The 57,671-nt window shown below is 32.9% G+C and carries 56 protein-coding genes and 1 tRNA gene (1 of these 57 running past the window's edge); 30 read left to right on the plus strand and 27 right to left on the minus strand.

Features of this window, described 5'->3' with window-relative positions; genetic code table 11:
• Nucleotides 1–336: 336 nt before the first annotated feature.
• Nucleotides 337–1,956 carry an alkaline phosphatase PafA gene (gene pafA, locus GKZ86_RS17535; RefSeq protein WP_154784367.1) on the plus strand — a complete coding sequence of 540 codons (1,620 nt, stop codon included), beginning with the start codon at nt 337–339 and terminating at the stop codon, nt 1,954–1,956.
• A 136-nt stretch (nt 1,957–2,092) separates the two neighbouring features.
• Here the strand turns inward: pafA and ald are convergent, their stop codons facing one another.
• The gene (gene ald / locus GKZ86_RS17540; protein ID WP_154784368.1) at nt 2,093–3,211 is read right to left on the minus strand and encodes an alanine dehydrogenase; all 1,119 of its coding nucleotides are present in this window, start codon (nt 3,209–3,211) and stop codon (nt 2,093–2,095) included.
• A 200-nt stretch (nt 3,212–3,411) separates the two neighbouring features.
• Here ald and GKZ86_RS17545 point away from each other — a divergent pair, with 200 nt between their 5' ends.
• The gene (locus tag GKZ86_RS17545) at nt 3,412–3,870 is read left to right on the plus strand and encodes an Lrp/AsnC family transcriptional regulator (protein WP_154784369.1); all 459 of its coding nucleotides are present in this window, start codon (nt 3,412–3,414) and stop codon (nt 3,868–3,870) included.
• 64 nt (nt 3,871–3,934) lie between these two features.
• Here GKZ86_RS17545 and GKZ86_RS17550 read toward each other — a convergent pair whose 3' ends face one another.
• Both GKZ86_RS17550 and GKZ86_RS17555 read right to left on the minus strand, forming a co-directional pair.
• The gene (locus GKZ86_RS17550; protein WP_154784370.1) at nt 3,935–5,383 is read right to left on the minus strand and encodes a glyceraldehyde-3-phosphate dehydrogenase; all 1,449 of its coding nucleotides are present in this window, start codon (nt 5,381–5,383) and stop codon (nt 3,935–3,937) included.
• 220 nt (nt 5,384–5,603) lie between these two features.
• Nucleotides 5,604–7,004: a trypsin-like peptidase domain-containing protein gene (locus GKZ86_RS17555; protein ID WP_154784371.1), complete on the minus strand. Its 1,401-nt coding sequence runs from the start codon at nt 7,002–7,004 to the stop codon at nt 5,604–5,606.
• Between the two features lie 139 nt (nt 7,005–7,143).
• Between GKZ86_RS17555 and dapF the strand changes: the two genes are divergently transcribed.
• The 5 genes from dapF to GKZ86_RS17580 all read left to right on the plus strand — a co-directional run bounded on the left by dapF (nt 7,144) and on the right by GKZ86_RS17580 (nt 11,230).
• Nucleotides 7,144–7,926 carry a diaminopimelate epimerase gene (gene dapF / locus GKZ86_RS17560; RefSeq protein WP_154784372.1) on the plus strand — a complete coding sequence of 261 codons (783 nt, stop codon included), beginning with the start codon at nt 7,144–7,146 and terminating at the stop codon, nt 7,924–7,926.
• Between the two features lie 49 nt (nt 7,927–7,975).
• A complete protein-coding gene (locus tag GKZ86_RS17565) occupies nt 7,976–8,509 on the plus strand; it encodes a GNAT family N-acetyltransferase (RefSeq protein ID WP_154784373.1) in 534 nt (177 codons plus the stop codon).
• A 10-nt stretch (nt 8,510–8,519) separates the two neighbouring features.
• On the plus strand, nt 8,520–9,560 hold the full coding sequence (gene mltG, locus GKZ86_RS17570) for an endolytic transglycosylase MltG (RefSeq protein ID WP_154784374.1): 1,041 nt from the start codon (nt 8,520–8,522) through the stop codon (nt 9,558–9,560).
• A gap of 44 nt (nt 9,561–9,604) precedes the next feature.
• Nucleotides 9,605–10,483: a DUF2279 domain-containing protein gene (locus GKZ86_RS17575; RefSeq protein ID WP_228526605.1), complete on the plus strand. Its 879-nt coding sequence runs from the start codon at nt 9,605–9,607 to the stop codon at nt 10,481–10,483.
• 99 nt (nt 10,484–10,582) lie between these two features.
• Nucleotides 10,583–11,230, plus strand: a complete 648-nt coding sequence (locus tag GKZ86_RS17580) for a peptidoglycan-binding protein LysM (RefSeq protein ID WP_154784376.1) — start codon at nt 10,583–10,585, stop codon at nt 11,228–11,230.
• Nucleotides 11,231–11,282: 52 nt separating this feature from the next.
• Here GKZ86_RS17580 and scpA read toward each other — a convergent pair whose 3' ends face one another.
• The 10 genes from scpA to dnaA all read right to left on the minus strand — a co-directional run bounded on the left by scpA (nt 11,283) and on the right by dnaA (nt 21,831).
• Complete coding sequence (gene scpA / locus GKZ86_RS17585; RefSeq protein ID WP_154784377.1) at nt 11,283–13,418, minus strand: methylmalonyl-CoA mutase; 2,136 nt, start codon at nt 13,416–13,418, stop codon at nt 11,283–11,285.
• 47 nt (nt 13,419–13,465) lie between these two features.
• On the minus strand, nt 13,466–14,830 hold the full coding sequence (locus GKZ86_RS17590) for a methylmalonyl-CoA mutase subunit beta (protein ID WP_154784378.1): 1,365 nt from the start codon (nt 14,828–14,830) through the stop codon (nt 13,466–13,468).
• Nucleotides 14,831–14,846: 16 nt separating this feature from the next.
• Nucleotides 14,847–15,173: a septum formation initiator family protein gene (locus tag GKZ86_RS17595; protein WP_154784595.1), complete on the minus strand. Its 327-nt coding sequence runs from the start codon at nt 15,171–15,173 to the stop codon at nt 14,847–14,849.
• Nucleotides 15,174–15,307: 134 nt separating this feature from the next.
• Nucleotides 15,308–15,916, minus strand: coding sequence for a uridine kinase (gene udk, locus GKZ86_RS17600; protein ID WP_154784379.1), 609 nt, complete (start codon nt 15,914–15,916; stop codon nt 15,308–15,310).
• Between the two features lie 253 nt (nt 15,917–16,169).
• Nucleotides 16,170–17,051 carry an SDR family oxidoreductase gene (locus tag GKZ86_RS17605; RefSeq protein ID WP_194632554.1) on the minus strand — a complete coding sequence of 294 codons (882 nt, stop codon included), beginning with the start codon at nt 17,049–17,051 and terminating at the stop codon, nt 16,170–16,172.
• A gap of 74 nt (nt 17,052–17,125) precedes the next feature.
• Nucleotides 17,126–18,253 (minus strand): methionine aminotransferase, encoded by a 1,128-nt coding sequence (locus GKZ86_RS17610; RefSeq protein WP_154784380.1) that lies wholly within the window; start codon nt 18,251–18,253, stop codon nt 17,126–17,128.
• Nucleotides 18,254–18,316: 63 nt separating this feature from the next.
• Nucleotides 18,317–19,123, minus strand: coding sequence for an energy transducer TonB (locus GKZ86_RS17615; protein WP_228526604.1), 807 nt, complete (start codon nt 19,121–19,123; stop codon nt 18,317–18,319).
• Nucleotides 19,124–19,144: 21 nt separating this feature from the next.
• Nucleotides 19,145–19,858, minus strand: a complete 714-nt coding sequence (locus GKZ86_RS17620; protein WP_154784381.1) for an SAM-dependent methyltransferase — start codon at nt 19,856–19,858, stop codon at nt 19,145–19,147.
• 68 nt (nt 19,859–19,926) lie between these two features.
• Nucleotides 19,927–20,394, minus strand: coding sequence for a low molecular weight protein-tyrosine-phosphatase (locus GKZ86_RS17625; RefSeq protein WP_154784382.1), 468 nt, complete (start codon nt 20,392–20,394; stop codon nt 19,927–19,929).
• A gap of 9 nt (nt 20,395–20,403) precedes the next feature.
• Nucleotides 20,404–21,831: a chromosomal replication initiator protein DnaA gene (dnaA, locus tag GKZ86_RS17630; protein WP_072973220.1), complete on the minus strand. Its 1,428-nt coding sequence runs from the start codon at nt 21,829–21,831 to the stop codon at nt 20,404–20,406.
• Nucleotides 21,832–22,018: 187 nt separating this feature from the next.
• On the opposite strand from dnaA, the gene GKZ86_RS17635 reads away from it, so the two are divergent.
• Entirely contained in the window at nt 22,019–22,423 is a 405-nt protein-coding gene (locus GKZ86_RS17635; protein ID WP_154784383.1) for a thioesterase family protein, read from the plus strand.
• 31 nt (nt 22,424–22,454) lie between these two features.
• On the opposite strand, the gene GKZ86_RS17640 is transcribed toward GKZ86_RS17635, so the two are convergent.
• From GKZ86_RS17640 to ribD, 3 genes are all read right to left on the minus strand, one after another.
• Nucleotides 22,455–23,087, minus strand: coding sequence for a YigZ family protein (locus GKZ86_RS17640; protein ID WP_154784384.1), 633 nt, complete (start codon nt 23,085–23,087; stop codon nt 22,455–22,457).
• Nucleotides 23,088–23,214: 127 nt separating this feature from the next.
• Nucleotides 23,215–23,817 carry an HAD family phosphatase gene (locus GKZ86_RS17645; RefSeq protein WP_154784385.1) on the minus strand — a complete coding sequence of 201 codons (603 nt, stop codon included), beginning with the start codon at nt 23,815–23,817 and terminating at the stop codon, nt 23,215–23,217.
• The gene (gene ribD / locus GKZ86_RS17650; protein ID WP_194632553.1) at nt 23,810–24,859 is read right to left on the minus strand and encodes a bifunctional diaminohydroxyphosphoribosylaminopyrimidine deaminase/5-amino-6-(5-phosphoribosylamino)uracil reductase RibD; all 1,050 of its coding nucleotides are present in this window, start codon (nt 24,857–24,859) and stop codon (nt 23,810–23,812) included. The genes GKZ86_RS17645 and ribD overlap by 8 nt, the downstream gene beginning before the upstream one ends.
• Nucleotides 24,860–24,991: 132 nt before the next feature.
• On the opposite strand from ribD, the gene GKZ86_RS17655 reads away from it, so the two are divergent.
• Nucleotides 24,992–25,477 carry a GNAT family N-acetyltransferase gene (locus GKZ86_RS17655; protein ID WP_154784386.1) on the plus strand — a complete coding sequence of 162 codons (486 nt, stop codon included), beginning with the start codon at nt 24,992–24,994 and terminating at the stop codon, nt 25,475–25,477.
• An 88-nt stretch (nt 25,478–25,565) separates the two neighbouring features.
• Nucleotides 25,566–26,432, plus strand: coding sequence for a peptide chain release factor N(5)-glutamine methyltransferase (gene prmC / locus GKZ86_RS17660; RefSeq protein WP_154784387.1), 867 nt, complete (start codon nt 25,566–25,568; stop codon nt 26,430–26,432).
• A gap of 149 nt (nt 26,433–26,581) precedes the next feature.
• Here the strand turns inward: prmC and GKZ86_RS17665 are convergent, their stop codons facing one another.
• Nucleotides 26,582–27,826 (minus strand): ABC transporter permease, encoded by a 1,245-nt coding sequence (locus GKZ86_RS17665; RefSeq protein WP_154784388.1) that lies wholly within the window; start codon nt 27,824–27,826, stop codon nt 26,582–26,584.
• Between the two features lie 242 nt (nt 27,827–28,068).
• On the opposite strand from GKZ86_RS17665, the gene hisS reads away from it, so the two are divergent.
• From hisS to GKZ86_RS17730, 13 genes are all read left to right on the plus strand, one after another.
• Nucleotides 28,069–29,496 (plus strand): histidine--tRNA ligase, encoded by a 1,428-nt coding sequence (gene hisS / locus GKZ86_RS17670; RefSeq protein WP_154784389.1) that lies wholly within the window; start codon nt 28,069–28,071, stop codon nt 29,494–29,496.
• A 331-nt stretch (nt 29,497–29,827) separates the two neighbouring features.
• Nucleotides 29,828–29,898: transfer RNA gene (locus GKZ86_RS17675), tRNA-Trp, on the plus strand.
• Between the two features lie 339 nt (nt 29,899–30,237).
• The gene (locus GKZ86_RS17680) at nt 30,238–30,816 is read left to right on the plus strand and encodes a nucleotide exchange factor GrpE (protein WP_154784390.1); all 579 of its coding nucleotides are present in this window, start codon (nt 30,238–30,240) and stop codon (nt 30,814–30,816) included.
• 78 nt (nt 30,817–30,894) lie between these two features.
• Nucleotides 30,895–32,004, plus strand: a complete 1,110-nt coding sequence (dnaJ, locus tag GKZ86_RS17685; protein ID WP_154784391.1) for a molecular chaperone DnaJ — start codon at nt 30,895–30,897, stop codon at nt 32,002–32,004.
• Nucleotides 32,005–32,167: 163 nt separating this feature from the next.
• On the plus strand, nt 32,168–33,094 hold the full coding sequence (locus GKZ86_RS17690) for an ABC transporter ATP-binding protein (RefSeq protein WP_154784392.1): 927 nt from the start codon (nt 32,168–32,170) through the stop codon (nt 33,092–33,094).
• Nucleotides 33,095–33,172: 78 nt separating this feature from the next.
• Entirely contained in the window at nt 33,173–34,489 is a 1,317-nt protein-coding gene (locus tag GKZ86_RS17695) for an ABC transporter permease (protein WP_154784393.1), read from the plus strand.
• 207 nt (nt 34,490–34,696) lie between these two features.
• Nucleotides 34,697–35,860, plus strand: coding sequence for a sigma-54 dependent transcriptional regulator (locus GKZ86_RS17700; protein WP_154784394.1), 1,164 nt, complete (start codon nt 34,697–34,699; stop codon nt 35,858–35,860).
• A 102-nt stretch (nt 35,861–35,962) separates the two neighbouring features.
• A complete protein-coding gene (locus GKZ86_RS17705) occupies nt 35,963–36,628 on the plus strand; it encodes a DEAD/DEAH box helicase (protein ID WP_154784395.1) in 666 nt (221 codons plus the stop codon).
• 21 nt (nt 36,629–36,649) lie between these two features.
• Complete coding sequence (locus tag GKZ86_RS17710; RefSeq protein WP_154784396.1) at nt 36,650–37,465, plus strand: alpha/beta hydrolase; 816 nt, start codon at nt 36,650–36,652, stop codon at nt 37,463–37,465.
• Between the two features lie 18 nt (nt 37,466–37,483).
• Complete coding sequence (locus tag GKZ86_RS17715) at nt 37,484–37,702, plus strand: putative signal transducing protein (protein ID WP_154784397.1); 219 nt, start codon at nt 37,484–37,486, stop codon at nt 37,700–37,702.
• Between the two features lie 76 nt (nt 37,703–37,778).
• Nucleotides 37,779–37,997 (plus strand): hypothetical protein, encoded by a 219-nt coding sequence (locus tag GKZ86_RS17720; protein ID WP_154784398.1) that lies wholly within the window; start codon nt 37,779–37,781, stop codon nt 37,995–37,997.
• A gap of 42 nt (nt 37,998–38,039) precedes the next feature.
• Nucleotides 38,040–38,867, plus strand: coding sequence for a Cof-type HAD-IIB family hydrolase (locus tag GKZ86_RS17725; protein ID WP_154784399.1), 828 nt, complete (start codon nt 38,040–38,042; stop codon nt 38,865–38,867).
• Nucleotides 38,851–39,378: a GNAT family N-acetyltransferase gene (locus GKZ86_RS17730; protein WP_154784400.1), complete on the plus strand. Its 528-nt coding sequence runs from the start codon at nt 38,851–38,853 to the stop codon at nt 39,376–39,378. The genes GKZ86_RS17725 and GKZ86_RS17730 overlap by 17 nt, the downstream gene beginning before the upstream one ends.
• Nucleotides 39,379–39,485: 107 nt before the next feature.
• On the opposite strand, the gene GKZ86_RS17735 is transcribed toward GKZ86_RS17730, so the two are convergent.
• Nucleotides 39,486–40,001 carry a hypothetical protein gene (locus GKZ86_RS17735; protein ID WP_154784401.1) on the minus strand — a complete coding sequence of 172 codons (516 nt, stop codon included), beginning with the start codon at nt 39,999–40,001 and terminating at the stop codon, nt 39,486–39,488.
• A gap of 510 nt (nt 40,002–40,511) precedes the next feature.
• On the opposite strand from GKZ86_RS17735, the gene mtaB reads away from it, so the two are divergent.
• Entirely contained in the window at nt 40,512–41,846 is a 1,335-nt protein-coding gene (gene mtaB / locus GKZ86_RS17740; protein WP_154784402.1) for a tRNA (N(6)-L-threonylcarbamoyladenosine(37)-C(2))-methylthiotransferase MtaB, read from the plus strand.
• A gap of 159 nt (nt 41,847–42,005) precedes the next feature.
• Here mtaB and GKZ86_RS17745 read toward each other — a convergent pair whose 3' ends face one another.
• The 8 genes from GKZ86_RS17745 to GKZ86_RS17780 form a co-directional block, all read right to left on the minus strand.
• Nucleotides 42,006–42,515 carry a hypothetical protein gene (locus GKZ86_RS17745; RefSeq protein WP_154784403.1) on the minus strand — a complete coding sequence of 170 codons (510 nt, stop codon included), beginning with the start codon at nt 42,513–42,515 and terminating at the stop codon, nt 42,006–42,008.
• A gap of 23 nt (nt 42,516–42,538) precedes the next feature.
• Nucleotides 42,539–43,255: a 3-ketoacyl-ACP reductase gene (locus tag GKZ86_RS17750; protein WP_154784404.1), complete on the minus strand. Its 717-nt coding sequence runs from the start codon at nt 43,253–43,255 to the stop codon at nt 42,539–42,541.
• A gap of 114 nt (nt 43,256–43,369) precedes the next feature.
• The gene (locus GKZ86_RS17755) at nt 43,370–43,957 is read right to left on the minus strand and encodes an LURP-one-related/scramblase family protein (protein ID WP_154784405.1); all 588 of its coding nucleotides are present in this window, start codon (nt 43,955–43,957) and stop codon (nt 43,370–43,372) included.
• 54 nt (nt 43,958–44,011) lie between these two features.
• Nucleotides 44,012–46,126 (minus strand): VWA domain-containing protein, encoded by a 2,115-nt coding sequence (locus GKZ86_RS17760; protein WP_154784406.1) that lies wholly within the window; start codon nt 46,124–46,126, stop codon nt 44,012–44,014.
• A 79-nt stretch (nt 46,127–46,205) separates the two neighbouring features.
• Entirely contained in the window at nt 46,206–47,171 is a 966-nt protein-coding gene (locus GKZ86_RS17765) for a hypothetical protein (RefSeq protein ID WP_154784407.1), read from the minus strand.
• A gap of 2 nt (nt 47,172–47,173) precedes the next feature.
• A complete protein-coding gene (locus GKZ86_RS17770; RefSeq protein ID WP_154784408.1) occupies nt 47,174–47,674 on the minus strand; it encodes an RNA polymerase sigma factor in 501 nt (166 codons plus the stop codon).
• A 435-nt stretch (nt 47,675–48,109) separates the two neighbouring features.
• The gene (locus tag GKZ86_RS17775; RefSeq protein ID WP_154784409.1) at nt 48,110–48,946 is read right to left on the minus strand and encodes a hypothetical protein; all 837 of its coding nucleotides are present in this window, start codon (nt 48,944–48,946) and stop codon (nt 48,110–48,112) included.
• A gap of 7 nt (nt 48,947–48,953) precedes the next feature.
• A complete protein-coding gene (locus GKZ86_RS17780) occupies nt 48,954–49,385 on the minus strand; it encodes a hypothetical protein (RefSeq protein WP_154784410.1) in 432 nt (143 codons plus the stop codon).
• A 300-nt stretch (nt 49,386–49,685) separates the two neighbouring features.
• Between GKZ86_RS17780 and GKZ86_RS17785 the strand changes: the two genes are divergently transcribed.
• The 3 genes from GKZ86_RS17785 to GKZ86_RS17795 all read left to right on the plus strand — a co-directional run bounded on the left by GKZ86_RS17785 (nt 49,686) and on the right by GKZ86_RS17795 (nt 54,103).
• Nucleotides 49,686–50,567: a PPK2 family polyphosphate kinase gene (locus GKZ86_RS17785; RefSeq protein ID WP_154784411.1), complete on the plus strand. Its 882-nt coding sequence runs from the start codon at nt 49,686–49,688 to the stop codon at nt 50,565–50,567.
• Between the two features lie 194 nt (nt 50,568–50,761).
• Nucleotides 50,762–52,234: a hypothetical protein gene (locus GKZ86_RS17790; RefSeq protein WP_154784412.1), complete on the plus strand. Its 1,473-nt coding sequence runs from the start codon at nt 50,762–50,764 to the stop codon at nt 52,232–52,234.
• A 96-nt stretch (nt 52,235–52,330) separates the two neighbouring features.
• Nucleotides 52,331–54,103, plus strand: a complete 1,773-nt coding sequence (locus GKZ86_RS17795) for a cytochrome-c peroxidase (RefSeq protein WP_154784413.1) — start codon at nt 52,331–52,333, stop codon at nt 54,101–54,103.
• A 121-nt stretch (nt 54,104–54,224) separates the two neighbouring features.
• Here GKZ86_RS17795 and GKZ86_RS17800 read toward each other — a convergent pair whose 3' ends face one another.
• A complete protein-coding gene (locus GKZ86_RS17800) occupies nt 54,225–54,758 on the minus strand; it encodes a hypothetical protein (RefSeq protein ID WP_154784414.1) in 534 nt (177 codons plus the stop codon).
• A gap of 189 nt (nt 54,759–54,947) precedes the next feature.
• On the opposite strand from GKZ86_RS17800, the gene GKZ86_RS17805 reads away from it, so the two are divergent.
• The 3 genes from GKZ86_RS17805 to GKZ86_RS17815 form a co-directional block, all read left to right on the plus strand.
• Nucleotides 54,948–56,333, plus strand: a complete 1,386-nt coding sequence (locus GKZ86_RS17805) for an MATE family efflux transporter (RefSeq protein WP_194632552.1) — start codon at nt 54,948–54,950, stop codon at nt 56,331–56,333.
• Between the two features lie 119 nt (nt 56,334–56,452).
• Nucleotides 56,453–56,680 carry a hypothetical protein gene (locus tag GKZ86_RS17810; RefSeq protein WP_059116453.1) on the plus strand — a complete coding sequence of 76 codons (228 nt, stop codon included), beginning with the start codon at nt 56,453–56,455 and terminating at the stop codon, nt 56,678–56,680.
• 489 nt (nt 56,681–57,169) lie between these two features.
• On the plus strand, nt 57,170–57,671 hold the beginning of the coding sequence (locus GKZ86_RS17815; RefSeq protein WP_154784415.1) for an LTA synthase family protein. The gene runs 1,442 nt beyond the window's last position; 502 of the gene's 1,944 nt are visible here — the first part of the coding sequence; its start codon is at nt 57,170–57,172; its stop codon lies beyond the right edge, outside the window.

Here is a 57,671-nt window from a genome sequence, read left to right on the forward strand (position 1 = left end):
TTAAGCCCGCCTGCGCAGATGGTACTGCAGTTATGTGGGAGAGTATGTCGTCGCCTTTCTTTTGAAAACACCCTATTCTTATGAATAGGGTGTTTTTTGTTTTATAAAAGTTTTTTATTTTCCCTCAAATTAAACCGCTTGGTGGTTTTTGCATTCTTTTAAACCCTCAATCAGATCTTTTAATCCTTCTTTTTGCAATCGCTTGAGTTGGGATCACTACTAAACAATAATTGCTTTTTACTTCTGTTAAATTAAAGTCAATTTTAAGTTTTAAACTATAGGGTGTTAGCCTTTTTGGATGTGAATCTGTATTTTTGTATTAAATATAATTTAAGTATGAAAAAAAGTATTGTATTGTTGACATTATTTGTTATCTCAAATTTAAGTGCTCAACAGCGCCCTAAGTTGGTTGTAGGTATTGTGGTTGATCAGATGAAAATGGAATATTTATATCGGTTTTCAGATGATTTTTCTCCAAATGGATTCAAGAGATTAATGGATAATGGATATACTTTTCAAAATATGCATTATAACTATATGCCTACATATACAGCTCCAGGTCACGCATCAATTTATACAGGTACTACGCCTGCTACTCATGGAATTGTGGGAAATGAGTGGTTTAGTAGAACACTTGGTAAAGATGTATATTGCACAGATGATGCTTCAGTAAAAACTGTCGGTGATGGAACTGTTGAAGAAGGAGCAATGTCACCAAAAAATCTTCAAAGTACTACTATTACGGATGAAGTGAGAATGGCTACTAATTTTCAAGGAAAAGTTATTGGTATGAGCCTTAAAGATCGTGGTGCGATTTTACCTGCGGGCCATTTTGCTAACTGGGCCTTTTGGTATAGCAAAACCGGTTCTTTTATTTCTAGTACATTTTATGGTGATAAATTACCGGAATGGGTTTCTCAGTTCAACTCAGAGAAACATTACATGACATATATAAACAAAGGTTGGGATTTATATAAACCGGCCGGGACATACAATGAAAGTTTACCAGACAATAATCCATATGAAGGAAAATTATATGGAAGCACAGCTCCTGTTTTTCCGTATGATCTAAAAACAATGTATGAGAAGAATGATGCGGGAATTATAAGAGCTACACCTTATGGAAATGATTTATTAGCTGAATTTGCAAAAAAAGCTATTGAAAAAGAAGAATTAGGTAAAGATAATATAACGGACTTTTTAACGGTAAGTTTCTCGTCTACAGATTATGTCGGACATTTACTTGGACCACGTTCTATGGAACTTCAGGATACATATTTAAGATTAGATCAAACAATTGCTGACTTTTTGGCTTATCTTGATAAAACAGTTGGTAAAGATAATTACTTACTTTTTTTAACTGCAGATCATGCTGGTGCTGAAAATGTAATTTACCTGAAAGATCATAAGTACAATGTTGATAATTATCCTTCAAAAGATGTTAAACAAAGTTTGCAAGATTTCTCAACTAAAACATTTGGAGTCGATTTGATCTTAAATTATTCAAATTTCAATATTTTCTTTAATAAACAAATTATAAAAGACAAAGGTTTAGAACTTGTAAAAGTAAAAGAAGCATTTAAGGAATTCTTGATTGCGCAACCACAGGTGAAAAGAGTGTACACAGAAGAAGAAATTTTAGCTAATTCAGGAAATGATTATTATCTAAACTTTGTAGCAAAAGGATATGATGTGACTCAGGATGGTGATATGGTTATAGTAGACAAGCCGGGAGATATAGAATATGCAACTACCGGTACATCTCACGGAACACCATATAGCTATGATACTCATGTGCCAGCTATCTTTTACGGATGGCATATTAAAAAAGGAGAATCTTATGATAAAAAAGCTATAACAGAAATTGCTCCAACAATAGCTCAAAAAATAAAAGTTACATTCCCAAATGGAACTGAAGCAAAAGTACTGCAAGAAGTTTTAGATGAAAAAAAATAGTTTTATCTATTTCTTATAAAGTAAAAAACCTGTCATAGTATTATGACAGGTTTTTTTATACCCATAAAAAAGGCCTTTCAATTAAGAAAAGCCTTTAAAATTAGTGATTTAGTAAGCACTTATTTTAATGTTAGCACTATGCGTTTGCTAACACTAATTCTTCGTTAAAAGGAAGATTCCAAGCTTCAGCAACTCCTTTGTAAAGGATTTTTCCGTTAGCAATGTTTAATCCTTTTCTCAATTCTTCATTTTCATTACAAGCTTTTTCCCATCCTTTGTTTGCCAATTGTACTGCATAAGGTAATGTAGCATTTGTTAAAGCTAAAGTAGATGTATAAGGAACAGCTCCTGGCATATTAGCTACACAGTAGTGAACGATATCATCGATAATAAAAGTTGGGTTTTCGTGAGTTGTTGGAGTACAAGTTTCAATACAACCACCTTGATCAACTGCAACGTCAACTACAACAGTTCCCGGACGCATTAATTTAAGCATATCACGAGTAATTAAGTGAGGCGCTTTTGCTCCTGGAATTAAAACTGCTCCAACAATTAAGTCTGCATCTTTAATTGCTCTTGTGATATTATAATGATTAGACATTTCTGTGTTAACATTTGCAGGCATAATATCATCTAAATGACGTAAACGTGGCAAACTTAAATCCATAATAGTAACCTGAGCTCCTAAACCAGCAGCCATTTTTGCAGCTTGAGTTCCTACGATACCTCCACCTAAAACTAATACTTTTGCTGGTGGCACACCTGGAACACCGCCTAAAAGAATTCCTCTTCCTTTTAATGGTTTCTCAAGATATTTAGCCCCTTGTTGAATAGCCATACGACCAGCAACTTCAGACATTGGAACTAATAAAGGTAAACTACGATCTGTTTTTTCAACAGTTTCATAAGCTAAACATACTGCACCTTTTTCAAGCATTGCATGTGTTAAAGGCTCAGATGAAGCAAAGTGAAAGTATGTAAATAACAATTGATCTTTTTTGATCAATGGATATTCAGAAGCAATTGGCTCTTTTACTTTAATAATCATTTCAGCGATAGCATATACTTCTTCAATAGTTGCTAAAACTATTGCACCGGCATTTGTATATTCTTCGTCACTAAATCCGCTTCCTAAACCAGCAGTTGCTTGAACATATACTGTATGTCCGTTATTTTTCATTTCTGAAACACCAGCTGGAGTTAAAGCTACACGATTTTCGTTATTTTTTATTTCTTTTGGAACACCTATTATCATTTGATATATTTTTTTGTTTTTTACTTAATTGTTTTTACAAATTTAGAGATAGAGAATATATTATGGATTAATGATATATAAATAAGAAAATATTATTTTATTTAGTATTTTTACAGAAATTTTTTCTTTTTGTAAGTGTTTTTATTTCCTCAAAAAGAAAAAATGACTGAATTGCAAGTATTAATTATATCGTTTTCGTTATGGCTTTAGATGAAATTGACAAAAAAATCCTACGTCTTTTACAGGTGGATGCTCATTATACTTTAAAAGACATTGCAAATAAAATAAATTTATCATTAACACCTGTTCATGACAGAGTTAAACGTCTTGAAAAAGAGGGGGTTATCGAGAAATATGTTTCAATTTTAAATAAGAAAAAGTTGGGTAATAATCTAACCGTTTATTGTCAGGTTACGCTCACGAAACAAACGTATGACACTTCTGAAGGATTTAATCAATCGATTTTGAATTTACCCGAAGTTGTAGAATGCAATTATGTATCAGGAAATTTTGATTACATGCTTAAAATTATCATTCCCGATATGGAAAGCTATCATCATTTTCATCAAAAAAAATTATCAGTTTTACCCGAAGTTTCTCTAATAAATACTGTTTTTGTAATTTCAGAAGTAAAAAGTACAACCGTTTTACCTATCTAAAGTAAAACAGAAAACCACCAAGAAAACTACTTGATGGTTTTAAGAATTATGGTTTTGGTATATATTAATAATACGTAAATCGTCTTACTTTGGCAATGTATTTCGCTAAACGAATAACCTGATGACTATAACCAAATTCGTTATCATACCAGATATAAAGAACAATGCTTTTTCCATCTTTTGAGACTATTGTTGCATTACTGTCATAAATTGAAGGTGCAGATGTTCCAACAATGTCAGATGAAACCAATTCATTATTCAATGAATATTTAATTTGCTCTACCAATTCACCTTCAAGAGCATACTTTTTCATTATTTTATTAATTGCCAAAATCGAAGTAGCTTTTTTAACCTCTAAATTCAAAACAACTAAAGAACCGTTTGGAACAGGAACTCTGATCGCATTCGAAGTTAATTTTCCTTCAAGAGAAGGTATTGCTTTTGCAACAGCACTTCCTGCGCCAGTTTCAGTAATAACCATGTTTAATGCAGCAGCTCTTCCACGACGATATTTTTTATGCATATTATCTACTAGATTCTGATCATTGGTATAAGCATGAATCGTTTCTAAATGTCCTTTTGTAACTCCCAATGTATCCTCAATAACTTTTAAAATTGGCGTTATCGCATTTGTGGTGCAAGATGCTGCAGAAAAAATATTTATTTCGTCAGGATTATATTCATTATGATTCACTCCATGAACAATGTTTGGAACACCTTTTCCTGGTGCAGTCAATAAAACTTTGCTGACTCCCTTTGACGTTAAATGTCTTTTTAAAGCTTCTTCAGTTGTAAAAGCTCCGGTATTATCTATAACTAATGCATCATTAATTCCATGTTCTGTATAATCAATCTCTTCAGGGGTATTTGCGCTGATGATGTGAACTGTAGTTCCGTTGATTATTAAAGCATTATTTTTTGGATCAGCAATTACGGAACCCTGAAAATCTCCGTGGATAGAATCATATCTTAATAAAGAAGCTCTTTTCTCTAAAATCGATGCATCATTTTTGTCACGGGTCACAATCGCTCTCAAACGCAATTGATTTCCTTTTCCTGTTTTAGACATCAATTCTCGGGCTAATAATCTGCCAATTCTTCCGAAACCGTATAAAACAACATCTTTTGGTTGAATTTCTTCTGATGATTTAGCTTTTTTCAATTTGTCAAGTACAAAATATCTTGCGTCAGGATATTTTTCTTCTTCCAGACAATATTCATAAGTCAGTTTTCCAAGATCTAGTTTTGCAGGCGGAAGATCTAGAGTGAGGATAACTTTTGCAATTTCAACAGAATCAAAAATAGTGATTGGTTTACCAACAAATTCACCAGCATATTGGTGTAAATTGATAATGTCACTAACATTTTTGTCTAATAATTGATTCTTGAATAAAACCATTTCTATGGATTTATCATACCATAAATCGCTTATGACTTTTATTAATTCGACACCAGCTCTTCTTCGGTCGACTTGTAATGATACCTCTTTTTGGTACAAAGATTTTTTACTCATAATTGATTAAATTGAAAAAAATAAAAAGCACAATATTTTAAAATTTTGCGCAAAAGTATCTATTTCAATCGATTTCGTAAACTATTTTAGCATTTATTTTTAGAAATAAAAAAGCCATCTTATTTTTTAAGATGGCTTTTTTTATATTTTCAGTGGCAGTCTCAGTCTTCAGTTTTTGTGACTGAAAACTGTGACTGAAAACTGTGACTGTAAATGGTGACTAAATAATAATTCTAAAAATTTCACCATTCTTATTTATCATTTCGATACGAACACTTTGCCCTTCGTCTTTTTTATTTAATAATTTCGAAACTGTTTCTACATTCGTTGCTTTAACATTATCGATGCTTAAAATAATACTGCCTTGAAGTTCATTTTGATATTGCATCAAATTTTCGTTGGTTATGTTTTTAATTTTAACGCCATAATCAATACGGAATTTCTTTTTGTCAGTGGCATCAATATTTTCCAGTTCTATTCCTTTAAATTCAGTACTATAAAATTCATTTTTACTTAAAGTAACCGGAACAACTTTTGTTTTTCCATCTTGCATATAAGTCACTTTCACAACATCATTTGGTCGTTTAGTATTAATGTATCCGGAAAGATCAGCATAAGTTGCAATATTTTGGTCATCAAGTTTTATGATAATATCTCCTTTTGCAAGTCCTGCTTTTTCGGCTCCTGAATTTTTAGAAACTTTACTAATATAAAAACCTTGGGTTTGTGAAATTCCTAATTCTTTTGAAGCGTTACTATTCAATTCGCCACCTTCAACGCCAAGAATTCCTCTCTGAACATTACCAAATTCCATAATGTCTTCAATAATTTTTCGGGCTATGTTAGACGGAACAGCAAATGAATATCCAACATAAGAACCTGTCATTGATGAAATCATCGTATTAATACCAATTAATTCTCCGCGTGTGTTAACCAATGCACCGCCACTATTTCCAGGGTTTACGGCCGCATCAGTCTGAATAAAGGATTGAATTCCGTTTGTGTCTAAATTTCTGGCTTTCGCCGAAACAATACCAGCTGTTACAGTTGATGTTAAGTTATAAGGATTTCCAACAGCTAAAACCCATTCTCCAATTTTTACAGAATCTGAATTCGCAAAAGCAGTGTAAGGAAGTTTCTCGTCAGCATTAATTTTCAATAACGCGATATCCATTTTAGAATCCGTACCAATAAGTTTTGCCGTGTAAGATTTTTTATTGTTCAGTGTAATTTCAATTTCCGAAGCATCTTTTATTACGTGATTGTTCGTTACGATATATCCGTCTTCAGAAATAATAACACCAGAACCAGTTCCAACTTGTTCCTGTTGCTGTTGACCACCATAACCGTAGAAAAATTCCATCATCGGATTACTAACAGTTCGTCGCGAAACATTTTTCACGTGTACAACAGTGTGAATTGTTTTATCTGCAGCTTCAGTAAAATCTACAGCTTCGGCAGGTAAACCAACCGTTTTTCCAAATGAATTGGGGGCAAGAGTCACAACTGAATTTCCTCTTCCAAAAAAAGAATTGTTGCTGTCAAATAATAACTTGTAAGCACCAAGGGTAGTGGCACCACTTAATAATGACACTAAAAATAAGGTTGAAAATCTTTTCATAATTAGGATTTATGTTTAAGTTATTTAACGTAAAATTACTGGAAAAAATTATCTGGAAAAATGCTTTAACGCTCTTTAACAATGATTAACATTTCATTAATTAATAGTTCGTACTTTTGTACTTATTAATAGAATAAAAATGCAAATAGAATTTTATAAATATCAAGGTACAGGGAACGATTTTGTAATGATTGATAATCGTTCTGATTTTTTTCCTAAAAACAACATAAAGCTTATAGAACGCTTATGTGACAGACGTTTTGGCATTGGTGCAGACGGATTAATTTTGTTAGAAAATGATACTGAAACCGATTTTAAAATGGTTTATTACAATTCTGACGGAAACCAAAGTTCGATGTGCGGAAATGGCGGCCGTTGTCTTGTAGCATTCGCGAATCAATTAGGTGTTGTCGAAAATAGTGCCACTTTTATTGCTACAGATGGTTTACATCATGCATCAGTAGGTGATGACGCTATTATTTCATTGCAAATGATTGATGTTGATGAAGTACAAAAAAAAGATTCTTATACTTTTTTAAATACAGGTTCTCCACATCATGTTCAAATTGTTGATGATTTGGAACATTATAATGTAAAAGAAAACGGCGCAGCAATTCGTTACGGTGAATTATACGGAGAAAAAGGAAGTAACGTCAATTTTGTAAAAAAAGTTGATGACAGTACTTTTTCACTTCGCACTTACGAAAGAGGCGTTGAAGACGAAACTCTTGCTTGCGGAACCGGAGCTACTGCAGTTGCGATTGCAATGAATGCAACAGGACAAACTGATAAAACTTCAATTAATTTGAATGTTGAAGGAGGAAAATTAGTAGTTTCTTTTGATAAAATCGGAGATCATTTTACCAACGTTTTCTTAACCGGACCAGCAAAATTTGTCTTCAAAGGAACAATAGAAATCTAATTAATAATGTCAGTCTGAGCGAAGTCGAAGACAAAATCTAAAATTGAAAATGATAACACTCAAAGGTGATTCTATTTATTTGCGTGCACTCGAACCGAATGATTTAGAGTTTGTGTATGCGATGGAAAATGATCAAAGCATTTGGGAAGTTAGTAATACACAAACTCCATATAGCCGTTTTCTGGTTCGTCAGTATTTAGAAAATGCACAACAGGATATTTACGAGGCAAAACAATTGCGCTTGGCAATTTGTCAGGATGAAGATTTTCCTGCTATCGGATTAATCGATTTATTTGAATTTGATCCGAAAAATAACAGGGCTGGAATTGGAATTGTAATTCAAGATAAAGAAAATAGAAGCCAAAATATTGGTTCAGAGGCATTAGAACTATTAATAAAATATTCTTTTCACAATTTAAACCTGCATCAATTGTATGCAAATATTAATGTAGGAAATGTAGCTAGTATAGCTCTTTTTACTAAATTTGGCTTTGAGAAAATAGGAATTAAAAAAGATTGGATTTTGCTAAATGGCCACTATCAAGACGAAGCAATTTTTCAGTTGATTAACAAACAAATTTAAATTTTTAGCTTTGAGTATAAAAAAAATTATCACATTAACTGCCGTTGCCGTAATCTCAGTTTTAATGATTTATGGTTTTATTTTAATTAGCAGAATTTTTAGTGCTAATACTAAATTCGACGAAAAAGAAGTTTACGTATACGTTCCAACCGGAGCTAATTATACAGATGTAAAGAAGATATTAGAACCTTATATTAAAAATTTCGATAATTTTGAAATGGTAGCCAATAAAAGAAGCTACCCTGAGAATGTAAAATCGGGTCGTTTTTTACTTAAAAAAGACATGAACAATATCGATTTGGTTCGCGCAATGCGTTCTAATGTTCCCGTAAAATTAGCTTTTAATAATCAGGAACGCTTAGAGAACTTTGCAGGAAGAGTTGGTTCAGAAATCGAAGCTGATAGTTTGTCATTAATGAAAGCCATTAAAGATTCTGCTTTTTTAAAAGAAAATGGTTTTAATGAAGAGAATGTTTTTGCCATGTTTATTCCTAACACTTATGAAATTTACTGGAATACTTCTGCAGAGAAATTCCGTGATAAAATGATTAAGGAATACCATAATTTCTGGACAGAAGAAAGAATTAAAAAAGCTAAAGATCAAGGTTTAACACCAGTTCAGGCTGTAATTCTGGCTTCTATAGTTCATAAAGAATCCGTTAAAAAAGACGAAAGACCTCGTATTGCAGGTGTTTATTTAAATAGATTACGTTTAGCAATGCCTTTGCAGGCTGATCCAACAGTAATTTATGCATTAAAATTAAAAGCAAATGATTTTGACCAGGTTATCAAAAGAGTTTTTTATAATGATTTGATAATGAAATCTCCATATAACACTTACGTGAATGTTGGACTTCCTCCTGGACCAATTGCAATGCCTGACATTACAGCCCTTGAAGCGGTTTTAAATCCTGAAAAAAACGACTATATTTATTTTTGTGCAAGTATAGACCGTTTCGGATATCATGAATTCGCTTCAACTTACGAACAACATCAAATTAATGCAAAAAAATATTCAGACTGGATTGCTAGTCAAGGAGTAACAAGATAGTTTTGAGTTTTAAATTTTCCCTTTATTTATCGATTTTATGTTTTTTGAGTTTTCAATGTATTGATGCACAAAGTAAAATCGAGTCCTTTTTAACGCCTTCTGATACTTTAAATTTAAAGAGACAAAACACAGTTATAATAACCGAAGTTGCTTTAGCTTCGGTTACTTTAGTTGGTTTGAATCAGATTTGGTATGCCGATTATCCAAAATCCAAATTTCATTTTATAAATGATAATGCTGAATGGCTTCAGATGGATAAAATCGGGCACATGTATTCTGCGTACCATTTAGGAAGATTTGGTGCAGAAATGATGAGTTGGAGCGGTGCCGATTCTAAAAAACAATTGATATATGGCGCTGGTTTAGGTTTTGCTTTTTTAACCGCTGTCGAAGTTTTAGATGGATATTCATCAGAATGGGGAGCTTCTTCAGGCGATATTATTGCAAATGCAACCGGAACTGCTTTGTATGTTTCTCAGGAATTACTTTGGAAAGAACAGCGAATAACACCTAAATTTTCTTTTCACACTACTCAATATGCAAATCAGAGACCTGATAAGCTTGGAACTTCACTCAATGAACAAATTCTAAAAGATTATAACGGACAGACATATTGGTTATCAGCTAATCTTTATTCTTTTGCAAAAGAAACTAAAATTCCGAAGTGGTTAAATGTTGCTTTTGGATATGGAGCTGACGGAATGTTAACAGGAAATTTACAAAATGATAATCTTGTTTCGGCTCAAAACCCAGAAAGATTTCGTCAGTTTTATCTTAGTTTTGACGTGAATTTGACGAAAATTGAAACAAAATCACATTTTTTAAAGACTGTTTTTTCTGTTTTTAACACCATAAAAATTCCTGCCCCAACTCTCGAATACTCCGCCAATAAAGGGCTTAAAGGACATCTACTATATTTTTAAAAAAGTGTAAATTGCTGAAAATCAGCATTGTTTTATATTTATTATCTTTGCGCCGTAGAAATTTCAAAGAGGTGACAGTGATTTGAAGAAAAACAATTTATGATAAAGAAGTGGTATTTTTATGCGAGTTTGATCGTTATTATTACATTTTTAAGTTTGGGTTTTAAACCCTTTAATCTAGGAACCAAACCGTGGTTTCTCACAGAAAAAACAGATGGATCTGAATACTTATTTCCATCGCAAGAAGAGGATGATTATCCTATTTTAACCAATTTACACATCCCATTTACAGGAAAGCATCTTATCGGTTTTAAAGAAGCCGTTGCTTTTAAAGAATCTCAAGGAAAATACCGTTTGGTTAATTCACTGGGTTATATGGGAAAATACCAATTTGGTTCTAAAGCTTTAAGAGCGATAGGTATTCACAACGACAAAGCCTTTTTAAAAGATCCTGCTTTACAAGAAAAAGCATTTATTGCGTTACTGTCTAAAAACAAATGGATTTTACGCAGTGAAATTGAAAGGTATGAGGGAAAAGTTATTAATGGTGTCGAAATTACCGAATCTGGAATTTTAGCTGCTGCACATCTTGGCGGCGCCGGATCAGTAAAAAACTTTTTCAAAAACAAAGGAAACAGACATTTTAGAGATGCCTATGGAACTTCATTAAAAAGTTACATGAGAGCCTTTGGAGGTTATGATCTTTCGTTTATCGAAGCAGATAGTAATGCTACGATAAACGATTAAACATCAGAATAAAATAAAAAATCCCGAACTATTCGGGATTTTTTTATGTCTTTTAGTCAATCAATATTTCTAATATTTTAATCGCCGCTTCGCTAATCTTAGTTCCCGGTCCAAAAACGGCAATCGCTCCCGCATCAAATAAAAACTGATAGTCTTGCGCTGGAATTACACCGCCAACAATAACCATAATGTCTTCTCTTCCGTGCTTTTTAAGTTCTTCAATTACTTGCGGAACTAATGTTTTATGTCCGGCAGCCAATGAAGAAACACCTAAAATATGAACATCATTTTCTACAGCTTGTTTGGCAGCTTCTGCAGGCGTTTGAAAAAGCGGACCAATATCAACATCAAAACCTACATCTGCATAACCGGTTGCGACTACTTTTGCGCCGCGGTCATGACCGTCTTGTCCCATTTTGGCAATCATAATTCTAGGACGTCTACCTTCTTGTTTTGCAAAAGCATTTGCTAATTGTTTTGCCTTTTCAAAATTCTCGTCGTTTTTTATTGCTGCACTATACACACCGCTAAAGGATTTAATTTGCGCTTTAAATCTTCCAAAGATACTTTCAAGAGCATCGCTGATTTCACCTAAAGTTGCACGGTTTCTTGCAGCTTCAACAGCAATTTCTAATAAGTTTCCTTCTCCCGTTTTTGCACAAAGAATTAATTTTTCGAGTGATTCATTTACTTTTTGAGTATCTCTGCTTGCTTTTATTTCTTCAAGGCGTTCAATTTGTTGTTTACGCACCATTTGATTATCGACATCTAAAATATGCAAAGGATCTTCTTTTTCTAATCTAAATTGATTTACACCAACAATAATATCCTGACCGCTATCTATTCTCGCTTGTTTTCTCGCAGCAGCTTCCTCAATTCTTAGTTTCGGAATTCCGGCTTCAATGGCTTTTGTCATTCCGCCCAATTCTTCAACTTCTTCAATAAGTTTCCAGGTACTTTCTAATATTTCATTTGTCAAACTTTCAACGTAATAACTACCAGCCCAAGGATCAACAGTTTTTGTGATTTTAGTTTCTTCCTGTAGAAAAATCTGCGTATTACGGGCAATTCTTGCCGAAAAGTCAGTTGGCAAAGCTATCGCTTCATCAAGAGCATTTGTGTGCAAAGATTGTGTGCCTCCAAAAGCCGCAGCAGCAGCTTCAATACAAGTTCGGGCAACATTATTAAACGGATCTTGTTCTGTTAAACTCCAGCCACTTGTTTGACAGTGCGTTCTTAATACTAAAGATTTATCACTTTTCGGATTAAATTGTCGTACTAATTTCGCCCATATCATTCTGCCGGCTCTCATTTTGGCAATTTCCATAAAATGATTCATTCCAATGGCCCAGAAAAAAGATAGGCGAGGAGCAAATTCATCAATAGTCATTCCGGTAGATAATCCGGTTCTGATATATTCTAAACCATCAGCAAGCGTATACGCTAATTCAATATGCGCAGTTGCACCAGCTTCCTGCATATGATATCCTGAAATAGAAATAGAATTGAATTTCGGCATTTTCCTGCTCGTAAATTCAAAAATATCAGCAATGATTTTCATCGAAGGCGTTGGTGGATAAATATAAGTATTACGCACCATAAATTCTTTCAGAATATCATTTTGAATCGTTCCCGAAAGCTTTTCAATAGCAACACCTTGTTCTTCTGCAGCCACAATATAAAAAGCCATAATAGGTAAAACAGCACCATTCATAGTCATTGAAACAGACATTTCATCCAATGGAATCTGATCAAACAAGACTTTCATGTCTTCAACAGAATCGATGGCAACACCCGCTTTTCCAACATCACCAACAACACGCTCATGATCAGAATCGTAACCGCGATGTGTTGGCAAATCAAAAGCAATAGAAAGCCCTTTTTGTCCTGCAGCTAAGTTTCTTCTATAAAAAGCATTACTCTCTTCTGCAGTCGAAAATCCGGCATATTGACGAATTGTCCACGGACGTCTCACATACATCGTTGCGTAAGGTCCTCGTAAGTTTGGTGCAAAACCTGCTCCAAAATCAAGAAAATCAAGATCTTCAAGATCTTTTTCAGAATAACTTTCTTTTAGCTCAATTCCTTCAGCCGTTAAAAAGTTTTCAGTCAAAGTTTCTGACTTTTGACTTTTAACTTTTGACTTGAGATTTTCAAGATTAATATGTGTAAGGTCTTTTCTTATCATGGAAATACTCTTTTGAGTAGGTTGTATTGATTACTTAGAAAAAATGATTATTCAAGTTCAAGTCGCTCTTGCTCTAATTTTTCCGCTAATCTTTTCTCTATAATTGGTGTAATTAATGTTTTTCTTGGTTTAATTTTTACAAACGGAAACAATTCTAAATCATGTTTCATTTTGTCATCTTTATTAGGATATTTATTGGTTCCTAGCAAAACTTCTTTTTTTGAATCAAATAATTCCTGTTCCTTAGTAGCGCTTTCCTGAATTTTCTTTTTAATTGTTCCGTCGTTTAAAAGTTTCAAAAAACCACCGTTTGCTTCAATATCTTTAAATAAAGTCAAACTTTTTTCAGCCAATTGCATCGTTAGGCTTTCAATATAATAATTACCGTCTGCGGGATTATTAACTTTATCAAAATAGCTTTCGTGTTTTAAAATCAACAATTGATTTCTGGCAATTCTATCGCCAAATTCATTGTCTTTATGATATAAAGAATCATAAGGCAAATTGGCAACAGCATCTGCGCCTCCCAAAATAGCCGACATGCATTCAGTCGTTGTACGAAGCATGTTAACATTATAATCATAAATGGTTTTGTTGCGTTTGGTTGGCATAACCAATAAATGACATTCTAAATCAGGATTATATTCTGCAGCAATTAATTGAAAAAGCATTCGTAAAGCACGAAGTTTAGCAATTTCAAAGAAATAATTGGTTCCAACAGAAACCTGAAAAACAATGGTTTTAGAAATGTTTGGTAAACGATTCAAATATTCGTTGGCATGCGCTAAACTGTAAGCAATTTGCTGTGTGATATTTGCTCCGGCATTTTGATACAATCCGGCATCGATACTAACTAAAGAAAGGTTTGTAGTTGCTTTTGAAATCAAATCAATGGTTTCAAAATTATTCTTATCCGATGTTGTGAACCAATTTCCGTCTCGTGCCATTTGACCAATTGGATCAATATTGCAATAAAAAACAGCTTTTTTCTGTATTGAAATAGTGTCTAATTGTTTTACGAAATCGATTGAGATAAATTTCAAATTAAAGTAAACGATTCTGTTTTCTAAAGGAAGATTTTCTAATAATTTCTGAATATCAATTTTTTCGTTTTCGATCGTAAATCGTAAACTTTCAGCACCTCTTTCTAGAGTATTAATTGCTCTTTGAATAGATTTCTCGACGTCATAAACAAATATGTTTTGACAAATTTTAAAATTTGTTGCCTGAGTATTTACCGAAGCAGCTTTTGAAAATTCATCTTTATGATAAAAAGGTTTTACCTGAATATCTTCCGGAGAATTCCAAATTACGGTTTCGTTATAATCAGCTCCATCTAATTCAAACTGAATTTTTTGTTTCCATTGTTTGGATGAAATCGGATTAAAATCGTCGAATAGGGTAGTAGCCATTTAGTGTTTTTTCTGATTATTCTTTATCTTGAATAGTGTCTCCTTCAAATTGGATGATGTATATGTCTTCGCTGTCTTTTTTCATAAAGTACTTTTCGCGGGCATATTTTTCGATTTGTTCAGGATTTTTTAATTGTTTAATCTGTTCCTGATCTTTTTTTATTTCCTCCTGATAATATTTTTTATTATCCTCAAGTTCATTGATTTGATTGTCTAAAAAACGATGGTCAAAATAAGAGTAATTGTCTAAAAATAACATCCAGACAACAAAAAATAGCAATACCCAGACATATTTATTGCCCAGAAATTTAAACCAAGATTTGTCTTTATACGGATTTTTCATTTTAGTTTTCATTTTTTAGCCCCGATGGAGCCGATATCCTTTTTATGGCTCCCGAGGCTTCGGGACAGCCATAAAAAGATAAAGGCGAGAGCGGGAATAGCTCCTAATTTTTATGGAATAAATTTACAATAAAATTATGAAATTCGTTGATTTATTACAGCACGAACTACATCAATTGCAACGGTATTGTATTTGTCGTTTGGTATTATAATATCGGCAAAAGCTTTTGAAGGTTCGATAAATTGCTCGTGCATAGGTTTTAAAGTATTTTGATAACGTGTTATAACCTCGTCGATATCTCGGCCACGTTCTGAAATGTCACGTTTTAAACGACGAATTAATCTTTCGTCAGAATCTGCATGAACATATACTTTAACGTCAAAAAGATCACGTAATTCAGGATTTGTTAAAATTAAAATTCCTTCGACAATCATAACTTTTCTGGGATGAGTTGAAACGGTGTCATCAGTTCTGTTATGTTTTATGAATGAATAAACGGGCTGATCAATAGTTTCGCCTTCTTTTAACGCTTTTAGATGTTTTACCAATAAATCAAAATCAATAGCACGCGGATGATCAAAATTGATTAAGGCTCTTTCATCAAATGACAAATTATGGTTTTCCTTGTAGTATGAATCCTGAGAAATTACGCCCACTTCAGTGTCTGGTAATTCGTTCATGATTTGGTGTACTACCGTTGTTTTTCCACTTCCTGTTCCTCCTGCAATTCCAATAATGAGCATAAATTTGTTGTTAGATATTTGTTTGGCAAAAATAATAATTTAAGTGAATTGTCTGAGAATATTAACGTATTTAAACCATATAAGTGATATAAGTAAATTTAAGCAAACAGATATTTAAACAATTTATTATTTCACTGAATTTATATTATGTATATGACGAAAAAGATAAAAAAAATCCCGAAAGCAGAACCTTCGGGATTTTGTGCAATCAGTATAATTTAATAAAATATTCTGAATTTAGTAAGCACTGTAATTATTTATTCTTTTTTGCTTTTATCATCATTTCAAGCTGATCCCAAAGTTCTTCAGGAATTGCTTCTAATAAATTGAATTGTCCGGCACCTTTTAACCATTCGCCACCATCAATTGTGATTACATCTCCGTTTACATAAGCAGAAAAATCAGAAACCAAATAAGCCGCTAAATTCGCTAATTCCTGATGATCACCTACACGTTTTAATGGTACTTTTTTTGCCATATCAAATTTCTCTGCAAGATCTCCAGGCAATAATCTGTCCCACGCGCCTTTAGTAGGGAAAGGCCCTGGAGCAATGGCGTTAGAACGAATACCGTATTTTGCCCATTCTACAGCTAAACTTCTTGTCATAGCTAAAACTCCGGCTTTTGCAGTTGCGCTTGGCACAACATAAGCAGAACCTGTCCATGCATAAGTAGTAACAATATTTAAAATCGTAGCTGATGTTTGTTTGCTGTCAATCCAGTGTTTTCCAAAAGCAAGCGTACAGTTTTTAGAACCTTTAAGTACAATATCTATAACAGTATCAAATGCATTTGCAGATAAACGCTCTGTTGGCGAAATAAAATTCCCGGCAGCGTTGTTCAAAAGAACATCCACCTTTCCAAAAGTTTTTAAAACTTCCTGAAGCATATTTTCTACTTCTTCATAATGACGAACGTCACATTGAAGTGGTAAACATTTTCCACCAGTTTCAGTTTCAAGTTCTGTGGCCGTATTTTTAAGCTTTTCTAAATCTCTAGAAGTAATTGCAACCTGTGCGCCTAATTCTAAGAAATATTTAGTCATCGCTTTTCCTAAACCACTTCCACCGCCTGTAACTACAATGACTTTTCCTTTTAAAGCGTCGTCACGTAACATTTTATCTGTATAGCTCATACTTTTCTTTTTTTACAATATTAATTAAAATAATAGGATGCACGCATAATATTGTTATAAAATTTTGATAAACTTTATATATCACATATTTTTTTTGCTGCCGACTCTAATGTAAAATCGTCTTTGGCAAAACAAAAACGTATCAATTTTTGATCTTTATGATCCGAGTAAAAAGTAGAAATAGGAATTGCGGCAACGCCATGATCTGTGATTAATTTTTTGCAAAAAGTCACATCATCATCATTTGAAATATTCGCATAAGAAGCCACTTGAAAATAAGTTCCCTCACAAGGTTTTAATTCAAATTGGCTGTTTTTGAGTAGTTTTTGAAAATAATCACGCTTCTCCTGATAAAATTTCCCAAGTAAATTAACATCAACAACATCCAAATATTCACTAATGGCAACTTGAGAAATACTATTAACGCTGAAAACCAAAAACTGATGTACTTTTTTGATTTCTTTCATGAGATATTCCGGTGCAACGGTATAACCAATTTTCCAGCCCGTAATATGAAATGATTTTCCAAAAGAAGAAACCATTATACAACGATTCAAAAGAAAATCTTTGGTGTGAGCAGAAATATGTTTTTCTTCAAAAGTGATATATTCATAAACTTCATCAGATAAAACAACAATATGCGGATATTTAGAAAGTAATTTTTCGAGTTGAAGAAAATCAGCTTGAGTCATTATTTTTCCTGTCGGATTGTGCGGATTATTAATAATAATCATCTTCGTTTTTGAAGAACAGGCTTTTTCTATCGTTTCCCAATTTGGCGTATAATCATCATTTAATGCGACTCTCACCGGTTTTGCATTACACAATAAAACCGGAGATTCATAAGAATCATAACTCGGATCGAGAATAACAACTTCATCATCTGTTTTTACCAAAGCTAAAATAGAAGTAAAAATTCCCTGTGTTGCGCCGGCAGTAACCAAAAGTTCTAAATCAGGATTAATAGTTCTGTTGTACGAACTCTGAACCAATTTTGTAATCTGATTCATCAGTGGCGGATAACCTGCCATTGGTGTATATTGATGTACATTTTCTTTGGTCAATTTAGCCAGAATATCTGTCAATCTTTCATCAACAGGAAAATTCGGAAATCCTTGCGAAAGATTTATGGCATTATATTCGGCTGCCATTTTAGACATTACCGTAAAAATGCTTGTGGTTATGTTTGGGAGTTTACTCATTGTAAAGTTTTATTAGGGAAACTTGTGAGTACAATATAGGGGAAATTTTATTTTTTTGAACGATTACTTTACGAAATCATTTACAGAAATTGGTACAGAAAAAAGAGTTCTAACTACATTATTGTTCTGTTTTCCGGGAATCCATTTTGGAGACAATTTTAAAACACGAATAGCTTCGGAACCAGTTTCAAAACCAATGTCTCTTAAAACTTTAATATCACTTAACGAACCGTCTTTTTCTATTATAAAAGTTAGGTATACTCTTCCTTTTATTTCCGTGTTTTTGGGATTTTTATAATTTTCTTTGATGAATTTATCAAATGCTTCTTTACCACCTGGGAATTCGGGTTTTACTTCTAAGCCTGCAGTGTTGTAGACTTGGTTTTTTTCTTCAATAACAGGTGTAACTGAACTATTTTGAGTCAGGTTGTATAATTTGGCTGCGTTTGGTGGTTCAATTCCCGTTACCGTTATAGGAAATGAATATCGCCATCTTACAGGTTTGCCATTTTTCTTTGCAGGACTCCATTTTGGAGATAGTTTTAGAACTCTTATTGCTTCTTCTCCAGTGCCATATCCAATATCTCTCAAGACTTTTATATCACTTAATGTTCCATTTGTTTCAACCATGAAAGTCATGTAAATTTTACCTTTTAAGTTGGAGACGTTAGGCATCTTGTAATTTTTCTTAAGAAAATCATTGTGCAAAGCTTCTGGTCCTCCTGGAAATTCAGGGTTGATATCTACGGAAGGAATTTCTTCAGTTTTATTAATTACTGCATCAGGATCTGATTTGATTGTTGGTTCTTTATGTTGTGAAAACATATTTTGAGCAAAACAAATCAAAATCAGAATTAGAAACTTTTTCATTACGATGGTCTTAAAGTTAGTTTACATTTTATGAATAATAAAAATCGTTGGTCGATTATGTAAATCCACTTTTAATTTTTTCCAGTCTGAAATGCGCATTGTTTTTATGAATTCTGTTGGCAACGTAATATCAGTCGCAATACATAAATGCGTCGAAGGATTTACAATCTGCAAAATATCTTCGACTAATTTATTATTTCTATAAGGCGTTTCTATAAAAATTTGAGATTGATTTTTATCCTTAGATAATTTTTCAAAATGTTTTAAAGCCGATTTTTTCTCGTCTTTATCAATTGGCAAATATCCATTGAAAGTGAAACTTTGTCCGTTCATTCCGGAAGCCATCATAGCCAATAAAATAGAAGAAGGACCAACAAGAGGCACAACCTGAATTCCTTTTTCGTGTGCCAGTTTTACAATTACCGCACCAGGATCAGCAACTCCGGGACAACCGGCTTCACTCATTAAACCAACATTTTTTCCTTCTAATAATGGTTTAATGAAGTCTAAATGCTCGCTTGGTTCTGTTCTTTTATTAAGCGTAAAAAGAATTAGTTCTGATTGTTTTTTCTCCGGAGAAACCGCTTTAATTGATTTTCTTGCCGTTTTTTCATTTTCAACAATATAATGATCTATAAAATCAATGCTTCTTTTTACTGTTTGTGGCAAAACATCCATCGGATCGCTTTCGCCCATTGTAGTTGGAATTAAATATAGTTTTCCTAAAAGTTTCATTTGATTTATTTTATAGATTGTAAAAACAAAAAAATTTCACTTATTGGTAATAAATGAAAAAGAGTTGATTATGAATGTTTTTCGATAAGTTTTTTTGCGATAATGTCTGTTACTTCATTCAACAGCTGATATACATTGTCGAATCCGTTAGAGACACCAAAATAAGGATCAGGCACATCTACATTTTCATTCGGAAATAATTCGTTTAAAATAAGATTTACCTTGTTTTTGTGTTCAGGTGTTTTGGCAAGATGAATTACATCGCGGTAATTTGAGTTATCCATAACATAGATATAATCAAATTCGTCAAAATCTGAAGTTTGAAATTGTCTTCCTTTTTGACCGTCAATAGATAAACCATTTTTTTGGGCAACGGCAATAGAACGTTTGTCGGGAGAGTGGCCTACATGCCAGGATCCGGTTCCGGCTGAATCAACTATAAAATGGTCTTTTGGTAATTTTGATGCCAGAATTCCTTCAGCTAAAGGGGATCTGCAAATATTTCCCAAACAAACCATTAAAATTTTTATTGGCATGACTCGCGTTTATAGCGTTAGTTTTTTGTTAATGTCTTCGACAAATTTCTTGAATTGTTTGTCTGTAGAAACTAAATTGTCAACTGTTTTACAAGCGTGTAATACGGTAGCATGATCGCGATCTCCAATTTGTGAACCAATATTTGCTAAAGAAGCTTTAGTAAATTTCTTTGCAAAAAACATGGCCAATTGTCTCGCCTGAACCACGTGTCTTTTTCTGGTTTTAGATTGAAGGGTTTCAATATCCAACTGAAAATAATCAGACACAATTTTTTGAATATAATCGATAGAGATTTCTCTCTTAACGTTTTTAACAAATTTCTCTACAACACTTTTCGCTAACTCGATTGTAACTTCTTTTTTGTTAAAAGAAGATTGTGCAATTAATGAAATAATAGCACCTTCAAGCTCGCGGACATTTGTTTTAATGTTACGTGCCACATATTCAATAATATCTTCCGGCATTTCAACACCATCACGATAAAGAATGTTTTTTAAGATAGAGATACGGGTTTCGTAATCAGGCTGATGTAATTCAGCAGATAATCCCCATTTAAAACGAGACAACAAACGTTGCTCGATATCCTGCATATCAACAGGCGCTTTGTCCGAAGTTAAAATTACTTGTTTTCCGTTTTGGTGCAAATAATTAAAAATATGGAAGAATACGTCCTGAGTTCCTGATTTTCCGGATAAAAACTGAACATCATCAATAATCAAAACGTCGATTAATTGATAAAAGTGAATGAAATCATTACGATTATTCTTTTTTACCGAATCGATATATTGTTGTGTGAAAATCTCGGCAGAAATATATAAAACCGTTTTTTCAGGATATTTATCCTTTACTTCAACACCAATTGCATGTGCTAAGTGTGTTTTTCCTAAACCAACTCCACCAAAAATTAATAATGGGTTAAATGAAGTTCCTCCAGGTTTATTGGCAACAGCCATACCTGCAGAACGGGCTAAACGGTTAGAATCTCCTTCAAGAAAATTATCAAAACTGTAGTTCGCATTTAATTGCGACTCAATTTTTAAATTTCTAATTCCGGGAATTACAAACGGATTTTTAAGTTCTGGATTTAAGTTTTTAAACGGAGCGTCAACCTCTTGCGGTTTCATTGGTACTCTATTGGCACTTGGCAACTGTTCGGTAAACGGTTGTTTATTACCATAAGTGTTCTCCATTTTAATTTTATAGAGTAACTTTGCGTTTTTTCCCAGTTCTTTGGTAAGCGCAACTTTCAATAATTTAACGTAATGTTCTTCTAGCCATTCGTAGAAAAATTTACTTGGAACTTGAATATATAACGCGTTGTCGGTTAGCTCAACTGATTTGATTGGTTCAAACCAAGTTTTGTAGGCTTGATCTTGAATATTGTCTTTTATAAAGGACAAACAGTTTTCCCATACCGATTGAGCAGTTTTAGTCATAGATTCAAATAAATTTTTTTATTATTGATAAAGATTCTCCTAATAAAAAGGGAGCAATTTTATTCCGTATTTCGGGATAACAAATATGTGAACAAATTTCTGTAAAAAAAAATATTTTGCCTTCTAATTTTATAAAAAAATGTTGTAAGGAAACTTTTAAGAGTTAATTTTTTTTAATCAATAAATAATGAAAAATCATCAAACGCAAGTGCGTGTTCGTTACTCGGAAACTGACCAAATGGGAGTTGTTTATCACGGAAATTACATCCCTTATTTTGAGATAGGACGCGTGGAATGGCTTAGAAATAAAGGGGTTTCCTATAAAAGTATGGAAGAAAGCGGAATTGGACTACCAATTGTTTCCATGCAAATTAATTATAAAAAATCTGCGCGTTATGATGAGCTTTTAACGATTCATACTACTTTCAAAAGTCAATCCTCAGTCAAGATCGAATTTGATTGCGCGATCTTTAACGAAGCGAATGAGTTATTAACAACTGCGGTGTTTATTTTAGTATTTATTTCGTTAAAAACGGGTCGCCCAACTGCCCCTCCGGATTATATTTTAGAATTATTTAAAACGCTTGTATAATTGTTAAAACGAACCAATTTTTGATGTTAAATTATATAATTTTAATATCAATTTCAAACATTAAATCAAAAATGTCGAATATCATTTCGGCATTTTTTTTTCGTGTTTTAGTAACTATTTTTCCAATTGGCAATCCCGATTCTTCATCAATTTCCATTTCCTGAGAAACAATATCGAGTTTTTTCTCTTTAATTACCCGCATCACTTTATTCATGTTTTTATAATCAAAAGAGATTAAAAAATGAACGTCAATGGTTTTTTCGATAATCTCACAAACTTCCAATGTCATTTGTGCAGTCGTTTTATAAGCAGCGATTAATCCGCCTACCCCCAATTTAACTCCGCCAAAAATACGAACGACCACTACAAGAACGTTAGTTAATCCAAAAGATTGTATCTGACCATAAATTGGTGCGCCTGCCGTATTGCTTGGTTCACCATCGTCATTCGCGCGATAAGATATTTTTGGTGCAGTGCCTAATTGATAAGCATAGCAATAATGTACAGCATGCGGATGTTGCTTTTTTAAATTTTCGATGATAGGTTTTACCGCATCTTCATTTTCTATAGGAAAAGCGTAGCCAAAGAATTTACTTCCTTTTTCCTTAAAAAGTATTTCTTCAGATTCAAGTGCAATGGTTTGATAAGTATCGTTGTATTCCAAAAGTAAAATTCTAGATTAAATTTGTGGGTAAACTTTTTCTCTCGCAGATTTTGCAGATAAAGCAGATTTGTTTTTATAGAGAATTTAAAAATATCTGCATAATCTGCGAGAAAGAAAAAAAAATAAGCTATAGTATTTTTTTCTCAAATAAATCGACAACATCTTCCTGGCCAACTTGTAAATTCCAAACATGAAAACCTAAAGAGGCAGCAGAATCCGTGTTTTCTTTTTTGTCATCAATAAACAAAGTGCGTTTTGGAGACAACTCATGTTTTTTGATTAAATACTGAAAAACTTCGGCATTTGGTTTTCGCATTCCAATTTCGAACGAAAAATAAACTTTCTCAAAACATTGATAAAAATCGCTGTAAAACGAAACTCCGCTTTTGTTTTCGAAGGTTTCAATATGAATAGAATCTGTATTACTCAATAAAAATAATCGGTACTTTTTTGAAAGCATTTGCAGGAACTCTAATCTATATAAAGGAAAGTCAGCCAAAATAGCATTCCAGGCTTCAAGAATTTCTTCTATAGAAGCGTTTGGAATTTCTTTTTGAAAACCTGCCAGAAAATCATCATGCGAAATATCTCCTGTTTCAAACAAAAGATTTAAACGATCAAGTTCTGAAGTCCATTCTGTCAGTCCCAATTTCTGGAATCCTGAAATCGTAGCTTGTTTATCTAAATTGATAAAAATATCTCCAAAGTCAAAAATTATAGTATCAATCATGATTTCTAACATTTATTAATTCGTCATTTTGAATAAAGATTTTCGTTGCATTTTTCTTTGGCAGAACTGGTGCTTTGGTTCCATTTTCGAAAGTAGGTTTTCCGATAAAAATGCGGGCTTCATCCCAAATATTTTGGTCTATAAAAGATTGTAAAGTCTGTAAACCGCCTTCTATAATAATAGACTGAATTTGATTTTGATGCAAAACTGCCAAGATCTGTGGTATTATGTTTCGATTAAAATCAATTACTTCAAAGGTAGTGTTTTCTGCTGGAAAACTAATTTCAGATTTTGTAAATACTAGCGTTTTTACACTGTCATCAAAAACAAAACTATCTTTTAAGATTCGGTTATTTTGATCAATTACAACTCTAACCGGATTATTTCCTGACCAATCCCGAACGTTAAGTTTTGGATTATCATCAATAACAGTTTGCGTACCAACCAAAATTGCCTGTTCTTCACTTCGCCATTTATGAACCAATTGTCTCGAATAAGTATTGGTAATCCAAACAGGTTTTCTATCCTGATTTATATCTTTCTCCGGCGCCAAAAAACCATCCTGACTTTCGGCCCATTTTAATATAATATAAGGTCTCTTTTTTTGATGAAAAGTAAAAAAACGTTTATTGAGTTCGTTACATTCATTTTCTAAAACACCAACAGTAACATTTGCTCCGGCGGCGATTAATTTTTTGATGCCATTTCCGGCTACTTTTTCGTTAGGATCTACAGTTCCAACAACGACATTCGGAATTTCGTTTGCAATAATCAAATCGCAACACGGAGGCGTTTTCCCAAAATGACTGCAAGGTTCTAAACTCACATAAATAGTAGCTTTTTTTAATAACGATTTGTCCTTTACAGATCGAATCGCATTTACTTCTGCATGTGGCTCTCCGGCTTTTTTGTGCCAGCCTTCGCCGATAATTTTGTCTTCATAAACGATTACACTTCCCACCATTGGATTCGGATATGTAGTTCCAAAACCATTTTGGGCCAATTCAATGCAGCGTCTTATATATGTATCATGTTTATTCACATTACAAAAGTAGTTATTTTTTGAGATTAGTCCCGACAGCTTTGGGATAGTTCTGAAACAATCCAATTAGTTATCACACAATCGGAAAAGTATTTTTACTTTTGTGATTATATTTAGAATATTTAGCGAAATATGGAAAATTGGATTATCAGAAGAATAAAAAAAGAAGACAATCAGGCGGTTGCGAAATTAATACGATCGGTTTTTGATGAAATGGAAATTCCGAAAGTAGGCACGGCTTATGCAGATCCGTATTTAGATTTAATGTTTGAAGAATACAACAAACCCAAATCAGTTTATTTTGTGGTTGAAAATGAAGGTAAAATTGTAGGTTCTGCCGGAATTGCACCTTTAGAAAATGGAGATCCGGCGATTTGCGAATTGCAAAAAATGTATTTTTTACCTGAAACCCGCGGTTTAGGAATTGGTTCTGAAATGATGAAAAAATGTCTTGATGAAGCAAGGAATTTTGGTTTTGAAAAATGCTATATCGAAACTATGCCATTTATGCACGCAGCTCAAAAATTATATGTAAAATCAGGTTTCGAATATTTAGATGCTCCAATGGGTTGTACCGGGCATAGTTCTTGCCCTGTCTGGATGTTGAAAAATTTATAAAAACAAAATGTAACAAATTTTGTTTTGAAATACTTATTTATAGTTGAATAGAATTGATCTTAGCTAAAAATTAATACTCAAATTCCAAATGAAAATCAAACAATATCGCACTCAATTTATACAGGAATTGTCTCCTTTTTACGATGCGTATGAAGCGGAGAGTTTTTTCTATTTAATTTTAGAAGACAAGCATAAATTGCGACAAATTGATCTTGCTTTGAATCATGAATTAACATTTGAGGAAGCTGATTTTGTGTATTGGGATTCAATCCTCGAACAATTAAAAAAAGAAGTGCCAATTCAATATTTATTAGGAAAAACAAACTTCTATGGTTTGTATTTTGAAGTCAATGATAATGTTTTGATTCCGAGACCGGAAACGGAAGAATTAGTAGAATGGATTATCAATGAAAATAAAAACGTAGATAAATCTAAAAAGATAAAAATTCTTGATATAGGAACCGGAAGTGGTTGTATTGCAATTACGTTGGCAAAAAATCTTCCAAATGCAGAAGTTTATGCTATTGATGTTTCTAAAAAAGCCCTGGAAACGGCCAAAAGAAATGCCATTAACAATGATGTTGATGTTACTTTTATATTTCAGGATATTTTAGTTACGGATGAACTGAAATGCCAATTTGATGTTATAGTATCGAATCCGCCTTATGTTCGAAATCTTGAAAAAGAAGAAATAAAGAAAAATGTTCTCGACTACGAACCACATTTAGCACTTTTTGTAGACGATAATGATGCGCTGGTTTTTTATAGAAAAATTGCTTCCCTGGCTCATAACAATCTTTTAGAAAATGGACAATTATATTTTGAAATTAATCAGTATTTAGGAAAAGAAATGATCGATTTACTTGGGAAAATGGATTTTATAAATATCGATCTTCGCAAAGATATTTACGATAACGATCGCATGATTTCCTGCAAGGTTTCTAAAACTTTATAGGTTTTATTAGTTTCTTGAAAAAATGAAACTTTTAAACTAGCCCCGATAGAAATGGAAATCCTTTTGTGCCGGAGTTCGGCATAAAAGATTGGAATGTATAGCGGGACAAGTGGTCATTTGGAAACGATTATTTCTGCTTCAAATAAAAACTATTCATAACGCAAAGCCTCAATAGGATCTAATTGAGAAGCTTTTATTGCAGGATATAAACCAGAAACAATGGCAACCGCAAAACTGGTTGCAAAAGCGGCAAAAATTGCTACCCACGGAATCACAAAAGCAAAACTCATTGCAGCTGCAAAAGCAAAACCAACCAGAATTCCCAAAACGATTCCAACCAAACCGCCAATTTGACCAATCAATAAAGTTTCGATAAAAAACTGAACCGAAATTGTGACTTTTGTAGCGCCTAAAGCTTTACGAACACCAATTTCTCTCGTACGTTCTGTAACCGATACAATCATAATATTCATTAAGGCAATTGATGATCCTAAAATAGTAATGATACTGATAAGCCAGGAAGCCCAGCCTAAATATTTAGTAATTCCGAGGATTCTGTTAATTAAATCATCGCTTCGGCCAATGCCAAAATTATTATCACGAACCGGACTTAATTTACGAACGCGACGCATGGTACTTGTTGCATTATCAACGGCTTCGTCTAAAAGTTCTTTTTTAGAAACCATAACGCTCATGGTATAATTAATATTAGGAGCAGTAAATAAAGAACGTGCAACCTGAATAGGAATTAAAACACGTAAATCCTGACTATGTCCAAAAGTTGATCCTTTTTCTTTTAAGACTCCAATAACTTTAAAACGAGCACCGCGAATTGAAATAACTTTATCAATTGGATTAACATCTTTTAATAATCCTTTCTCAAAATCAGAACCCACAATACAGGAATACGTATTATTATCAATATCAAATTGATTGAAAGAACGGCCTAAAGTGGTTTCTAAACCTGAGTTGGAAATAAAATGCTCATCGACACCAACAATTGTAATTTCAGGATCTGTTTTTTTATCTACATATTTTACTTCTGCCGTTGTAGTTGCGGTAAAAGACAAAGAGGTTTCGGTAAAAGGATATTTAAATTTATTTTTGAAAGCAACAGCTTCGGGATATGAAATAATTGGGTTTATGATTTCACGTTCTTTTCCTCCACGATTTTTAACGTTGTTTTCGTATTGATTGATGTTGAATGTATTAGCACCCATTGATGCAAAATTGGTCGAAACCGTATTTTCAAGCGCGGTTACAACCGTTAGAATTCCAACCAAAGCCGTAATTCCAATAGCGATGATTAATACAGTAAGAATAGTACGCAGCAATTGTGTTTTGATAGAACCAAAAGCAATTCGGATATTTTCTTTAAATAATTTTAGCATCATGACCAATTTGTCACGAAAATACGGTTTTTGTTACAAGTTTGTTTTGGAACTGGCATTATTTATTTTAAAAAATAAGATATTTGCAGACTTAATTAAGTCGAAAGTTGGAAAGTTATAAAGTCGAAAGTCTAAAAAAGACCAATGATCTAAAAAAAAGAAATAAATTAATTTTAAAGATTTTAGATTTTAGTTCTCAAAGAAATCTAAAATCTAGAATCAACAATCTAAAATATTAAATCAAAATGGCTTCAAAACCAAGTATACCACAAGGAACAAGAGATTTTTCGCCTGCAGAGGTGTCAAAACGTCAATATATAATTCAGACGATAAAAAATAATTTTGAAAAATTTGGTTTTCAGCCAATCGAAACTCCTTCTTTTGAAAATTCAGATACCTTAATGGGGAAATATGGAGAAGAAGGTGATCGTTTGATTTTTAAAATATTGAATTCGGGTAATTTTTTCTTCAATAAAAATAAAATTGAATTGCCGGAATCTATAGAAGCATTACAAGTTAATTCTGCTGAAACTATTGATTTGAATCAAAGAATTGAATTAAATAAATTTACCGGAAAAATTTCAGAAAAAGCATTGCGTTACGATTTAACAGTTCCGTTTGCGAGATATGTGGTACAACACCAAAATGAAATTGAATTTCCTTTTAAAAGATACCAGATTCAACCGGTTTGGAGAGCTGACAGACCACAAAGAGGCCGTTACAGAGAATTTTATCAATGTGATGCCGATGTTGTTGGTTCAAAGTCTTTATGGCAGGAAGTAGAATTGGTTCAGCTTTATGATACCGTTTTTACATCTTTAGGTTTAGAAGGTGTTACAATTAAAATCAATAACAGAAAAATATTATCCGGAATTGCAGAAGTTATCGGAGCTTCAGATAAATTAATCGATTTTACAGTTGCTTTAGATAAGCTTGATAAAATTGGTGAGGACGGCGTTAAAAAAGAAATGATCGAAAAAGGCATTGCTGAAGAAGCTTTGGTTAAAGTACAGCCGCTTTTTAATTTCACCGGAACTTTTGCAGATAAAATCAGCCAGCTTTCTTCATTATTAGCTTCATCAGAAGAAGGAATGAAAGGAGTAGAAGAACTTAAATTTATTTGTGACAATGTGGCAACTTTAGGTTTGTCGACAGCAATTTTAGATCTTGATGTAACGCTTGCTCGTGGATTGAACTATTATACCGGAGCTATTTTTGAAGTAGCAGCACCAAAAACGGTTTCAATGGGTTCTATTGGAGGCGGAGGAAGATACGACGATTTAACGGGTATTTTTGGTTTAAAAAATATGAGCGGTGTTGGGATATCTTTTGGATTAGATCGTATTTATTTAGTTTTAGAAGAATTACAATTATTTCCGGAAACTGTAGCAGCAACATCAAAAGCAATATTTATTAATTATGGAGATAAAGAAGCTTTGTACGCTTCAAAAGCAATCCAGAAATTAAGACAAGAAAATATAAAAGTAGAATTGTACCCTGATAATGTAAAAGTTGGAAAACAGTTTCAATATGCAGACAAACGTTTGATTCCGTTTGCAGTAATTGCCGGAGATCAGGAAATTGCTTCGAATTCTTATGCACTTAAAAATTTAGTGACAGGAGAACAGGTTTCTGTAGATTTTGAAGGATTGAAAAATGCTTTATTGGCATAATTTGATATAAAGTGTTTAGCCACAGATTAAAAGGATTGTTTAGATTTTTGTTTCACGCAGATTCGGCAGATTGAAGCAGATTTAATTTGATTTTGATATAAAATAATCTGTTTTAATCTGCCTAAATCTTTTTTAAAATCTGCGTGAAATAATTTTTTTTAGTAACAAGCGAATAGATTTCGAAAGATTGAAAAAAGCTTTATTAGGTTAACTGTTTGGAACGAAGGTTTTTGCCGTAGATTGCACAGTTTTAAAGGATTTTCTTTTTAAATCTCTATGTGAAATAGTTGCTGGGAAAGAAAAAATACTTTTAATTTGCCGACCTTAAGTTACGGGCGTAGTTCAAGGGTAGAATAGCGGTCTCCAAAACCGTTGATGGGGGTTCGAATCCCTCCGCCCGTGCAATAATCTAAAACTTTCGAAAAGTAAAAAGGTAAAAAAAGAGATAAAAAAAAAGCTTCGTCTGAAATAGGCGAAGCTTTTTTTAATATAAGGTAAACTTGAATTAATAATTATTTATGAAGCCGAGGCTAACCCTTAAATTCAATTTTGATAGGCAATAATTTATTTTATATATTGGTGCCTCAAATTTACTACAAACTAAAACGTAATAGTCTTAAAATTATACTAATTTTTTCTCTTACAAAAAAGAATTTTAAAGTACTGAATTTTAATAGAGTGACAATTTGACATTTTAAAACATTTGGCAGTACTTTTGCAATCCAAAAGAAAGAATTGAAAATGAAGTTTAAGAATATTTTTAAAAATACAAATAATATGACTACGGAAAATACAGAATTCGATCAGGAATTAGATGATGTAACGTTAGAAAACAATGCCAACGGTGAGCAATTAATTGTTGAAGAATTAAGTGTTGAAGAGCAATTGGCTCAAGACTTGGCAAAAGAAAAAGATAAGTTTTTGAGATTATTTGCCGAATTTGAAAATTACAAAAAAAGAACTTCAAAAGAGCGTATGGATTTGTTTAAAACAGCAAACCAAGAAGTTTTGTTAGCAATGCTTCCTGTTTTGGATGATTTTGACAGAGCAACTGTAGAGATCAACAAATCTGATGATGAAAATTTGAAAAAAGGAGTAGAGTTGATTCACGAAAAGCTAAAAAGCACTTTAGTTTCTAAAGGTTTAGAGCAAGTTGAAGTAAGAGCAGGTGATGCTTTTAATGCTGATTTTGCTGAAGCAATTACCCAAATTCCAGCTCCGTCTGACAAATTAAAAGGGAAAATTGTTGATGTTATTGAAAAAGGATACAAATTAGGAGACAAAATTATTCGTTTCCCTAAAGTGGTTATCGGAAACTAAAAAATGCAAATAAAATTCTAAAAACCAATTTTTTAGCATTGGGATTTGGAATTTGTAGTTTGGAATTTAAACCTAATTATGAAAAAAGATTTTTACGAAATATTAGGCATTTCAAAAAATGCTGACGCTGCCGAAATTAAAAAAGCTTACCGAAAAAGTGCGCTAAAATATCACCCGGATAAAAATCCAGGCGACAAAGAGGCAGAAGAAAACTTTAAACTTGCAGCAGAAGCTTATGAAGTTTTAAGTGATCCTAACAAAAAAGCAAAATACGACCAATACGGACATCAGGCTTTTGATGGTTCTGGCGGATTTGGCGGTGGTCACGGCGGTATGAATATGGATGACATTTTCAGCCAGTTTGGTGATATTTTTGGTGGAGGATTTGGCGGTTTCGGTGGAGGCGGAGGTGGCCCTCGTCGCGCTAAAGGAAGCAATCTTCGAATTAAAGTAAAATTAACTTTAGATGAAATTGCAAATGGTGTTGAGAAAAAAGTAAAAGTAAAACGTAAAGTTCAGGCTAAAGGTGTTACCTACAAAACGTGTTCGACTTGTAACGGTCAAGGACAGGTAATGCGTGTAACAAACACAATTTTAGGAAGAATGCAATCTGCATCAACTTGTCCTACTTGTGGCGGTTCTGGACAAATTTTAGATAAAAGACCTTCTGAAGCAGATGCTCAGGGAATGGTTTTAGAAGATGAAACAGTTTCTATCAAAATTCCTGCTGGAGTTGTTGACGGAATGCAACTAAAAGTTTCAAATAAAGGAAATGATGCTCCGGGAAATAGTATTCCGGGAGATTTAATTGTTGCGATCGAAGAATTAGAACACGAATTCCTGAAACGTGAAGGAGAAAATATACATTTTGATTTGTATATCAGTTTTCCTGAAGCAGTTTTAGGAGTTTCTAAAGATATTGAAGCAATCAACGGAAAAGTTCGTATTAAACTGGAAGAAGGAATTCAATCCGGAAAAATCTTAAGATTAAAAGGAAAAGGAATTCCAAGTATAAACGGTTACGGAAGTGGTGATTTGCTAGTTCACGTAAATGTTTGGACACCAAAAACGTTGAATAAAGAGCAAAAACAATTTTTTGAAAACGCTTTAAACGACGAGCACTTTGTTCCGAGTCCTGAAAAATCAGAAAAATCATTTTTTGAAAAAGTAAAAGATATGTTTTCATAAGCTAAACTTTTTCTAAAAGGCATAAATAATTATAAAAACCCATTCTAATGCAAATTTAGAATGGGTTTTTTGCGTATTATTACGCAGATTCGCTTCGAATTATTTACTTTTACAGGCCGTTAATCACAATGGTCAAACTGACGCAGAAAATTCTAAAAATAGCATGAGCAACTTACTCGAAGTACATAAAGTCGTAAAACAATACGGTGATTATGTAGCGCTTAACGAAGTTTCATTAAATGTACCAAAAGGTAGTATTTATGGACTATTAGGTCCAAATGGGGCTGGAAAAACTTCCCTTATCCGAATCATAAATCAAATTACATTGCCAGATAGTGGCGAAGTAATTCTTGATGGAGAAAAATTGCAGCCAAAACACGTGCAGACAATTGGGTATCTTCCTGAAGAAAGAGGATTGTATACTTCTATGAAAGTAGGAGAACAATGTTTGTATCTGGCACAAATGAAAGGACTTTCTAAAGCAGAAGCAAAAGTGCAATTAGAATATTGGTTTGATCGATTGGGAATTCAGGGTTGGTGGAACAAGAAAATCCAGGAACTTTCTAAAGGAATGGCACAAAAAATTCAGTTTGTGGTTTGTGTATTGCATAAACCAAAATTGCTGATTTTTGATGAACCATTTTCCGGATTTGACCCTGTAAATGCCAATATCATTAAAGATGAAATTTTAGCATTGAAAGAACAAGGCGCGACAATTATTTTTTCGACACACAGAATGGAAAGTGTTGAAGAACTTTGCGATCATATTGCCTTAATTCATAAATCGAATAAACTGATCGAAGGAAAAGTAAGTGATGTAAAACGCCAGTTTAAAACCAATAGTTTTGAAGTTGGAATTCTGACAGATAATGTTGAAGGCCTGATGTATGACATTACACAAAAATTTACCGTTTCGCCTGCCAATTTTAAATCGCTAAATGATGATTTGAAATTAGATATTCAAATAGGAAATGCAACGCCAAATGAGTTATTACATCTTTTAACACAAAGAGGACAAGTAACACATTTCGTAGAAAAAATACCAAGTGTAAACGATATTTTTATTCAAACAGTAACTGAAAAAGTTTAGATTTCAGATTTTAGATCTCAGAATAAACCCCTTGAATCTAAAATCTAAAGTCAACAATCTAAAATCTAAAATCAAGAAATGAGTATAATTTCATTAATTATAAAAAGAGAATTCATTGCAAAAGTTCGCAATAAATCTTTTGTTGTCATGACTTTTTTAAGTCCGTTGCTGTTTGTGGCAATTGCGGGATTTATTGGTTATTTGAGTTCGATGAAAGCAGATACCAAACGAATTGCGATTCATGATGAAACAGGTTTGTTTGCAGATGATTTTGTAAAGCAGAATAATTACGGAGCAGAATACCGATATTTGAATTTATCTGAAATAGATGTAAAGTCCCTAAAAGACAGTATTACGAAAGAAAATTTCGAAGGACTAATTGTAATTCCGAAAACAGATAATTCAAAAGATTTAGAAAGCAAAATTCAGTTTATTTCGAATAATAGTCCAAGCATTGTTTTTATCGAAAAAACGCAGAACGTTATTGCTTCAAAAATAACAAAACTCAATCTTGAAAAAGCAAAACTTGATACTTTAGCGATTCAAAAAGCGCAATCAGATGTCAATATCCATTTGATAAAAGCTTCTGGAGAAGAAAGTCTTAAAGGATTAAATGAAATAAAAATTGGTATTGGCGGCGTTTTCGGTTATTTAATTATGATGTTCATCATCATTTACGGAAATATGGTAATGCGAAGCGTTATCGAAGAGAAAACCAACAGAATTATCGAAATCATTATTTCATCAGTAAAACCATTTCAGTTAATGATTGGTAAAATCGTTGGAACTTCGCTTGCAGGTTTGCTTCAATTCATAATTTGGGCCATTATTGGTTTAGGATTAATGTTTGCAGCATCAGCATTTTTTGGAGTAAATGTTGGGCCAACGGCTAAAATTCCACCAGAATTAATGCATTCGGCACAACAAGAATTTTCAGGATCAGCACAAATGTATATTAGAGAATTATGGAATTTGCCAATCGCCAGTATTTTAATTGGTTTTGTGGTTTATTTTATTGGAGGATACTTTTTGTACAGTTCATTTTATGCGGCAATTGGAGCAGCTGTCGACAATCAAACCGATTCTCAGCAATTTCTTTTACCGATAATTATGCCACTTATTTTAAGTGTTTACGTTGGTTTTTTTACTGTAGTAAATGATCCGCACGGAACAGTTGCAGTTGTATTTTCCATGATTCCGCTTACATCACCAATCGTAATGTTAATGCGAATTCCGTTTGGGGTGCCGTGGTGGCAAATCGCAATTTCGGTATCATTATTGTTTGCTACCTTTTTCCTTGTCGTTTGGTTCGCAGCAAAAATTTACCGTGTAGGTATTTTAATGTACGGCAAAAAACCAACCTGGAAGGAATTGTATAAATGGCTGAAGTACTAGCTTTTTAAAGTTGCAAAGGTTCAGAGGTACAGAGGTTCAAAGGTTTTAAAATTTGATTTTTGTAACTTAGAATAAACAACTTAAAGAATTATACTAGAACTTAAAAAAAAAGATATTACTAATAACAGGTTAAAAGGAATTAATAGCGACAAAGATTTTAAAACTTTGTACCTCTGAACCTTTGCAACTTTGAACCTTAGAAAAAAAATGAGTAAAATACTAATTATAGAAGACGAAGCATCGATCAGAAGAGTTTTGGTAAAAATTTTATCAGAAGAAAATGACACCTATCAGGTTGATGAAGCAGAAGATGGCGTTGCAGGTCTTGAAAAAATAAAAAACAACGATTACGATTTGGTTTTGTGTGATATCAAAATGCCAAAATTGGACGGTGTTGAGGTTTTAGAAGAAGTAAAAAAGATAAAGCCAGAAATTCCTATGGTGATGATCTCCGGTCATGGCGATATGGAAACGGCGATTCATACAATGCGTTTAGGTGCTTTTGATTATATCTCAAAACCGCCCGATTTAAATCGTTTGTTAAATACGGTTCGTAATGCTTTAGATAAAAAACAACTTGTAGTTGAGAATAAAATACTGAAGAAAAAAGTTAGTAAAAACTACGAAATGGTTGGCGAAAGCGAAGCCATCAATCATATTAAAGTAATGATTGATAAAGTTGCTCAAACCGAAGCCAGAGTTTTAATAACAGGACCAAACGGAACCGGAAAAGAATTGGTAGCGCATCAATTACACGAAAAAAGCGAGCGTGCTAATTTTCCTTTAATAGAAGTAAACTGTGCAGCGATTCCAAGTGAATTAATCGAAAGCGAATTGTTCGGTCACGTAAAAGGAGCTTTTACATCAGCCGTTAAAGATCGTGCAGGAAAGTTTGAAGCAGCAGACAAAGGAACTATTTTCTTAGATGAAATTGGTGATATGAGTCTTTCGGCGCAAGCCAAAGTATTGCGTGCTTTACAAGAAAGTATGATTACAAGAGTTGGAGCAGAAAAAGATATAAAAGTTGATGTTCGTGTTGTGGCTGCAACCAACAAAGATTTAAAAACAGAAATTGCCGAAGGTCGTTTCCGTGAAGATTTATACCATCGTTTGGCTGTAATTTTGATTAAAGTTCCGCCATTGAATGAAAGACGTGATGATATTCCGGCTTTAATAAGACACTTTGCAGAGAAAATAGCTTCAGAACAAGGAAATGTGGTTAAAGTGTTTTCACAGCAAGCCATAAAATTATTGCAGGAATACGATTGGACTGGAAATATTCGTGAACTTCGAAATGTAGTCGAAAGATTAATCATTTTGGGAGGTACCGAAATTTCTGAAACTGACGTAAAAATGTTCGCAAGCAAATAGGTTGCTTCGCGCAATAGGCTTTAAGCTTTAGGCTTTAGGCTGTTAAAAATTATAAATAATTTTTGCTTATGGCTCATAGCCTGAAGCTTAAAGCATAAAAAAATGAAACTAAAAAAAATAAACGAAAAGTTACAAGACGCTTTAATTGAAAACGGATTGACGGAACCTAATGTATTGCAAAAGGAAACTTTTTCGACCATAAAAAGCGGTGCAGATTGTATTATTCTTTCTCCGGCAGGAAGCGGAAAATCGACTACCATTGTATTGAATGTAATTCAGCAATTGGCAGGTCATACCGAAGAATCGCCTCGTGCTTTGATTTTTGTAGATGACAAAACGAAAGTATTAGAAATGGTAGAACTTTTTGCGAAATACGGAAAATATACCAATCTTGAAGTTTACGGAGTGCACGACAAAGGCGATATGGATTATGATAAAAACTATATTTCAACAGGAATTGATGTTTTAATTGGAACTCCAAATAAATTAAGCGATATGTTTACAACCGCAGGTTATAATGTAAACCGTTTAAAAATGTTTATTATCGACGATGCAGATCCAATTTTGAAATTACGCCACGAAACTAAAATCATGCGTATTTCGAATAGTATCACAAAAACACAACGTATTATTTTTGCTGAAACATTAACAGAGCGTATTGAGATTTTGGCAGATAAAATGCTGTTAGAGCCTTATATATTCGATATGGATGAAGAAGGCGAAGAAGAGCTTGATGAAGAAGAAAATGATATTGAAGAAGAAGAGTAATTTAATAGTCACAGTTTATTTATGGAGACATTAAAAACACTTAAATTTTTGGCAATCGTGCTTTTGGCATTTTTTGCTATTATTTATGTAATCGTTGTTTCCTATGTTTATTTCAATCAGGTTGGAATGGTTTTTCAGAGTGCGAGACTTCCAAAAGACTATAAATTTGATTATCAGCAGAAATTTGAAGAATTAAATATTCCTTCATTTGACGGAGTTCATCTGAATGGATTATTGTTTAAAGCAGAAAAATCAAAAGGATTGGTTTTTTATCTTCACGGAAATGCAGGAACATTAGAAACCTGGGGAAAAATTGCTAAAATTTATACCAGTTTAGGCTATGATATTTTTATTTTAGATTACAGAAGCTTTGGTAAAAGTGAAGGTGAAATTGAAAATGAAGAACAACTGAATAAAGATGTTGCTGTTGCCTATAAAACATTAACAAAGCGATATCCTGAAAATAAAATTATCATTACAGGATATTCAATAGGCTCAGGATTGGCTACTATTTTAGCATCTCAAAACAAACCAAAAGCCCTAATTCTACAGGCGCCTTATTATAGCTTTACGGAATTATCAAGTTCCAGAGTTCCGTTTTTCCCTGATTTCATGAAAAAATTCAGTTTGGAAACCTATAGCTATTTGCCCGAAATTAATGTGCCAATTTATATTTTTCATGGAATGCAGGACCAATTAATTCCATATAATAATTCAGTTCGGCTAAATAAACTCTTGAAAGCAAATGGACATTTTTATCCGTTGCAAAACCAAGATCATATTGGTATGAATGAAAACAATGATTTTCAAAATCAATTAAAAATAATATTAGATTAACTATATAAATAAAATGTCATGGGATTAATGAAAGTGTTTTCAGGAAGCGAAGTTTTAGCACTTGCTTTACAAGAAAGATTAGAAGAAGCAGGAGTAGAAACTACAAAAAAAGATAATATTCAATCGGCTCGTTTAGGCGGTTTTGGACAATCTGATTTAGCTGTTGAGGTATTTATTCAGGAAACTGACTTTGCAAAAGCAAATCCGGTTATTGAAGATTTTAGAATGAGTATATAACTTTTCAGGATGAATAGAGCTGTCAAGATTTTAATACTTTTTTTTGTTTATTTTGATTGTAGACAGGTTTCTATTTATGCCTAAAAGATTTGATAGAGTTTGGGAATTTGAAAAAGGTATTTATATTGGAGATCCTATTTCGTTTGTACAAAACATTGAAATTAAAAATAATTTTGAAGTTCAAATTAGTAAAAATCAAAAATCTGAAACATTTTATGTTTTAGGTTGCTATTTTGGTAGTCTATATTTATTAGAAAAAAATACATTTAAATTTACGCAATATTCAACATTATAAGATAATGGAATAATGGTAAATAAATAATTAGAAGAAAGAATAATGCAATATAAAATGCTAGTGCTCGACATGGATGACACCTTGTTGACAGACGATCATAAAATCTCGGATTTAAATAAAAAAGTACTTCTTGAAGCTCAGGCAAAAGGTGTTTATGTGGTTTTAGCTTCTGGCCGACCAACATCTGCAATGACGGCTTTTGCCAAAGAATTAGAATTAGACTTAAACGATTCTTATATTATTTCGTTTAATGGTGCTGTAATTAGTACTGTAAAAGACGATCTCATTTTATTCGAACAATGTTTAACTCCCGAACAAATTCATGATTTATATGATTATAGCGTAAAAATGAAAACGCATATTATCACTTATCTTGATGGAGAAATTGTGAGCGAAACCGATTCTGAATATATCGAAATCGAAAAAGAAATCACCGGATTACCCCATAATAAAGTTGCTGATTTTAAAGCAGCGGTTACAAAACCTGCTGTAAAATGTATTTTATTAGCAGAACCTTCTTATTTAAAAGAAGTAGAAAAAGATTTAAAACAAGCAATGCCTCACTTGAGTGTTGCAATGTCGAAACCTTTTTTCTTAGAAGCTGCTCAAAACGGGATTGATAAAGCGGCTAGTTTGAAACTTTTGGCTGCTAAATTAAATATTGATCAAAGTGAAATTATCGCTGTTGGAAACGCAGGAAATGATCTTACTATGATTGAATATGCCGGTTTAGGAGTTTGGGTAGATAATGTTACGCCCGAATTGCGTGACAGAGCTGATGTTATTGTAGCTTCAAATAATGATGATGGTGTTGCAGAAGTAGTACAGCGTTATATTCTAAACAATTATATTCATGAAAAAGTCAATTGAAACAGAACGTTTAATTTTGAGAGAATTACTTCTTTCAGATGCTGACGGAATGTTTGAATTGGATTCTAATCCTAACGTGCATATTTTTATCGGAAATAAGCCTGTAAAGGATATTGAAGAAAGCCGGGAGCAAATTAAAAATATTCAAAATCAATATAAAACTTTTGGAATTGGCCGCTGGGCAGTTATTTTAAAAGAAACAAATGAATTTTTGGGCTGGTCCGGAATAAAATTCATTACAAATGAAATCAATAATCATAAAGATTTTTATGAAATTGGATATCGTTTTATTGAAAAACATTGGGGAAAAGGATATGCAAGCGAGGCAGCAATAGCTTTTGTCGATTATGCTTTTACTGAAATGAAAGTCGATAAACTTTATGCTTACGCAGATGAAGGAAATGAAAACTCAAGAAAAGTCCTTGAAAAACTGGGTTTTCATTATGTAAATTCATTTGAATACGAAAATGAATTAGAAGTTTGGTACGAACTTAAAAATCCGAATACCTAAAAAAAGAATCAGAGAAATGTGTCCCAAATCTTTATAAACTTACCTAACAAGTTTGCAAAGATTTGGAAAACAGCTCTTAGTTTTATTCTCTGAAAAAAATATTTTTATTATTTTTTAGCTACAGAAACAAAATATTTATTTCCGTCACCCATAGTTAATTTTACACGTTCGTCGCAAAGATCGATAGCAAAAGCAGCACTTTCGTAACAGCTGCAAGTTGTATTTTTATCTTTAGACATTTCTGTTTTACAATTGTTGTTTTTAAAAGTTGCCAATTGTGGAGTATACAAACTTACTAAATCTGTAGAAGCAGTTACTAATGAAATGATACTTGCAGAATTGGTATTTGTAATTCTGTAAACTATTCTATCAGTATAATTTACTTCATTTACAGTTACTTTACGAATATAAGTGTAGGCAGTTGATTCTGCACCTGGTTCTTTTACTTCAAACTTAAAACCAACAGCACGAATCGCGATATCAAATTGAGATTGAGAGTTTAAACTCGCCCAGTTTGTCAGAGTGCTTATAGAAGGGAATGGGTTCGTAGCCGGAGCAGTTTGCGCTTGCGAATTGAAAAAGGTTAAGAACATCAAGCAGATCGTGGGTAAAAATGCTTTCATAATAAGTTTGGATTATTTTAATTTTTTGCCTACTCTTTATGGTTTTCGGCTTACCCATTTTTTATTGATAACAAAACAACAACTTTAACGATAAAAAATCAAAATTGTTATGGCTAAATCTACGGTTTCTTATTGAATTTTTTCAATTTTTTTTTTCGGACTGTAAAATTACAGTTTAAAAGGTAAATTACACCAAGTTAAATGTAAGAAAATTTTAAACTAAACATTAAAAAAACGTATTTAATCGATAAATTTTGCTTTTTATCGATGATTTTGTCATTTTATTCCTATTCAAATTTAAATTATTTTTTTTCAGACATAACTTTTCTTTAAGACAAGCGATTAACGTGCAATGCTTTTTATACCGGATGAAAATATAGATTTACTGCAAAATATTGATATATAGTCTATTATTGATTTTATTTTAAAGAATATTGTATGTAAATTTGCAAACTCTCTAAACAGAGATGTAAATATAATATCTTACTACTTAAAATGTAGTGTATTCCCATGGAAAATAGAAAAAAAGTTGCTTTTTATACGCTTGGATGCAAATTGAATTTTTCAGAAACGTCTACAATTGCCCGAAACTTTAATGAAGAAGGTTTTGATCGTGTCGATTTTGAAGAAGTTGCAGACATATATGTGATCAATACTTGTTCTGTAACAGAAAATGCCGACAAGCAATTTAAGCAGGTTGTAAAAAAAGCAATGAAACTTAATGATAAGGCTTTTGTTGCTGCGGTAGGTTGTTATGCACAATTAAAACCGGAAGAATTGGCGGCTGTTGATGGCGTTGATTTAGTTTTGGGTGCTACCGAAAAATTTAAAATTACAGATTACATAAACGACTTAAGTAAAAACGACATGGGTGAAGTTCATTCATGCGAAATTGCCGAAGCCGATTTTTATGTTGGAAGTTACTCCATTGGAGATCGTACACGTGCTTTCCTGAAAGTTCAGGACGGTTGCGATTATAAATGTACCTATTGTACAATTCCGTTAGCAAGAGGAATTTCAAGAAGTGATGCTTTAGAGAACGTTTTGCAAAATGCCAAAGAAATTTCAGCTCAAAACATCAAAGAAATTGTTTTGACCGGAGTTAATATTGGTGATTACGGAAAAGGAGAATTCGGAAATAAAAAACACGAACATACTTTTCTTGAACTAGTTCAGGCTTTAGATGAAGTTGAAGGAATTGAGCGTTTGCGAATTTCATCGATTGAACCTAACTTATTAAAAAATGAAACGATAGAATTTGTTTCTAAAAGCCGCACTTTTGTACCGCATTTTCATATTCCGTTACAATCAGGAAGCAATGATATTTTAAAATTGATGAAACGTCGTTATTTACGTGAAGTTTATACAGAACGCGTCAACAAGATTCGCGAAGTAATGCCGCACGCTTGTATTGGTGTAGATGTAATTGTTGGTTTTCCGGGTGAAACAGACGAGCATTTTCTTGAAACATACCATTTTTTAAATGAAATGGATATTTCCTATTTACACGTCTTTACTTATTCTGAAAGAGACAATACAGAAGCTGCAAATATGCCGGGAATTGTTCCTGCAAACGTAAGAGCAAAACGTAGCAAAATGTTACGTGGATTATCCGTTAAAAAACGTCGTGCTTTTTACGAAAGCCAATTAGGTACAAATAGAACAGTTTTATTCGAAAGTGAAAATAAAGAAGGATACATTCACGGTTTTACTGAAAACTACGTAAAAGTAAAAACACCCTGGAATCCTGAATTGGTTAATACTTTGCAAGAAATCAATTTAACAAAAATTGATGAAGACGGAAGCGTTCGTTTAGAATTTTTAAATAAACTGGCAGAAGCTTAAATATAAAGATAGCACGCAATATGTGTCATTTCGAGGAACGAGAAATCACATCCTGAGAGCAACGAACTGTAAATCCGTAATATGATTTCTCGTTCCTCGGAATGACACAAAACAAGAAAAGCCCTTTATTATAAAGGGCTTTTCTTGTTTTATAAAAGACTATTTTATTTCTTTCTCGATAACCAATTTCAGCGAATTAATATAATCCGTATCAAATTCAATAACTCTGATTTTTTCAGGATTAAAACTCAATTCACCGCCAAACTGACCTTTTGTATCTAAGAAATCAATGATAAGTTCTTCCTCATTTAAAGAAAGTAATTTTCCTAAATAAGCCGATTTAGCTGATTTTTTTGAAATTTGAAAAATGCCGTATTTATTCGTTATAAAATTCACGATTGATTCTAAATCCCGAATAGGGATAATATCTTCGGCATTGGTTTTTAAACCTTTTAACCGAATCACTTTTTCAGTAAAAGCAAGATCATGATCTCTGTGAACATTTTCGACGTTTTTATTTTTCAGAATTACAAAACCATCCAAAATATAATCGACAGGATTGTTTCTCAATAAAATCCAATCATCAGAATAATCAATTAAAAATCCGGTAAAAATTTCCTTTTTATCACTAAATTCTATTGCAATTAATTGCCTTAAATATTGTTCCATTAGGTTAGGTTTTTATTTTTAGTTTAAGGATTTGTAGACCAAATGCTACTGTTTTTGATAAAAACGCGACGACTTAATTTAAGTTGTGCAATAATTAATTCTGCAATATCTTCAGACTGCATAACTTTTTCAGGATTTCCGTCTGTCAGGTTCAAATCTTTTGCCATGTCAGTTGCAACAGTACTTGGCGTTAAAGCCGTAACACGAATATTGTGTTTTCTCATTTCCTGCATTAATGAATCCGTTAATCCCAAAACAGCAAATTTAGAAGCACTGTAAGCACTCGTTAAAGCATTTCCGTTTAATCCTGCCGTAGACGAAATATTGATAATATCGCCCGTTTGTCTTTCGATCATATTTGGAATAACGGCGCGGGTTGCATAATAAGTTCCCATTAAATTTACCTGAATAATTTTTTCCCAGGCAGAAGGCTCTAACTCAAGGAATTTTCCAAAAGAAGCAATTCCGGCGCTGTTAATTAAAATATCAATAGTTGTAAATTCAGCTAAAGCTTTTTCAACAGCAGCATTTATAGAATCAATACTAGAAACATCTGCAGATAAAGCTAAAGATTTTACACCTAAATTTGAAGTCTCGATTGCCAATTGATCAACATCAGCCTGAGTTCTTGAAACTAAAATTACGTTTACACCTTCTTTGGCCAATGCGATTGCAATTGCTTTTCCAATTCCTTTTCCGGCTCCCGTAATTAGGGCATTTTTATTTTTTAAGTCTGTCATGTTTTATTTTTTAGAAATGCAAAAATGCATCATTTAAAGTTACACAAAAATATTGCATTTGTAAACTAAAATGATGCTTTTAGGTTATTTCTTAAACTAAGTTTAACAACTTAACTATTCTTTCAAAACCATATCGATACACATTACCGCAGCAAGAATTAATTGTCTAAGCGGACTGTCTTGTGCTACAGATTCTTCTATTTGAAGAACATAATTATCAGCACTTGTAAAAAACTCTTTACCAATTCCTGCCCATTTTTTATTTACCTGCGCAAGTTGTTTGTTTTCATAAGAAAATTTAAAATCCCAACCCGTCCATTTTCCTTGTAAAGTAGCAACCGGTTTTTCGTTTTTATCCAGAATTTCGAATTTTCCTCCAATAGAAAAAAACTTTTGTTTGAAGGTTCCAACTAAATGATCTTTTTCGTCAAAAACTTCAACCGTTGATCGAAGCCATGCAATACCACGTTTTACTGTAATTAATTTTTCACCGGAAGCGGTAGTAATTTCAATATCAAAAGGTGTCATTCTTTTATAATCTGTAAAACGAAATACCTTAGTAAAAAAGCCAAGATTGTTTTCGCGGCAATTCATAATTATTTGATTGGTTTCCGGATCATAGATGTCATAATTGTTGGCAGCTTTAAACATTCCGACATGTTCTTTTACTAAAAATAGATTTTGGCTTAAAATTGGATTCATACGGTTATAAAATATTAGTGATTTGAATAAAGTCCAAATGTAAAGAAATATCTATTAATTATATTGCTTTGCAGACTCTGCCAAACGAATAAATTCTGCTTTGTAACCTTCGCTGTCATTTGATTTTCCTTGTTTCGCTAATTTTACAATTTCTTTTGGAGATTTGTCAGCAATCAATTTAGAGTCTCTTAATTTTAATCCAAACCAGGCAACGGCAGTGCTGAATTTAAAATCATCACTTGCTTTTTCTAAAGAAACCCATTTGTTTTCAATCACATTTACCATTTCAATACTTTTATCACCATCCGGTTTTTTGTAACGGAATTTTATTGTAGCCAGTTCATTCGAATAATTATTTGAATTCGTTTCTGTTTTAGTGTATTTTAAAGCATCAGGTTGTTCTTTTAAATAATCGCTGCTAACTCCCGCAGGAATAATTTCATACAAAGCCGTAACAGTGTGATTGCTTCCTAATTCGCCGGCATCAATAGCATCATTTTTAAAATCTTCCGGACGCAATTTTCTGTTTTCATAGCCAATTAATCGATAAGCCTGAACTTGTTTTGGGTTAAACTCAATCTGAATTTTTACGTCTTTCGCAATCGCAAACATAGAACCTTTAAATTCTTTTCCTAAAAAACGATTTGCTTCCTGAATATTATCGATATAAGCATAATTTCCGTTTCCTTTATCAGCAAGAATCTCCATTTTACTGTCTTTATAATTGCCCATTCCGTAACCTAAACAAGTTAAGAAAACACCCGTTTTTCTTTTTTGCTCAATTAATTTTTCCATATCAGAATCAGAAGAACTTCCCACATTAAAATCGCCGTCGGTTGCCAGAATTACTCTGTTGTTTCCGCCTTTAATAAAGTTTTCAGCAGCAATTTTATAAGCAAGTTCGATTCCTTCACCGCCAGCCGTGCTTCCGCCAGCTTGCAAAGCGTCTAATGCATCAATTATGGTTTCTTTTTCATCTCCTGATGTTGGCGGTAAAACCAATCCGGCAGCTCCCGCATACACAACAATGGCAACATTATCTTTAGCTCTTAATTCGTTTACCAATATTTTCATCGATTGTTGCAATAAGGGTAATTTATTAGCGTCGCCCATTGAACCCGAAACATCGATTAGAAAAACAAGATTAGATGCCGGCAAATCATCGGTTGGAATATTTTTTCCCTGAAGACCAATTCTTAAAATTTGATTTTTATAATTCCACGGCGAATAACTCAATTCTGTATTGATAGAAAACGGGTGCTGGTCTTTTGGCTGTGGATAAGTATATTTAAAGAAATTCACCATTTCTTCAACACGAACGGCATCTTTTGGAACTTCTTGCCCGTTATTAATAAAACGTCTGATATTAGTATATGATGCATTATCAACATCAATCGAAAAAGTAGAAAGCGGTGCTGTTTTTGGACTTTCGAAAGCATTTTCTACAAAAGCATTATAATCTTCCTGAGTTGGTTCAGCAGGACGAATTGGAGTAATTTGATTTAGTTTAAAATCCAAATCCTTTTCAGAAAGATTTTTATAAAGTCCGTTTTTGGTTGCAATAACCACTGCGCCATTGGCAGCTTTAGTTCCGTAAAGAGAAGTAGCCGTTGCATCTTTTAAAACTTTAACGTCATCAATATCATTCGGATTAATTTTTGCCATTTGATCGGCTTTAATACGAACTCCGTCAACGATATACATCGGTTCATTTCTCGCCGAAATAGATTCAGATTCATAATTTGTTGTAACGCTGGGACTCGGAACGTATTGATTATTAGATATAACTCTGCCCTGAATCATTACAGATGCAGCTGTCATTTGTCTTTTTTTAGAAACTCCATAAGCTGTCACAACAACTTCTTGTAATTGGCTGCTATTTTCTTTTAATATAACATTGATGATATTTGAATCTTTTACTACAACAGTTTGAGTGTCCATTCCAACATAAGTAAAAACAAGGAAGTCTCCTTTTTGAGCTTTAATACTGTACTGTCCCTCATAATTTGTGACGGCTGTAGTTTTTGTTTTTTGAATATAAACAGTAACTCCCGGAAGCGGAGCAGAGCTAACATCTGTAACAGTTCCTGTAATCGTTCTTTCCTGTGCAAATGTTACGAAACATATAAGCATAGTAATGGCTGATGAAATAAGTTTTAAACTTTTCATGATAGTGATTTTTTAAATTAATGTTCGGGTTTATCTTTGTCAAAGTCTTAAACTCTGACAAAGATTTTTGAAGTAAGAATTATTTTTTGTTGACCGGTTTTCCTGTTTTGGTAGTAATTATAACAACTCCTTTTTTTCCTTTTTCGCCATATTTTGATGTCGCTTCAAGATCCTGGAGAATCGTTATGGTTTTAATTTCCTGTTTGTCTAAAGGCGCATACGGACTCGTTGGGTTTGGGCCATATAAATCATTTTCAGAATAATAAATGCCGTCAATAATATAAAGAGGTTCGTCTAAAATAACCAGTGACTCCACATTTTCAGGATTTAAATTAGGAAGTTCGGCAGACATCATTTTGTCTTTTTTTGCTTCATCGCTGTGCGCCATTGCAGTTCCGTTAAGGATAATTAGAGGCGCATTTTTCTTAGGCATTGGTGCTGATGCTGATCGTTTGGCGGCAAACGAAACTTTAGCAGATTCTCTTTCTTTTGCATCAGAATAAGCTTCTGAATCTATTTTTCCTTTAACATCTGAATTATCGTCTTTTGAATATTCAGCTTCAGCTTGTACCGGAGCAACCATAAAATCGGCAGTAGCCTCTTGTGCACTTGATGTTCCGGCTCCGACAGCCTCAGAAATAGGAAGCTGTATTTCGTTTATAGCAACTTTTTGTTGATTTTTAACCTGATTGTTTAAAATCTGAACGGCTTCTTCTTTCGAAACCATTTTTGAATCTTTCTCAACAACTGCATTGTCTTTCCCTACAACATTTTGAATTGTTTTATCATCGTTAACAACAACTTTTTGGTTTGGGATTGTCGTTACTTTATCTGATTTTAAAAACTGGGATCCTACAGAAATGATCAGTAATAAAGAAGCTGCAATTGCAATTTTTTTCCATAATGAAATCGCTTTTTTATCTTCTTTTTTGTCGAGTTTATCTTCAACGCGTGACCAGACTTTCTCCATTCCCGGAAAATCTTTCAGCTCCGAGTTGTGCGCTGCCTCTTTAAATTTATCGAATATTTTATCTTGATTGTCCATGACTATTTTGCTTTTTGATAATACAATTTATTTACTAATTCCTTCAGCTTGGTTTTCGAGGCATTCAATTGTGATTTTGATGTGCCTTCAGAAATGTTAAGCATACTGGCTATTTCTTTGTGTCCGTAACCTTCAATAACAAAAAGATTAAAAACAGTTTTACAGCCGTCTGGAATATGGTTTAATAAATTGAGTAAATCCTCTTCTTCAAGAGCGTTAATTTCATCTGTAAAAGGTTGTGACAGCAATTTGACATCATCAAGATACATATTGAAATTTGTATTTTTTTTGATCGTTGCCAAACAATGGTTCACGGTTATCTTTCTTGCCCAAGCCTCAAAAGCCAGCGCTTCTTTTAGTTGATCCAGTTTTGTAAAAATGGTATAGAAAGCGTCAGCCATAGCTTCTTCTATTTCTTCTTCCTTTTTAAGGTATCGTTTGCAAAGGCGATACAATTTTGGAGCCATGTCCTCATAAACCTGACGCTGGGCATCGCGATTCATTTTTTTGCAGTTAGAAATTAGAGTTTCGTTTATCACAATTGTTGTCTTTATACTAAAGAGAGAGAAAAAGATAAAAAGGTTGGGATGGATATTAAAAAAAAGTAAAAATAATTCAAATTATTTTATAATGTGTTGATTTTATTGACTTTGTGGTTTTGTTTAAAAAGTATACAACTGAGACCTAACAGGTTTTTAATCCCGAGGCTTCGGGACTGTTAGGTCTAACAGTATGACGATTGTTATTCTCATTTTGTGTCATTTCGACGAAGGAGAAATCACACTAGAAACTCCACAATGTGAGTCGACAATCTTTGTCGAGCTCCTTTATGTGATTTCTCCTTCGTCGAAATGACACAAAATGCGTTAAACTTTGTGTTTCTCTGTGAAATTCTTTGTGAATCTCTGTGTTATAACTTTATCGTAAATATTCACAATTTACTTAATCGGCAACGTCAACTTAAAAACCTTTGTCTCTAAAAGTTCCGTGTCATTATCTTCACAAAGCAGGAACTCAATTTTTTCGTTAGATTTTTTATAGAAAGTCAAACCTTCAAATTTATTGGTTGAGGTTATTTTTTGAGTAAAATCGATTTTCATGGTTTTAAGATCGATTCGGCCAATGAAACTTCCCAGGATTTCACCGTCATCATAAGTCGATTTAGTGTCTTCGGCAGTTGAAAGAAAATAGATTTTATCTTCGACTAAAATAGCATCCGTAAAACTAGAGCGAACACCTTTTATTTTTGGCAGCTTATAATTGGTGGCAACCAATGCAAATTCTTCTCCAAGGCTTTTCGCGTGAATCGTAAAAATGGTGTTTTTGTTAGAAACTCCGTTTCCTCGATTGAATAAGTACCAGTTTTCTCCATCAAAAATAGCGCCTTCCAAATTAAAATCTTCCGGTTTTATAGATCCGAAACTTTGCATAACAGCGTACAAATCGACAAGATTGTTTTTTTGTAAAACGGTTTTGGTTTTCAAATCAAACTCAATCATTTTGTTTCGGTTTTCGGTAGAACCCGAGCCAAAAACATATAAAGTATCATTATGATGCGTAATCGATTCAAAATCTGGTTTTATGTTTTTTGCAATGTTTTGCGACGGATTATCAATTAAAGGATGTTGGTTTAATTGCTGGTTTTGCATATTGTATTCATATAAAAATCCGCTGTTGTCGCCAATAATATAAAGTGAATCGTTATTGAAAAATAATCCTGATGCAGAACCGATTCCGATGATTTGAAATAATATTTCTAATGTGAATTTTTCCATGAATTTTTTATTTTAGAAGACTTATTTGATTTCTAAATTCTTCTATTTCTGTTTTACTTTTTATTTTTAATATTTTGGTAAGTTCAAAGAAATCAATTTTTCCTTTAGAATAATATAAAAAGAGTTCTTCCTGAACTTTTTCCATATCGTATTCGTTATACATCTCAAAATTAAAAGATTTTCCTTGCCCTGAATTAAGTCTTAATAATATTTGATTATTAACTCCATTTGAGAGTGAAGAATCAAAACTTGTATATCTGTCTAATTTTCCATAATAATCATCATTTGAGATTTCAATTGATTTGATTTCATCAATTTTAAATTTCTCCTGATCTATAATAATATGATCTTCATAGAATTCAAGAAAGCCACTAAATTCTCCATTTAGAGCTTTAATTTTTGTTAATCCAATTGTCTTTACAATAATCCCAATAATCAAAAGCCCAAGTATTAATTTTGAGATTATCTCATCGAATAATCCTTTTTCCTGAGTAAAAAAGTTCTGTTTTATTAAGGATATAATATATAAAGAAAGTATTAATGTAAATATTATTAAGCTATTACACCAATGAAACTTTTTTGATTTTTTGTAAATATTGAATCGTTGCATTTTGTGCTTAAAGGGAATTTATTTTGAAAACCAATGTGCAGCCGTGTAGCAATGAAAAAGTATTGCAATGAATAACAGGAATATGCTTCGTAAAATTAGTATATTTATAATTATAAAAATAAAAGATATATGAAATCAATAGATCCAAATGATTTTAAAGTTACAGATAAAATAAAATTATCAAAGATTCCAACTTTATTGAAAGTAAAAGCAGATGACGATGAAAAAGCAGAAAAGCTAGATAAGGTTCAGGCAAAATTGAGCGATTTGCAGGATGTCATGTATGCGCACAATAAATATTCTGTTTTGATTTGTCTGCAAGGAATGGATACTTCGGGGAAAGACAGTTTAATACGAGAGGTTTTTAAAGAGTTTAATCCGCGTGGAGTAGTGGTGCATAGTTTTAAAACGCCAAATTCTACAGAACTGGAACACGATTATTTATGGAGACATTATATCGCTTTGCCTGAAAAAGGAAAGTTTGGAATTTTTAACCGAACGCATTATGAAAATGTTTTGGTTACGCGTGTGCATCCTGAATATATTTTAAGTGAAAATTTACCGGGAATAAATTCTGTTGATGATATTACACCTAAATTCTGGAAAAAAAGAATTGAGCAGATTAATAATTTTGAACAGCATATTGCCCAAAACGGTACAATTGTCATGAAGTTTTATCTTCATTTAAGTAAAGAAGAACAACGCCAACGTTTATTGCGCCGCTTGGAAGAAGGAAAGCACAATTGGAAATTTTCTCCCGGAGATTTAGCAGAACGTGAACATTGGGATGAATATCAGGAATATTATGAAGAAGCTATAAATAAAACTTCGACAGAACACGCACCTTGGTATATAGTTCCTGCAGATGATAAAGAAATGGCGCGTTATATTGTTGCCAAAATTATTTGGGAAGAAATGCAAAAACACACGGATATTAAGGAACCTGAATTAGACGAAAAAATAAAAGCCAACTTCGAGGATTACAAACAACAATTAAAAAAAGAGTCTTAAAATAAGGCTCTTTTTTTTGTTTGCATGTTACTGTAAGTTTATGAGTATTTTGTATTACTAATTTAATGTTAATTTTATGTATGATGTTGATTGAGTTTTAGTTAAACTCTTCATTTTTTGATAATACCAAGGTCATTTTTAGTTAAAGGGTAAGGATTTACTTTGTAAAAAAATATAATCAAACCAATAGCTAAATGAAAAGAATCATTTTACCCCTAATTATCTTAGGCTCGCTGATCTCGTGTAACAACGATTCTAAAGATCAGGAAGACACAACACCAACCACAAGTGTTGTATTGAAGGATCAATCTGTAACACCAAGTTTATTAAAAGCGCAAGCAGGTTTTGAAAGTTTAAAGATTTATTCACTTTTTAGTTCAGATGACGTTTTTTCGGAAAGTCCAAAATATATTTTTGGAGGTTCTGCTGACGGTTCAGGTTTATTAAAAAACACGGATGGAACTTTTACTTTTTTAGTAAACAATGAGGATAACTTTGCTGTTTCAAGAATTACATTAGACAAAACATTTAAACCTGTTAAGGGAGAATATTTATTAAATTCAAATGGAGGAACCTGGAGGTTGTGTAGCGCAACAATGGCAACACTGGCTGAACACGGTTTTGGACCTGTTTATTTAACTTGTGGAGAATCTGGAGAAGAGTCTCGTACACATGCTGTAGACCCTTACGCAAGTGCGGGATCTGCATCTGTATCTAAAGAATTGCCAGGATTTGGTCGTTTAGCTGCTGAGAACGCTTTACCATTACGTTCTTCTGCTTACAAAGGAAAAACAGTTGTTGTAATTGGTGACGACGATTCAGGAACTTATGGAGGTCAGGTTTTTATGTATGTATCTAATACCGTTGGTGATTTAAGCGGAGGTTCTTTGTATATGCTTAAAAGAAATGATGACAACCAAAGAGAAACAGATATGGCGGTTGGTACATCGTATCCGGTTTCTTTCGTAAAAATCGACAATCATACTACTTTAACAGGAGCACAAATTAATGCATCTGTAAATACTTTGAAAGCGATTAAATTTGGTCGTGTTGAAGATTTAGATTACCGTAAAGGTGGTGCTACTGCAGATCGTGAATTGTATTTTAACGCAACGGGACAAAATACAACAGGAGTAAATGCTGATGCTTCGAGAACTAAATACGGTAGAGTTTACAGATTAAATCTTGATGCTGTTGATCCGTTAAAAGGAACTTTAGAAGTTATTCTTGACGGAGATAACCGCTTTGGAATTGCAGGTAAATTTCAAAACCCTGATAATATTTGCGTAACTACAAACTACGTTTACATTGAGGAAGATTCTAACTTATATGGAGATGAAACTCACGATGCTTATATTTATCAATATAATATTGCAACTAAAGATTTAAAAGTTGTGGTAGAATTAGATCACCATCGTACGGCAGCCGATGCCGCGAAATATAATGTAATTTCGTCGACTGTAGCAGATCCAAGCAAAAAAGGAGTTTGGGAATATGGGGCATTAATTGACGTTTCTGACCAGCTTGGTATCCCGGATACTTTTATGTTAAGTGTGCAGCCTCATTCTTGGACTGGAACAAAATATTTAAGTCCTGACGGAGGAACAAAACGTCCAGAAGAAAATCAGGCAAGTCAAATTGTAGTTATCAAAGGTTTGGCGAGATAAATTTTTAAGTCATTAAAAAACAGTTTTCCACTATTTCAATTTTGAGGTAGTGGTTTCTGTTTTTCTGAATATTCCTCTTTTAATTGTTATTACATCATGAAAAAAATATATTGTTTGTTGTTGTTACTAAGCTTTTTTGCTTGTCAGAAAAAAAACAAACATCAGGAAGTAAATGAATTATTTCAGTCTGATATTACTTTATTAATCGAAAAAGTAGCCAAACTGAAATATTCCATACAATCAGATTCTACAGAAGCTCAAATTCAAAGACAATTTATTGAAGCGCACGAAAGTTTTAAGAAAGTCGAAATGCTAAGCGAATACTATGCTCCCGCAGTTTCTAAATCGATCAACGGACCGGCGATTCCTGAATTTGAAGAAAATGATAATGTAACCGTTTCACCCGAAGGATTTCAGGTCATTGAAGAATTGGTTTTTCCGAAATATAATAAAGAAAGCAAAAAAGAATTACTTAAGGAATTGGGCATTTTATCCGGAAATTTAATTCGGTTAGAAAAAGTTTCAAATTCTACAGAATTGACAGATGCGCATGTTTTTGATGCCATGCGATTAGAAGTGTATCGAATTATTACTTTAGGAATTACTGGTTTTGATTCGCCGGTTGTTCTCAATTCACTTACGGAAGCTTCTGTATCTTTAGAAACAATCGAAAAATATTACCGTATTTATCTTCAGAATAAAACAGTTTCAAATGCTAAACAAGTACTTGAAATTCTTGAAAAAGGGAAAAAGTATTTAAAAACCAATAATAATTTTAATGCTTTCGATCGCGCCTATTTTATCAAGGAAATTGCAAATCCGTTAAGCAAAGAAATTTATAAAACACAATCAGAATTAGGAATTCCGTTCATGAAAGAACAAAGAGGCTTAAAAGTAACGGCACAAACGTTATTTGATAAAGATGCTTTTGATGCCGAAGCTTTTTCGGGTTTCCCGGATTATGAAACGACACCTGAAAAAATTACTTTAGGTAAAAAGTTATTCAATGATCCCATTTTATCAGGAAACAATACACGTTCCTGCGCCTCATGCCATCATGCAGAAAAAGCATTTACAGATGGTTTGGAAAAAGCCATTTCATTAGACGGAAAATCGATGATTCAGCGTAATACGCCAACATTAACTAATATTGCTTTTCAGCGTGTATTTTTTGCAGATTCAAGAGTAAGTTATCTTGAAGATCAGGCAATCGCCGTGATTAAAAACGAAAACGAAATGCACGGATCTTTAGACAAATCTGCTTTGGCAATTCAAAAGAAAGAAGATTATATAAAAGATTTTAAGAAAGCTTTTCCAAAAGGAGAAATAAACGAATTTACAATCAAAAATGCTTTGGCGTCTTACATACGTTCCTTAAGTCATTACGATTCTAAATTTGACGGTTATATGCAAAATAAAACAGCATTTACGGCAGATGAAAAAGCAGGATTTAATTTATTTGCAGGAAAAGCCAAATGTGCGACTTGTCATTTTATTCCGCTTACCAACGGAACCGTTCCGCCAAATTTCAGCAAATCTGAAAGTGAAATTTTAGGTGTTCCTGATAAAAATAAAAAACTCGACGGAGATTTAGGCAAGTTTGTCATAACGCAGGCTGCGATTCATAAAAATTCATTTAAAACCCCAACCATAAGAAACATAGCACTTACAGCTCCGTATATGCACAATGGTGTTTATAAAACGCTGGAAGAAGTTATTGATTTTTATAATGACGGCGGCGGAATAGGTTTAGGATTTGAAGTCCCGAACCAAACATTGCCCGAAGACAAATTAAATTTATCTGATAAGGAAAAGCAACAATTAATCGCCTTCATGAAAACATTGACAGATAAGAAATATTCGAATTAAGAATAGAAAATGAATCGTTTAATTTAATAAGTAGGCGTTAATTTATAAATGTAAAAACCCGGCAGACTATGAGGAACTGCCGGGTTTTACCAAAAACAAAAGAATAAAAATAAAAGTATTTTTACAAATCAAAACCGTAGGCCAAACGAAGCGCTACCTGATCAGTTTTGAAAGTGTTATAATTTTCGTAGCGTACACTGATATCAATGTATTTGTTGGCATAACCAATTCCCGGGGCCCAAATAAAAGTCGTGTCATCGTAACCGTTTGTTACTGCGAAACCAGCACCAACTTCACCTAAAACATAAAATTGATCTTCCCAGATAAAAGCTTTAAATCCTGCTTTTGCCGGAATAAAACCTAAATCTTTTCCATCAACTCCATTTTCATCTTTTCCCTGAAATAAGTTGGTAAAACCTGTTGTTAACGTAAGAGAAGTTCTCTTAGACAAATCATATTGTAAACGCACATCACCGCCCAAAGCCCAATCGTATGCGTTATCTGTTGGTAAACCGCCATTAATACCAAAACCTAATCTAAAACCCTGATCGTAATTTTTAATTTCGCTTTCTGTTGTAGTTTGAGCGAATGTTGTACTGGCGTATAAAGTAGCAATAATTGCTAGGCTGAAAGTTCTTAGATTTTGTAATTTCATTGTGATATTATTTTGAATTATTAATAATGTAAAAGTAAACCCTAGTGTTTTGGGCTTTGTTATATAATTTTCAGGAATTGTTATATAATATTTCGTTTGGTGCTGAATTCTTAAAATTGGCTTACATTTTTTAATAATAGGATAGAATCCAAAGCTTCTGATTATCTTTGCCGACTAAAAAGCGTAAAAGTGAATTTAAAGCAATACACCAAGGAGTTCTCGTATAATTTTAGACTGGCTTATCCTATAATATTAGGAATGGTTGGTCATACCTTAATTGGTATTGTCGACAATATCATGGTAGGGAAATTAGGAGCTACAGAACTTGCAGCAGTTTCATTAGGAAATAGTATGATTTTTATCGCTTTGTCTTTAGGAATAGGATTTTCTACCGCGCTTACACCAATTGTAGCTGAAGCTGATGCTGAAAAAAATGCAAATAAAATTCGTGCGACTTTTCATCATGGATTGCTTTTATGTACCATTTTAGGAATTTTGCTTTTCTTATTAATAATATTAGCAATGCCTTTAATGGAGTTAATGCATCAGCCTGCAGATGTTATTGCTTTGGCAAAACCCTATTTGGCATGGGTTGCATTTTCATTGGTTCCATTAATTATATATCAGGGTTACAAACAATTTGCTGACGGATTATCGATGACAAAATATTCGATGTACGCCATCATTATGGCAAATATTATTCATATCGGAATTAATTATATGTTGATTTACGGTGTTTGGATTTTTCCTAAAATGGGAATTGTTGGTGCAGCTTTAGGAACTGTGATTTCCAGAATTATTATGGTAATCTTCATGCACATAATTCTATCAAGGAGAGAACAGCTAAAAACATATTTTCAGGATTTTAGTTTTGAAGAAATTAAAAAAGAAACCATTAAAAAAATAATTGGACTGGGTTTTCCATCGGCAATGCAAATGCTTTTTGAAGTCGTACTTTTTGCATCATCGATATGGCTATGCGGTAACATTGGCAAAACAAGTCAGGCCGCCAACCAAGTTGCATTAAGTTTATCTTCGATGACATTTATGTTTGCAATGGGTTTAAGTGTAGTTTCAATGATTCGTGTTAGTAACCAAAGAACATTAATGGATTTTAAACAATTGGTTGTCATTGCACGTTCGATCTTTTTACTGGCTATTATTCTCGAAGTTTTTTTCGCGATTATATTTATCACTTTTCGTCATGATCTGCCTTATCTTTTTCTAAAGATGGAAAACACATCACAACTTGCGGATAATACAGAAGTAATTCAAATTGCTGTGAAATTATTACTTGTTGCAGCCATTTTTCAAATTTCTGATGGAATACAGGTTGTGGTTCTGGGCGCTTTACGCGGATTGCAGGATGTCAAAATTCCAATGTATATCACATTTGTAGCTTATTGGGTTATTGGTTTTCCTATTTCGTATTATTTGGGAGAATATACAGAATGGAAGGCGCAAGGCGTTTGGATAGGACTTTTGGCAGGATTAACTACAGCTGCAATTTTTCTCTATATGCGCTTTCATTATCTGACAAAAAAATTAATCAATAATTCATTTTCAAATAACTAAATTTGAAAAGAGAAAAAATATAAGCAACAGATTTCAAGGATTAAAATGATTTTTTTAAAATAATCTGGAGAATCTTTTAAATCTGTGGCAAAAAAATATAAAAACAAAAATAAATTAAAATGGAATTACCAAAATTTTTACTCGGAGACAATACTGATTTTCCAGATGATATTTTCATCATTCACCTTGATTATCCAAGATTTATAATCAATTTAAAAGATGATGAGGTTGAGATTATGGAAGAAGCCGAAGATCTTGATGAAGCTGAATTAAATGCTGAAATGGAAGGTTTGATTGTTTTGGCAAATGAATTTTACGATAGAGAAATAAACCGTTACGAAGAATAGGTGAAAGAGTAAAGATAAAAGAGTTAAGAGTAGAGGCGCACAGCAGTGCGTCTCCTATGTATCCGGTTTCTTTTTTTAACACCGAAAATTTCAAGCAGAGTCACAGATTGCAAAGATTTTTGTTTCACGCAGATTCTGCAGATTCGAGCAGATTTAATTTTAAAATTTGCTAAAAGATCTGCATTTATCTGCTTAAATCTTTTTTAAATCTGCGTGAAACAAAAAAAATCAAACACATTCTGCAGATTCGAGCAGATTTAATTTTAAAATTTGCTAAAAGATCTCTGCATTTATCTGCTTAAATCTTTTTTAAATCTGCGTGAAACAAAAAAATCAAACACATTCTGCAGATTCGAGCAGATTTAATTTTAGAATTTGCAAAAAGATCTCTGCATCTATCTGCTTAAATCTTTTTAAATCTGTGTGAAACAAAAACATTACGAGTTCGTATCTATAATATTTCAACCAAGAACTAATCTAAATAATCTAATGAAAAAACTAAGTTATTTAAAACCTATTTTTAATTTTATAGCAATCGGATTGCTAATCACTACGTTAAGCCGATTGTGTTTGTTTTTTATATTTAAAGAAAGAGTAGTAGAAACACCAAATTTCTGGTATATTTTTCCAATCGGTCTTCGAATGGATTTAATTTTACTTTGTTATTTATCCTTTCTTCCGGCAGTTCTAATTACTTTTTTACCCAATAAAGCACTGAAATTCACCAACAGCTTTTTGGTGATTTACAGTTTTTTATTCCTGTTTTTAATACTGTTTGTAGAATTGGCTTCGCCTGATTTTGTAAAACAATACGATACACGTCCGAATAAGATTTTCCTTGATTATTTAATTTATCCAAAAGAAGTTGTCGGAATGCTTTTAAAAAGTTACCTGACTTCAATCATTGTAACTTTCCTGATTTTAGGAGTTGTTTTGTATTTTGCTTTCAAAAAGGGGAAAAAACTTTTCCATACCACAAGTACAGCATATA

Origin of the sequence: Flavobacterium sp. LC2016-13, assembly GCF_009707955.1 — a bacterium.
Lineage (GTDB): Bacteria > Bacteroidota > Bacteroidia > Flavobacteriales > Flavobacteriaceae > Flavobacterium.

Coding starts and splice junctions, on each gene's coding strand:
- pafA (WP_154784367.1), top strand. CDS start 337: ATGAAAAAAAGTATTGTATTGTTGACATTATTTGTTATCTCAAATTTA.
- ald (WP_154784368.1), bottom strand. CDS start 3,211: ATGATAATAGGTGTTCCAAAAGAAATAAAAAATAACGAAAATCGTGTA.
- GKZ86_RS17545 (WP_154784369.1), top strand. CDS start 3,412: ATGGCTTTAGATGAAATTGACAAAAAAATCCTACGTCTTTTACAGGTG.
- GKZ86_RS17550 (WP_154784370.1), bottom strand. CDS start 5,383: ATGAGTAAAAAATCTTTGTACCAAAAAGAGGTATCATTACAAGTCGAC.
- GKZ86_RS17555 (WP_154784371.1), bottom strand. CDS start 7,004: ATGAAAAGATTTTCAACCTTATTTTTAGTGTCATTATTAAGTGGTGCC.
- dapF (WP_154784372.1), top strand. CDS start 7,144: ATGCAAATAGAATTTTATAAATATCAAGGTACAGGGAACGATTTTGTA.
- GKZ86_RS17565 (WP_154784373.1), top strand. CDS start 7,976: ATGATAACACTCAAAGGTGATTCTATTTATTTGCGTGCACTCGAACCG.
- GKZ86_RS17580 (WP_154784376.1), top strand. CDS start 10,583: ATGATAAAGAAGTGGTATTTTTATGCGAGTTTGATCGTTATTATTACA.
- scpA (WP_154784377.1), bottom strand. CDS start 13,418: ATGATAAGAAAAGACCTTACACATATTAATCTTGAAAATCTCAAGTCA.
- GKZ86_RS17590 (WP_154784378.1), bottom strand. CDS start 14,830: ATGGCTACTACCCTATTCGACGATTTTAATCCGATTTCATCCAAACAA.
- GKZ86_RS17595 (WP_154784595.1), bottom strand. CDS start 15,173: ATGAAAAATCCGTATAAAGACAAATCTTGGTTTAAATTTCTGGGCAAT.
- udk (WP_154784379.1), bottom strand. CDS start 15,916: ATGCTCATTATTGGAATTGCAGGAGGAACAGGAAGTGGAAAAACAACG.
- GKZ86_RS17605 (WP_194632554.1), bottom strand. CDS start 17,051: ATGAGCTATACAGATAAAATGTTACGTGACGACGCTTTAAAAGGAAAA.
- GKZ86_RS17610 (WP_154784380.1), bottom strand. CDS start 18,253: ATGAGTAAACTCCCAAACATAACCACAAGCATTTTTACGGTAATGTCT.
- GKZ86_RS17615 (WP_228526604.1), bottom strand. CDS start 19,123: ATGAAAAAGTTTCTAATTCTGATTTTGATTTGTTTTGCTCAAAATATG.
- GKZ86_RS17620 (WP_154784381.1), bottom strand. CDS start 19,858: ATGAAACTTTTAGGAAAACTATATTTAATTCCAACTACAATGGGCGAA.
- GKZ86_RS17625 (WP_154784382.1), bottom strand. CDS start 20,394: ATGCCAATAAAAATTTTAATGGTTTGTTTGGGAAATATTTGCAGATCC.
- dnaA (WP_072973220.1), bottom strand. CDS start 21,831: ATGACTAAAACTGCTCAATCGGTATGGGAAAACTGTTTGTCCTTTATA.
- GKZ86_RS17635 (WP_154784383.1), top strand. CDS start 22,019: ATGAAAAATCATCAAACGCAAGTGCGTGTTCGTTACTCGGAAACTGAC.
- GKZ86_RS17645 (WP_154784385.1), bottom strand. CDS start 23,817: ATGATTGATACTATAATTTTTGACTTTGGAGATATTTTTATCAATTTA.
- GKZ86_RS17655 (WP_154784386.1), top strand. CDS start 24,992: ATGGAAAATTGGATTATCAGAAGAATAAAAAAAGAAGACAATCAGGCG.
- prmC (WP_154784387.1), top strand. CDS start 25,566: ATGAAAATCAAACAATATCGCACTCAATTTATACAGGAATTGTCTCCT.
- GKZ86_RS17665 (WP_154784388.1), bottom strand. CDS start 27,826: ATGATGCTAAAATTATTTAAAGAAAATATCCGAATTGCTTTTGGTTCT.
- hisS (WP_154784389.1), top strand. CDS start 28,069: ATGGCTTCAAAACCAAGTATACCACAAGGAACAAGAGATTTTTCGCCT.
- GKZ86_RS17680 (WP_154784390.1), top strand. CDS start 30,238: ATGAAGTTTAAGAATATTTTTAAAAATACAAATAATATGACTACGGAA.
- dnaJ (WP_154784391.1), top strand. CDS start 30,895: ATGAAAAAAGATTTTTACGAAATATTAGGCATTTCAAAAAATGCTGAC.
- GKZ86_RS17690 (WP_154784392.1), top strand. CDS start 32,168: ATGAGCAACTTACTCGAAGTACATAAAGTCGTAAAACAATACGGTGAT.
- GKZ86_RS17695 (WP_154784393.1), top strand. CDS start 33,173: ATGAGTATAATTTCATTAATTATAAAAAGAGAATTCATTGCAAAAGTT.
- GKZ86_RS17700 (WP_154784394.1), top strand. CDS start 34,697: ATGAGTAAAATACTAATTATAGAAGACGAAGCATCGATCAGAAGAGTT.
- GKZ86_RS17705 (WP_154784395.1), top strand. CDS start 35,963: ATGAAACTAAAAAAAATAAACGAAAAGTTACAAGACGCTTTAATTGAA.
- GKZ86_RS17710 (WP_154784396.1), top strand. CDS start 36,650: ATGGAGACATTAAAAACACTTAAATTTTTGGCAATCGTGCTTTTGGCA.
- GKZ86_RS17715 (WP_154784397.1), top strand. CDS start 37,484: ATGGGATTAATGAAAGTGTTTTCAGGAAGCGAAGTTTTAGCACTTGCT.
- GKZ86_RS17720 (WP_154784398.1), top strand. CDS start 37,779: ATGCCTAAAAGATTTGATAGAGTTTGGGAATTTGAAAAAGGTATTTAT.
- GKZ86_RS17725 (WP_154784399.1), top strand. CDS start 38,040: ATGCAATATAAAATGCTAGTGCTCGACATGGATGACACCTTGTTGACA.
- GKZ86_RS17730 (WP_154784400.1), top strand. CDS start 38,851: ATGAAAAAGTCAATTGAAACAGAACGTTTAATTTTGAGAGAATTACTT.
- GKZ86_RS17735 (WP_154784401.1), bottom strand. CDS start 40,001: ATGAAAGCATTTTTACCCACGATCTGCTTGATGTTCTTAACCTTTTTC.
- mtaB (WP_154784402.1), top strand. CDS start 40,512: ATGGAAAATAGAAAAAAAGTTGCTTTTTATACGCTTGGATGCAAATTG.
- GKZ86_RS17745 (WP_154784403.1), bottom strand. CDS start 42,515: ATGGAACAATATTTAAGGCAATTAATTGCAATAGAATTTAGTGATAAA.
- GKZ86_RS17750 (WP_154784404.1), bottom strand. CDS start 43,255: ATGACAGACTTAAAAAATAAAAATGCCCTAATTACGGGAGCCGGAAAA.
- GKZ86_RS17755 (WP_154784405.1), bottom strand. CDS start 43,957: ATGAATCCAATTTTAAGCCAAAATCTATTTTTAGTAAAAGAACATGTC.
- GKZ86_RS17760 (WP_154784406.1), bottom strand. CDS start 46,126: ATGAAAAGTTTAAAACTTATTTCATCAGCCATTACTATGCTTATATGT.
- GKZ86_RS17765 (WP_154784407.1), bottom strand. CDS start 47,171: ATGGACAATCAAGATAAAATATTCGATAAATTTAAAGAGGCAGCGCAC.
- GKZ86_RS17770 (WP_154784408.1), bottom strand. CDS start 47,674: ATGAATCGCGATGCCCAGCGTCAGGTTTATGAGGACATGGCTCCAAAA.
- GKZ86_RS17775 (WP_154784409.1), bottom strand. CDS start 48,946: ATGGAAAAATTCACATTAGAAATATTATTTCAAATCATCGGAATCGGT.
- GKZ86_RS17785 (WP_154784411.1), top strand. CDS start 49,686: ATGAAATCAATAGATCCAAATGATTTTAAAGTTACAGATAAAATAAAA.
- GKZ86_RS17790 (WP_154784412.1), top strand. CDS start 50,762: ATGAAAAGAATCATTTTACCCCTAATTATCTTAGGCTCGCTGATCTCG.
- GKZ86_RS17795 (WP_154784413.1), top strand. CDS start 52,331: ATGAAAAAAATATATTGTTTGTTGTTGTTACTAAGCTTTTTTGCTTGT.
- GKZ86_RS17800 (WP_154784414.1), bottom strand. CDS start 54,758: ATGAAATTACAAAATCTAAGAACTTTCAGCCTAGCAATTATTGCTACT.
- GKZ86_RS17810 (WP_059116453.1), top strand. CDS start 56,453: ATGGAATTACCAAAATTTTTACTCGGAGACAATACTGATTTTCCAGAT.